Source organism: Pseudomonas putida (assembly GCF_004357765.1).
Lineage (GTDB): Bacteria > Pseudomonadota > Gammaproteobacteria > Pseudomonadales > Pseudomonadaceae > Aquipseudomonas > Aquipseudomonas putida_U.
Genome location: NZ_SMTE01000019.1, coordinates 1 through 55,554, shown reverse-complemented (window position 1 = coordinate 55,554; position 55,554 = coordinate 1). Strand labels below are relative to the sequence as shown.

Sequence of the window (55,554 nt, the reverse complement as noted above, 5' to 3'; positions counted from 1 at the left end):
GAACGAAACAGCCCTGTATGGGGCTGCTCCGGTGCCGAAGAATTATTCAGATCTGCGACAGACCGCCGTCCACCATCAATTCCACGCCATTGACATACCTGGCATCGGCGCAAGCCAGGAAAAGCGCGGAACTTGCGACTTCTTCAGGCTGGGCCATGTACCCCAGCGGCGTGATCTGTTCGACGTGCTGGCGCAATGCAGCAATTTCCTTGTCACTGAGCTTCAGGCTGTTGTCCATCAGTGGAGTGCGGGTGAACCCTGGGCTCAATACATTCGCTCGAATCCTGCGGTGTCTGAGTTCATTCGCCCAGGTGCGAGCAAAGGAGCGGACCGCGGCCTTGGACGCGTTGTAGAGGCTCAGTCCTTCCATGCCGTTGCTGGAGCAGATCGAAGCCGTCAAGACAATCGAAGCGCCGTCCTTCAACAACGGCAACAGCGTCTGTACGCTGAAGAAAACGCCTTTGACGTTGATGTCAAACATGCTGTAGTACGCGGCCTCGCTGGTCTCGCCTAGTGGATTCTTCTCGCAGATTCCCGCGTTGGCGAACACCACGTCCAACTGATCGTCCTGGCCTTCGATCGTTGCCTTGAGCCGATCCAGATCGGCTTGACGCGAGACATCCGATTGGACTGCAACGGACTTGCTCCCCAGCCTGTCGACCGCCGCCTGCAAGGTGTCAGCAGACCGTCCGGTGATGTACACACGCTTGGCCCCCTCGGCTATAAGTCCCTGAGCGATCGCAAATCCGATGCCGGTGGACCCACCCGTCACGACGGCAACCTGATCGATGAATTTAGCGGACATATCTGACTCCTCGGCCCATGATGCAATGAAGTTCGGAACAACCTTGGGCACAGTGTGATAAGTGTCAGACGGTGGCGGTACTTCCAGACATGCACATTGGCTGTACAGTTTTGTGTGAGCTGCTCGAGAACCAGGAGACCGATAGCAGTATGATCCGGTTAGCCGAAGTCCGTGATCAGCCAGATATCAGAGACTGCGCCGAACAGGCCTACGTCCAGGGTTTGATCGTGCTCTACGCCCAGGAGGGGCATGTACTGCTGGAGAGCGTGGCAGTCCTGCCTACCAATGAGAAGATGACCGCCAACCTCGCGATCTATCCGAGTCTCGGTTACGTCAGAGCCGCTAACCGGCTGGAAGAGGGATTCAAACGTGTTTACTTCGAGAAGCGGCTGAGCTGAGAACGAAAAAAGGGCCTTTCGGCCCTTTTTTCAATGATGCACAGACTCCCAAGGAAATCTTTACATCTATATTTGGAGCGGGAAACGAGACTCGAACTCGCGACCCCGACCTTGGCAAGGTCGTGCTCTACCAACTGAGCTATTCCCGCGTCGTGATGGGTGCCATTCTAGCGATCTGGAAAACCGCGTCAACCCCTTGATTCAAAAAAACTTTATTTCTGCCCCGAACCTTCGCGCAGATGCGGCCAGGCGGCCAGCAGGTAGTGGAACATCGACCACAGGGTCAGCGCGGCTGCCACCAAAAGCAGGCCATAGCCAAGCACCACCCAGAAGGTCAGCAGCGGCGGGTTGCCCAGCAGAATCACCAGCGCCAGCATCTGCGCCGCGGTCTTCCATTTGCCCAGGCTCGACACGGCCACATGCGCCCTCGCCCCCAGTTCGGCCATCCATTCGCGCAAGGCCGAGACCACAATCTCACGACCGATGATCACCGCCGCCGGCAAAGTGAGCCAGAAATTGGCGTGTACCTGCACCAGCAGCACCAGGGCGACAGCCACCATCAGCTTGTCGGCAACCGGGTCGAGAAACGCGCCGAACGGCGTGCTCTGCTGCAGCCGGCGCGCCAGGTAGCCGTCCAGCCAGTCGGTGGCGGCGGCAATGGCGAACACGGTACTGGCGGCCAGGTAGCTCCAGTGGTACGGCATGTAGAACAGCAGGATGAAGATCGGAATGAGCAGGACGCGTAGTACGGTGAGCAGGTTTGGAATATTCATCGGCACGACTGGCTGCAGGTTGAACCCGGCATTCTACTCGCTATGCAGGCTGGCATAAATCGACTCGGCAAGCTTTTTACTGATGCCCGGCGCCTTGGCGATCTCATCGATACTGGCGCGGCTGAGCTCCTGCAGACCGCCGAAATGCTTGAGCAGGTCGCGGCGGCGCTTGGGGCCGACCCCCGCCACGTCCTCCAGGCTCGACACACGCCGGGCCTTGCCGCGACGGGCGCGGTGGCCGGTGATGGCGAAGCGGTGGGCCTCGTCGCGGATCTGCTGGATCAGGTGCAGTGCCGGGTTGTCGCCCTTGAGGGTGAACTCGTGGGTCACATCGTTCAGGTACAGGGTCTCGAAGCCGGCCTTGCGCGTCACCCCTTTGGCCACCCCGAGCAGGGTCAAGTCGTTGAAGGCCAGCTCCTGCATCACCTCGCGCGCCATGTTCAACTGGCCCTTGCCGCCATCCACCAGCAGCACGTCAGGTAGCTTGCCTTCGCCCTCCTTGATCCGTCCGTAGCGACGGGTCAGCGCCTGGTGCATGGCAGCGTAGTCATCACCCGCGGTGACGCCTTCGATATTGAAGCGCCGGTAATCCGACTTGATCGGTCCCTCGGGCCCGAACACCACGCAGCTGGCAACGGTGGCTTCACCGCTGGAGTGGCTGATGTCATAGCACTCCAGGCGTTGCGGCACTTCGTCCAGGCCCAGCACCTCGGCCAGGGCCTCGAAGCGCGCGGCCATGTGCTGGCGGTTGGCCAGACGCGCGTTGAGCGCCTGCTCGGCGTTGGTCACCGCCAACTGTTGCCAGCGGGCACGGGTACCGCGCACCCGATGGCTGATCTGCAGCTCGCGGCCGCTGAGGGTCTGCAGCGCTTCGCAGAGTGCCGCAAAATCCTCGTGCACGACGTTGACGATCAACTCGCTTGGCAGCTCACGTTCGACATTGCCCAGATAGTACTGGGAGAGAAACGCGGCCATGACCTCGCTCACTTCTTCCTCGATGCCCACCTGCGGGAAGAAGTTCTTGCTGCCCAACACCCTGCCGCCACGCACGCTGATCAGGTGCACGCAGGCACCGCCCGGGTTGACGAAGGCAGCGACGACATCGACGTCGCCAGAGCCGCCTTCCATGTACTGCTGGTCCTGCACCCGACGCAGCAGGGCGATCTGGTCACGTAGCTCGGCGGCCTTCTCGAAGTTCAAGGCCATGGCGGCCTTTTCCATCTCGGCATTGAGCTCGTTGCCCAGTTGCTGGCTACGGCCTTCGAGGAACATCACCGAGTGGCGCACGTCTTCGGCATATTCCTCAGCCGAGACCAGGCCGGTGCAAGGCCCCTTGCAGCGCTTTATCTGGTACTGCAGGCACGGGCGGGTGCGGTTGGCGTAGTAGCTGTCTTCGCACTGGCGCACCGAGAAGGCCTTCTGCAGCAGGCTCAGGCTTTCACGAATGGCACCCGCGCTCGGATAGGGACCGAAATAACGACCCTTGGCTTTCTTCGCGCCACGGTGGATGCCAAGCCGAGGAAATTGGCCATCGGACAGAAATACATACGGATAGGATTTGTCGTCACGCAACAGGATGTTGTAGGGCGGACGCCATTCCTTGATCAGCGTCTGCTCGAGCAGCAGCGCTTCGGTCTCGTTACCAGTGATAGTGGTCTCGACCTGGGCGATGCGAGCGACCAGGGCGGCGGTCTTGGGCGCCAGCCCCGCTTTGCGGAAGTAGCTGGCCAGGCGCTTTTTGAGGTTTTTGGCTTTGCCCACGTAGAGCAGGCGCGCCTGGGCATCGAACATCCGGTAGACGCCCGGACGGCCGCTGCAGGTCGCCAGGAAGGCACTGGCATCGAAAGCTTGGGACATGAATTAGAGGCTTGCGTCGACCATACCGTGGCGAACGGCCAGCAACGTCAGCTCGACATCGCTGGTAACCGAGAGTTTTTCGAAGATCCGATAACGGTAAGTATTGACGGTCTTGGGCGACAGACACAACTTGTCTGAGATGATCTGCACTTTCTGACAGCCGACGATCATCAGGGCAATCTGGATTTCCCGCTCAGAGAGTGCGTCGAATGGCGAACCCTGTGGTTGGAACGACTTGAGCGCCAACTGCTGGGCGATCTGCGGGCTGATGTAACGCTGACCGGCGAAGGCCAGGCGGATGGCCTGCACCATTTCGTCGAGCCCCGCGCCTTTGGTCAGGTAACCGGCCGCGCCGGCCTGCAACAGGCGCGTGGGAAATGGGTCTTCCTCGCAGACGGTCACTGCCACCACCTTGATGTCGGGGTGGCTGCGCAGCAGTTTGCGAGTCGCCTCGAGGCCGCCGATCCCAGGCATCTTGACGTCCATCAGCACGACATCCGGCTTGAGTTCGCGGGCCAGCTTGAGCGCAGACTCGCCCGAGTCCCCCTCGCCGACCACGTGCAGGCCATCGATGTCGGCCAGCATGCGCGTAATACCGGTTCGTACCAGATCGTGATCGTCGACCACTAGGACCCTAATCAAGCAAACACCTCGTCAACAGGGCGATTGGATCCCGTCACCTTAACAAAAAATTTCAGGATCGGCCTAGCGTATTAGCCCGTTCAGAAGCGTCTCACATCAAAGTTGCTGAAAGCCCTATGCTTGAGGGCTCTCGTCCTCGCCAGCAAGGCGTCCGGACAAGTGCAGCAATGCCGCCTGGTCAGCCACCGGCAACTGGCGAAACGCGCCCAGCAACCCGACCTCCGCTGTGGTCAGGTTGTCAAGCGGTACCGGGGTACGGGCGCCACTGAGGACGTAGAGGGCATCCACGCCGCGGTTGGCCAGTGCCGCCAGGTAGTCGAGCCGCGGGGTCCGCTCGCCGCTTTCGTACTTGCCCTGGGCGTTGGGTTCGACGCCGCCGATATCGCCAAATACCCGCTGGGTCATCCCCAGGCGCTCACGCTCTTCTCTCAGGCGTGAACCGAGTCCCTTCATAGCCAACCTCTCCCTTGCCTGCTTGTCGTCCAAATAGCCCGTTCTCCGACGGACCGATGATGGCCACTATGCCCACCAAGGCTTTGCCGCGCAAGCCACTATTACGCCACCATTCTAGACAAGCGCCCGTTGCATGCGCACGAAACAGGCATCGGCGCCCATTTCGACGAAGCCATGACGGTGATACAAACGCCGAGCCGGGTTGCTGGCGAACACCATCAGGCGAACCAGGGGCAGGCGCCGCTGAACCGCCCAACCGGCCAACTGCTCCAGCACCCAACCACCGACGCCACGCCCACGGTACTCGGGAAGCAAGTGCAGTTCGCGGATGAACAATGCCTGACGGTCCTGGCTGAGGCTACAATAGCCCAACACGGTGTCGCCATCGGTTACCAGCCACTGCTCACGCCAGCCCCAGGCCTCGTCGAAGGCCTCCTCGATCCACAGCAGGTCGAACTCGCGGTAATAAGGCAGCATGGCCCGTCGCGTGAGGTCTCGGGCAAAGGTCCGGTGGCTCAGGTCGGCGGGAATCAGGGCCAGAGACATCGCCGGCGCTGCCCCGCCCTGCTCTGCTGCCTGGTAGACAGGTTTACAACGGATCATCGGTATTCGTGCTCCTGACCGTCTGTCTTGAGATTAGGCAATTCATTGATCGAGGTCAGGTCGCTACAGGGATTTGTTTCTAAGCTCAAGACCCTCGGCACCTTCGCCACCTGCCATTCGGAGCCATCATGGCAACCCCGTCACTGGCCAGCCAGCACCCACTGGCCCAACGCGCTCGCGGCCCGCAACTTTCGCACAAACCCGGGCGCGCCACGCTGGTCATGTTCTTCGGCCTGCTCCTGGCCGGCATCGCCTACACCGCCTGGAGCCTCAAGCAGGATGTCAGCGCCAGCGGCACGGTGGTCACCACCGTTACCCCCTTCCTGTTGCTCGGCCTGGCCTTGTTGATCGCCTTGGGCTTCGAGTTCGTCAACGGTTTCCACGACACCGCCAACGCCGTCGCCACGGTAATCTATACCCACTCGCTGCCAGCGCCCGTCGCCGTGATGTGGTCGGGACTGTGCAATTTCCTTGGTGTACTGCTTTCCAGCGGCGCGGTGGCCTTCGGCATCATCGCGCTGCTACCGGTCGAGCTGCTTCTGAAGGTAGGGTCTTCGGCCGGTTTTGCCATGGTCTTCGCTCTGCTGCTGGCGGCCATCATCTGGAACCTCGGCACCTGGTGGCTGGGCCTGCCGGCCTCATCCTCGCATACGCTGATCGGCTCGATCATCGGCGTGGGGGTGGCCAATGCCTTGATGCACGGACGCGAGGGCACCAGCGGGGTGGACTGGAGCCAGGCCAGCAAGGTCGGCTACGCGCTGCTGCTCTCGCCGCTGGTCGGTTTCGTCTGCGCGGCGCTGCTGCTATTGGCCTTGCGCGCACTGGTCAAGCGCAAGGCACTGTACCAGGCCCCCGAAGGTCGTACCCCCCCTCCCTGGTGGATCCGCGCCGTGCTGATCCTGACCTGCACAGGGGTATCGTTCGCCCATGGCTCCAACGATGGCCAGAAAGGCATGGGATTGATCATGCTGATCCTGGTCGGCACCTTGCCGATGGCCTACGCACTGAACAAGACCATGCCCAACGAGCAGGCATTGCAGTTTTCCGCGGTCGCCGAGCAGACTCGCCAGGCGTTGCTGCGTACCGATCCGCGAATGCCGCCGGCGGACGTGCGCCAGACGCTGACCGCGTTCATCTCCTCCCCCAAGGCCACCTCTCACCTGCTGCCCGCGCTGGCCGAACTGACCGGCGAGATCGGCACCCAGGTCGAGGGTTATGGCTCGCTCAAGGCAGTGCCCGCCGAAGCCATGGCCAACGTGCGCAATGACATGTACCTGGCCAGTGAAACCATTCGCCTGATCGAGAAGAACAGATTGATGGTGTTCGATGCCGACACTCGCAACCATGTGCAATCGCTCAAGACCCAACTCGACGATGCCACTCGATACATCCCACTGTGGGTCAAGGTAGCGGTGGCCATCGCCCTGGGCTTGGGTACGATGGTCGGCTGGCGCCGCATCGTGGTGACGGTGGGCGAAAAGATCGGCAAGACCCACCTGAGCTATGCCCAAGGCGCCTCGGCGGAAGTCGTGGCGATGTGCACCATCGGTGCGGCGGACATGTTCGGACTACCGGTCTCGACGACCCACGTGCTGAGTTCCGGCGTAGCGGGCACCATGGTGGCCAATGGCTCGGGCGTTCAGCGACGGACGTTGATCAACCTGCTGCTGGCCTGGGTACTGACCTTGCCTGCGGCCATGTTGCTGGCAGGTAGCCTGTACTGGCTGCTGAGCCACGCATTTTGAACCAATTTGCAACTCGTATTTTTACCAGTAGACACCCCCTCTTTTCATCACTAGCGTGACGCCGAAGTTCGCAGGCAAGCGAGCGGCAGAAAGGGGGAACGGATGCTCAACCAAATTCACCTCACCATCGACAGTCGCAAAGGCATGCAACCCGGGCGACTCGAAGTCCGCCGACAGGTCTGGTGGCACGACGGCTTTCATATAGAAGCGGAAGGCATGGGCTACTGGATGCGTCTGACCGGCCAACAAGGCCCCGAGCCTGGCTTCTACATTCTCGAAAGCGATGACGCCTGGGACGGCCGCGTACAGGTGGAGTTCGGCCTTCACGACCAACAATCAGTGCCCATAGAGGAAGGCGACTTCCTCCTGACCAACATCAACTACCGCTTTCATTGGCTGGCCGGCGAGTTCAGTTTCCGCTGCACCCGCAACGCGCAATCAGTGACCGTGAACTGCCTCGGTTTCGAGACCGACGAAACCGCTTGAGCCCATCAGCGTCGTGGGCCGGACCTGCCTGCAGGTCCGCGCCCCCGCGCTATCAGCCAGGGATCTTCAGACCCCGTTGCACCGCGGGCCGCTCCAGGAAGTTGGTCAGCACCCGCTGGACTTCCTGGAACTCATCGAAACCCACCAGGTCGCGAGCGTCGTAGCGATCCACCAGGTTGCGCACCCAAGGGAAGATGGCGATATCGGCGATGCTGTACTCGTCGACCATCCATTGCCGTCCGCGCAGGTGGCGATCCAGCACGCCGAGCAGCCGCTTGGACTCATTGACGTAGCGGTCACGCGGACGCTTGTCTTCATAGTCCTTGCCAGCGAAGAAATGGAAAAAGCCCACCTGGCCGAACATCGGCCCGATGCCGCCCATCTGGAACATCAGCCATTGCAGGGTCTGATAGCGGGTAGCTGGGTCCTGGCTAAGCAGTTGCCCGGTTTTCTCGGCCAGGTACTGAAGGATGGCACCTGACTCGAACAACGGCAGCGGCTTGCCGCCCGGCCCGGCTGGATCGAGGATCGCCGGGATCTTGTTGTTGACACTGAGCGAGATGAATTCCGGGCTTAGCTGGTCGTTGCTGTCGAAGCTGACCTTGTGCACCTCGTAGGCCAGGCCAATCTCCTCCAGCATGATCGAAACCTTGACGCCATTGGGAGTGGCCAGCGAATACAACTGCAGGCGCTCAGGGTGCTGCGCCGGCCATTTGTGGGTAATCGGGAACGCGCGAAGATCGTTCATGGGCTCGCCTTGTCAGTGAGTGAACCATCACTTTAAGGACAACCGCGCATCCTGACCATCACTGCAAGCCGAGCCCTGACCCGACAGGAGGGCGGAAAACGCCCTCCATACAATGGCGATCCATCAGGCTGGCTGGACAACCCCTTTGCCAACACGCTGGGTCATCGAGACCAGCAGGATGAACAGGGTCACACCCGCCGTCATCAAAGTTTCGTAGCGGTAGGCATCGCTGAACAACATGTAACCGAGCACCATCACGATGGTGCCGATCACCGCCCAGGTCAGCCACGGGAACAACCACATTTTCAGCTCCAGTGCCTGCCCTTCGCGCTCGGCCCTAGCACGCATGCGCAGTTGCGAAACAGCGATCACCAGGTACACCAGCAAGGCGATGGCGCCGGTGGTCGATAGCAGGAAGCCGAACACCTTACCCGGCAGCACATAGTTGACGAAGCAACCGACGAAGCCTGCCAGGGTGGAGAGCACCACGGCCACGGTCGGCACGCCCGCCCCGGAAATGCGCTTGGTCATGCTCAGCGCCTGGCCCCGGGCGCCGAGCGAATAGAGCATGCGCGATGCGGTATACAGCCCCGAGTTCATGCAACTGGTCACCGCCACCAGCACCACTAGGTCGACCAGCAGCTTGGCGCCCGGCACGTTGAGCACTTCCAGCACGCGCTGGAACGAGCCTACCGCCTTCAGGCCGGGGTCATTCCAGGCCACCAGCGATACCACCAGGAAGATCGAGGCCAGGTAGAAAATGGCGATGCGGTACACCACCAGGTTGGTGGCGCGGCGGATCTTGTCCTTGGGGTTGGCGGTCTCGTCCGCGGCAATGGTGACGATCTCGGCGCCGAAGAACGAGAAGATAGTGATCAATACGCCACCGAGCACCGTGCCGAAGCCATTGGGCATGAAGCCGCCGCTGTCCCACAGGCGGCTGACCCCGGACACTTCGGCCAGCGGCCAGAAGCCGAACACGGCCAGGCTGCAGACGACGATGAAGGCCAGGATGGCGATGACCTTGACCAGGGCGAACCAGTACTCGAACGCACCGAAGTTCTTGACGCTGACCAGGTTGGTGCCCGACAGCACGACCATGATCAGGAAGGCGAACAGCCAGGACGGCACCGCCGGGAAGTAGGCATGCAGGATATCGGCGCCGGCGATGGCTTCGACCGGGATGATCAATACCCAGAACCACCAGTACAACCACCCGATGGTAAAGCCTGCCCAAGGGCCGATGGCCTCGCTGGCGTAGGTGGAGAACGAGCCGCTGCTGGGGTTGGCAATTGCCATCTCACCGAGCATGCGCATCACCAGAAGGACCAGCAGTCCGGTCATGGCGTAGGAAATGAGAATGGCCGGCCCGGCGGTCGCGATGGCGTTCGACGAGCCAATGAACAGGCCGGCCCCGATGATGCCGGCGATGGAGATCATGGAGACCTGACGGGAGGTCAAACCGTGCTGCAGGGAACGCTGTTTCTTGTTATCTAGCGAAGCCATGGAGAACCCTCTAATGGGTCGGCCGCGACGTTGGGCGGCTGAAGAGTTGGAGCAGAATTCTTGTAGGTCGTGTTGCTCTTTTTGTTTTTCTGATCACGGTGTCGCGCACTTTCCTCCTACTTCGCAACACCGGTTGTCATTATTGATCGAGGTCAGTATTAATCTATAGGGCCGGGTCAACAAACGACCTTTTCGAAGCACATAATTCCGATACGGAATGAACTCTTTCCTTTTTTCGCTCGGTACACGCCTACCATGTCCAAACGATTGATGCCTTCCACCACGGCCCTGCAGTGCTTCGAAGCCGCTGCCCGGCACCTGAGCTTCACCCGCGCCGCGCAGGAGCTGCACCTGACCCAGAGCGCGGTCAGCAAGCAAGTGGCTCAGCTCGAGGACATGCTTTCGCACTCTCTGTTCCAAAGGATTCGTCGACGCCTGCACCTGACCCCGGCGGGCGCCCTGTACCTGACCGAGGTGAACAAGATCCTCACCCAGATCGACATCTCCAGCCGCTACATCCTCAGCTACGGCGACGAAACCGAAGTGCTGCGCATCGCCACCCAACCGACCTTCGGTGCCCGCTGGCTGGTACCCCGGCTCAAGGGCTTTGGCGAACGCCACCCGCGCATCCACTTGGATATCCGCAATGAACTGGAGCCCTTCGACCTGGTACAAGCCAAGGCCGACATCGCCTTTTTCTTCGGCCAGGGCACTTGGCCCGGGGCGACCTGCATCGAACTGTTCAGCGAAGAGGTGGTGCCGGTGTGCGCCCCGCAGTTGCAGGCCAGATTCCGCTTCGACAGCGCCGAGGCGCTCACCGAACACCGCCTGCTGCAATGCGCATCGCGCCCCGAGGCCTGGCATGAATGGTTTCTCGGGTTGGGCCTGCATAGCCAGAACAGCTACCACGGCCCCCGCTTCGACACGTTCTACCTGTGCATTCGCGCGGCCATTGCGGGCTGCGGCATCGCCCTGATTCCCCGTTACCTGGTGGCCGAAGAGCTGAGCGAAGGCAAGCTGGTGGTGCCCTGGGATCATCCGCTAGCGAGCAATGGCCGGCACTTCATCGCCCATGCCGAACATGCGGCCGAGGTGCCCAAGGTCAGGGCCTTCGTGCAGTGGATACGGGAGCGGGTGGCTGAGGGGGTTTGAGGTGGGTGCCCGCGAAAAGGCAAACAAACACACCATAAAGCGAAAAGTTCATGAATCGGTGGAATGATCGCAATCGAATAATTCGTTTGCGGAATAATACCCCGACACGCTTGGATATTAAGAAACTCGAACAAGGTCTGCGTGCCCATGAACCAGGAAAGTATCAGTCAATCCATTGCCATCGTTCATCCGATCACACTTTCCCATGGCCGCAATGCCGAAGTTTGGGATATCACGGGTAAACGTTATATCGACTTCGTCGGCGGTATCGGCGTGCTCAACCTGGGGCATTGCAACCCTGCCGTGGTCGCAGCCATCCAGGCTCAAGCCGGTCGGCTCACCCACTATGCCTTCAACGCCGCGCCCCATGGCCCCTATCTGGAGCTGATGGAGCGTCTGCGCCAGTTCGTTCCGGTCAGCTACCCCTTGGCCGGGATGCTCACCAACAGCGGCGCGGAAGCGGCGGAAAACGCCTTGAAAGTGGCCCGTGGTGCCACAGGAAAACGCGCGATCATCGCCTTCGATGGCGGCTTCCACGGCCGCACCCTGGCCACCCTGAACCTCAACGGCAAGGTCGCGCCATACAAGCAGCGAGTGGGCGACCTGCCAGGGCCGGTGTACCACCTGCCCTACCCCAGCGGTGACACCGGCATCACCTGCGAACAGGCGCTCAAGGCCATGGATCGCTTGTTCAGCGTGGAGCTGGCGGTAGAGGACGTGGCGGCCTTCATCATCGAACCAGTGCAAGGCGAAGGCGGCTTCCTGGCTCTGGACCCCGCGTTCGCCCAGGCCCTGCGCCGACTCTGCGATGAACACGGCATCCTGTTGATCATCGACGAAATCCAGTCTGGCTTCGGCCGCACCGGCCAACGTTTCGCCTTCCCGCGCCTGGGTATCGAGCCAGACCTGCTGTTGCTGGCCAAGAGCATCGCCGGGGGCATGCCACTGGGCGCAGTGGTTGGCCGCAAGGAACTGATGGCAGCATTGCCCAAGGGTGGCCTGGGCGGGACCTACTCAGGCAACCCGATTGCCTGCGCCGCGGCCCTGGCCAGCCTTGCACAGATGACCGACGAGCACATTGCGACCTGGGGCGAGCGGCAGGAGCAGGCGATCGTCAGCCGCCATGCGCGCTGGCAGGCCACCGGCCTGAGTACCTTCATCGGTCGCCTGACCGGCGTTGGCGCAATGCGCGGCATCGAATTCGTCCATGCCGATGGCAGCCCCGCACCGGCGCAACTGACCAAGGTACTGGAAGCGGCCCGAGACAAAGGTTTGCTGCTGATGCCCAGCGGCAAGGCGCGACACATCATCCGCCTGCTGGCGCCCTTGACCATCGAGGCCGAGGTGCTCGAGGAAGGCCTGGATATCCTCGAGCAGTGCCTGGCGGAACTGGCTTGAGCGTTACAGGCCCAGCTCTTCGGGGGTGAGCATGTCGGACTCGAAGGCGATCCAGCCGCCTTCGAGTTCGGCGTGACCGTTGACGATCGGACCGTAGTAGGTCAGGCCGTTCTCCAAGGTCACGCAGATATGCGTCGGGGATTTTTCCGGGGCTGCGAGCGTACCGACGAAATGCACCTTCTTCAGGGTTTCGGTCACCGCCTCCAGGCCGACACGCATGCTGGGATTTTCCGAAGCCTCGGTGTCACCACCGCGGTCTTCGGCGCTGACGGTGACGGTGGCGATGTACGGGTACTTGTTGCTCAAACGGGTTTACCTCGGAACGATACGTAGGTGGATGGGCGCGTAGAGTACGGCAGGTGTCGGCGCTTGTCTCTAGCGGCCTCTGCGCGGACTACCCGCACAAGGCGAAAGGAGATGCAAATGGCCTCCCCGCCGCCAATCTGTTAGGGTGCCGGCGATGCACGCCACACCACACGAGGACACCGAGTGAGCGCCGAAGAACCCCTGATCGCCGACCTGTTCGAGGTCGACAAACGCCTGACCCTCAAGCCCGTCGTGGACTTCAACAACTACCTGCGCAATGCCTTCGGCGAGGGTCCCTGCACCTGCCATCGCTGTGGCGAAGGCAGTGACCCGGCCAGCTACAACCATCAGCACAGCTTCACCCTCGATGGCCGTCAACTGCACCGCCGCTTCGCCAGCACGGCAGGCAGCGATGTGCTGCAGGTCCTGAAAAAAGCCTGGCTGTCGTACACCAAGGCCGAACTCAACCCGACCGGCGCGCTCGACCTGGCCACGCTCAAGATCTTCACCGAGGCCGCCCTGCACCCGCGCCTGCTGGCGCTGCTGCCGGCCAGCGGACTGGCCCGCGAAGTGGAAGGTCAGTGGATGCTGCAAGCCCAGGCCGACTGACGTCCGGCGGGGCGGCAGGATTCTCCCGGTCTGCTACCTTGGGAGGATCCCCGCACCGCCGCAGGTAGTCGACCATGGCCCGCACAACGCCTATCGAGCTGTACCGCAATATCGGTATCGTCGCCCACGTGGACGCCGGCAAGACCACCACCACCGAACGCATCCTGTTCTACACCGGAGTCAACCACAAGATGGGCGAGGTGCATGATGGCGCCGCGACCATGGACTGGATGGCCCAGGAACAGGAGCGCGGCATCACCATCACCTCCGCCGCCACCACGGCGTTCTGGCAGGGCTCGACCAAGCAGTTCGCCGACCGCTACCGCTTCAACATCATCGATACCCCCGGCCACGTCGACTTCACCATCGAAGTGGAGCGTTCGCTGCGCGTGCTCGACGGCGCGGTCGTGGTGTTCAGTGGTGCCGACGGGGTCGAGCCGCAATCGGAGACGGTCTGGCGCCAGGCCAATAAGTACCATGTACCGCGCCTGGCCTACATCAACAAGATGGACCGCCAGGGCGCTGACTTCCTGCGCGTGGTCAAGCAGATCGACCAACGCCTGGGCCATCATCCGGTGCCCATCCAGCTGGCGATCGGCAGCGAGGAAAACTTCATCGGCCAGATCGACCTGGTGAAGATGAAGGCTATCTACTGGAACGATGCCGACCAGGGCACCAGCTACCGGGAAGAAGAGATCCCCAACGAGCTCAAGGCGCTGGCCGACGAATGGCGGGCGCACATGGTCGAGGCCGCTGCCGAGGCCGACGATGAACTGACCCTGAAGTTTCTGGATGGCGAGGAACTGAGCATCGAGGAAATCAAGGCTGGGCTGCGTAAACGGACGCTCAACAACGAGATCGTGCCGACCATCCTCGGATCCTCTTTCAAGAACAAGGGCGTTCCGCTGATGCTCGATGCGGTCATCGACTACCTCCCGGCGCCCTCGGAGATTCCGGCGATTCGCGGTACCGACCCGGATGACGAAGAGAAACACCTGGAGCGCCACGCCGACGATAACGAACCGTTCTCCGCACTGGCGTTCAAGATCGCCACCGACCCCTTCGTCGGTACCCTGACCTTTGCCCGGGTCTATTCCGGCGTGCTGAGCTCGGGCAATGCCGTGCTCAACTCGGTCAAGGGCAAGAAAGAGCGCATCGGCCGCATGGTGCAGATGCACGCCAACCAGCGCGCCGAGATCAAGGACGTGTGCGCCGGCGACATCGCCGCCCTGATCGGCATGAAGGACGTCACCACCGGCGATACCCTGTGCGACATCGACAAGCCGATCATCCTCGAACGCATGGATTTCCCTGATCCGGTCATCTCCGTGGCAGTGGAACCCAAGACCAAGGCCGACCAGGAGAAAATGGGCATCGCCCTGGGCAAACTGGCCCAGGAAGACCCCTCGTTCCGGGTCAGGACCGATGAAGAAACTGGCCAGACGATCATTTCCGGTATGGGTGAACTGCACCTGGACATCATCGTCGACCGCATGCGCCGCGAGTTCAATGTCGAGGCCAACATCGGCAAACCGCAGGTGGCCTACCGCGAGAAGATCCGTAACACCTGCGAGATCGAAGGCCGCTTCGTGCGCCAATCCGGAGGGCGCGGCCAGTATGGGCATTGCTGGATCCGCTTCGCGCCGGGAGACGAAGGCCAGGAAGGCCTGGAGTTCATCAATGAGATCGTTGGCGGCGTGGTACCGCGCGAATACATTCCGGCCATCCAGAAAGGTATCGAGGAGCAGATGAAGAACGGCGTCCTCGCCGGCTACCCGCTGATCAGCCTGAAGGCGGCGGTCTACGATGGCTCCTACCACGACGTCGACTCGAACGAGATGGCCTACAAGATCGCCGCCTCGATGGCCACCAAGCAGTTGTCGCAAAAAGGCGGCGCGGTGTTGCTCGAGCCGGTGATGAAGGTCGAGGTGGTCACCCCGGAGGAGTACCAGGGCGACATCATGGGCGACCTGAGCCGGCGCCGTGGGATGATCCAGGATGGCGACGAGACCCCGGCTGGCAAGGTGATCCGGGCCGAGGTGCCGCTGGGCGAGATGTTCGGCTACGCCACCTCGATGCGTTCGATGACCCAGGGCCGAGCGAGCTACTCGATGGAGTTCACCCGCTATGCAGAGGCGCCGGCGAGCATTGCCGATGCGATCGTGAAGAAAAGCCGCGGGGAGTGACTCGCGGTGTCCGGGCGGGCCTCTTCGCGGGCAAGCCCGCTCCCACAGGGGTAGCACAACATCTGAAAGCGCTGGGGATCCTGTGGGAGCGGGCTTGCGCGCGAAAGGGCCCGCCCGGACAACCACCTCTTCTAATGCTGCTCCCCCGCCCTCCTCAACAGCTTCTTGCAACGCTCAGACAAATGCACCACCCGCAAGTGCTTACCCGCCTTGGTGTATCGCTCGCGCAGCGTGGTCAGCGCAGCGATCGCCGAATAATCGACGAAACGTAGGTGCTGGCAGTCCAGGGTCACCTTGTCCGGGTCATTGGCCGGGTCGAATTGATTGAGAAACGGCGCAGTCGAGGCGAAGAACAAGGTGCCATGGACCTGGTAATGCTTGCCACCCTCGGCGTCTTCATGGCTGTCGGCATACAGCTCGCGCGCATGCTGCCAGGCGAAGTTCACGGCAGCGATGACGATACCGAACAGCACCGCCATGGCCAGGTCGGTGAGCACCGTGACCACGGTCACTGCGACGATCGCCAGCACGTCGTTGACCGGCACCTTGTGCAGCACCCGCAGCGAGGCCCAGGCAAAGGTCTGCTGGGCCACCACGAACATCACCCCGACCAACGCCGCCAGCGGAATGCGCTCGATCAACGGCGACAGGAACAGCACGAACAACAGGATCATCACGCCAGCGACCACGCCGGACAGACGCCCACGACCATTGGAGCTGAGGTTGATCACGGTCTGCCCGATCATCGCGCAGCCACCCATGCCGCCACACAAGCCAGACGCCATGTTGGCAGCCCCCAGCGCGACGCATTCACGGTCCGGGAAGCCGCGGCTCTCGGTGATCTCGTCGGTGAGATTGAGGGTCAGCAGCGTTTCCAGCAGGCCGACCATGGCCATCAATACCGCGTACGGGGCAATGATTTTCAGGGTCTCGAGATTCCAAGGTACTTGCGGCAGCGCAAGCTGAGGCAGTCCACCCGCGATATGCGCCATGTCGCCAAGGGTGCGCGTCGGCAGCCCCAGCAGATATACCAGAAGGCCCACGCCAAGAATCGCCACCAGGGCCGGCGGCACCGCGCGAGTGAGTTTGGGAAGCACATAGACCACCAGCATGGTCAACGCCACCAGGCCGATCATGAGGTACAGCGCGGTCCCCTCAAGCCAGGCCTCACCGTGCTTGAAGTGCTCCAACTGAGCCATCGCAATGACGATCGCCAGGCCATTGACGAAGCCGAGCATCACCGGATACGGCACCAGGCGCACCAGCTTGCCCAGACGCAAGACGCCGAACAGGATCATGATCAATCCGCCAAGCACTACCGTAGCCAGCAGATACTGCACACCCTGTTGCACCACCAGCGCCACGATCACCACGGCCATCGACCCGGCAGCGCCGGAGATCATGCCCGGGCGTCCGCCGAACAGCGCGGTCAGAGTGCAGATGATGAAGGCACCATACAGGCCCATCAGCGGGTTCAGGTGTGCCACCAGGGCGAAGGCGATGCACTCGGGCACCAAGGCGAAGGAGGTAGTCAGGCCGGCGAGCACGTCGGCGCGGAGTCGAGCAGTTTTCATTGGTTTCCTGTGACAGTCCCCTGGGACCAGGTGCAGAGCACAGGGCCGTGATGGGGGCCAGATAAAAAATCGTGGCCCGCGATGTTACGGAATTTGTCTGATAGTGGCCACCGCTATGGCCCGGAACGCCCATCCCGGCCCAACCATTCGGCCACGGCACCGTCTTCCAGGGCGTACTCGCCGCGGTTGGCCTTCCAGATGAGTTCTTTGTCACGCAGGGCATCGAGGGCCTTTTGCACGTTGGCGGTACTGGCATTGGCTTGCGCCTGGGCATGTTCGAGCTTGCGGTTGACCTCCAGCAGCGTCTGCTCGGTGAACGGCGAGAAGGGCTGTCGCCTCAAGGTGCGCTCGGCCATCACCTGCAGCACAGCCTGCTGCAACGGCGACAGGTCGTTCCAGGCGCTCTCGTAATCGCTCCACACCCCGGCCTGGTGGTTGAGCGCGCCGGTGCGCAACAGCTCACCCAGATGGCCTGCCTCGCCCAGGCCAAGGCTGACCTCGGTGAGCAACTTGCCGAGCATTTCCGGGCGCCGCCCGACGCGTTCGAAGGCGTACTCCAGATCTTCGACCTTGAATTGGTTGCTGGCAGCCAGGCGGCCGTTCCACAGGACGGTGATGAACTCGACGAAGTCACTGCCCAGCAACGGGAACGGGGTAATGCTGGCACCGTAGAACGGTTGCTTGCTCTTGAGCACCAGATTGGCCAGCTTGTCGCGACTGGAACCGGTAAACACCAGACGCAAGCCATCGGGGCGGTCACCGCGGTTGAGGTGGTCGCGTGCGGCCTTGAGAGCGAACATGGCATTGAGCCCGTCCTCGCTGTTGAGGGCGTGTTGAGCCTCGTCGACGATCAGCACCAGCATCTGCCCGCTCACTTGGTGCAGCACCGCCAGGGCCTGGGCCAAGGTGGTCCCGGCCGGCAATTGTGGGCGGGTGAAATCCCAGCTCAGGGTGCGCAACAGGTTGATCTTGTCGATGCCGGCTTTTTTCGCGGTACGCGCCAAGGCGCCTTCGAAACCGGCCAGGGCCGTGCCGATGGCACCACTGATCAACGTGGCCGGGTCCACATCGCGGTCTGACCACAGGTCGACGTAAACCGGCAGCCAACCGCGTCGCACGCATTCGGGGATGAAATCATTGTTGAGGAACGTGCTTTTGCCGGTACGCCGAGGGGCGGCGAGAAACATGCCGGAGCTGAAGTCGACCAGCGACTCGCCGGCCAGGTCGCGGGCAAGGGCCTGGGCCAGTTGCTCGCGGCGGAACATCGGGCGGGATGGGCTCATGCCAATATCCTCATTTATCAACTCAACTATAATTTATAGCCTACCGGATAATTGTAGATAAAACACAGCCTGTGACACGCAACCGGCACGACGCCAGCAAATTTGCCATCATGCTGATTCTACCCGCGGAGATTACGCACATGCCGCTACGCCCCCTCATCGCTGCCTTGCTGCTGACCGGCAGCCTGACCGCCCATGCCGCTACCGAAGTGCTGCCATTGCAGCATCGTACCAGCGCCGAACTGCTGCCCACGGCCCAGGGGTTCCTGGGCAAGGACGGTACGGTCAGCGCGTTCGAGAACACGCTCATCGTCAACGCCAGTCCAGAACGCATCGACGACCTGCGCACGCTGTTGCAACAGCTCGATACGGCGCCCAAGCGGCTGTTGATCAGCGTCGACAACAGCGACAGCAACTTTCAGGACAATCACGGCAATGCGCGGATCATCCGTTATGGCACGTCCAATCGCGAGGGCGGCCTGCAGCAGATCCAGGCCAGCGAAGGCCAGCCGGCGTTGATTCAGATCGGTCAAAGCATCCCCATCACCAGTACCAGCACCGACGGCTACGGGCGCATTCAGAGCAATACCGAATACCGCAATGTGACCCAAGGTTTCTATGTTACGCCCAGCCTGGTCGGAGAAACGGTTCGTCTGCAAATAAGCAGCAATAATGACCGCATCAGCCAGGAACGTGCAGATGTAGTGAAAGTGCAAAGCACCGACACGACAGTCACCGGAAAGCTCGGCGAATGGATCACACTGGCAGGCTACAACCAGCAGAGCCAAGCTGACCACGCGCCATCCTCGCTCACCTACAGCACACAACGGGGTGAAAACATGACTTTGCGGGTAAAAGTCGACCTTTTGCAGTGAACCCAGGTAATTCGAGGCCTCGACCCAAGGCCTCGAAACTGACCGACGAGTCGTATAAGACCAAAGATGTAGTAGAGATAAAAAAGCACTACAAAACATTTGACAGGGTCTTTTTCCCAAGGGCATGATGGCCTCGCTCCCGCTAATCAGGGGCCCTGGCAAGGGCCTCCGAGGCACCCTCCTCCCACCCCTGGAGGCGCCTCGTGTCTATACGGCCCACAAGGCGGTTCGACGGGATTGCGACTGCAACGAAGAAGTTGTCCCGAGGGACGGAAGCGCATCACCGCAGCACCGGCAATCGCGTCGCACCGCAGCACGGCATCCACGAGCCAACCTGCATGGGCACACCTTCGCCTGGCCTGCACCTTCCTTCCTCCTTCGCGCCTTCTCGTCGCCGCCGCAAACCTGCGAACAAGACAGCCGTCAGCCCCCTGACCCGGCATTCCGAGCATCAGCACAATTACCCCAAGATCGATGCGACGAGGTTTATTTCCATGGCACTGACACGCGAACAGCAAATTGCAGCCCTCGAGAAAGACTGGGCCGAGAACCCGCGCTGGAAAGGCGTGACCCGTACCTACACCGCCGCCGATGTCGTTCGCCTGCGTGGCTCGCTGCAACCGGAGCACACCCTGGCGCGCCTGGGTGCAGAAAAACTGTGGAAGCTGGTCACCGAAGGTGCCCACCCCTCCTTCCGCCCAGAAAAAGATTTCGTCAATTGCATGGGCGCCCTGACCGGCGGCCAGGCTGTGCAGCAGGTCAAGGCTGGCATCCAGGCCATCTACCTGTCGGGCTGGCAGGTGGCCGCCGACAACAACTCGGCCGAGTCCATGTACCCCGACCAGTCGCTGTACCCGGTCGACTCGGTACCGACCGTGGTCAAGCGCATCAACAATGCGTTCCGCCGTGCCGACCAGATCCAGTGGAAAGCCGGCAAGAACCCGGGTGACGACGGTTACGTCGATTACTTCGCGCCGATCGTGGCCGATGCCGAAGCCGGTTTCGGCGGCGTCCTGAATGCCTACGAGCTGATGAAGAACATGATCGAAGCCGGCGCCGCCGGGGTGCACTTCGAAGATCAGCTGGCCTCGGTGAAAAAATGCGGCCACATGGGTGGCAAGGTACTGGTACCGACCCAGGAAGCCGTGCAGAAGCTGGTTGCAGCACGCCTTGCCGCTGACGTGTCGGGCGTACCGACCATCATCCTGGCACGGACCGACGCCAACGCCGCCGACCTGCTGACCAGCGACTGCGACCCATACGATCAGCCATTCGTGGTCGGCGAGCGTACCCGTGAAGGCTTCTACAAGGTACGCGCCGGTCTCGACCAGGCCATCGCCCGCGGCCTGGCCTACGCACCGTATGCCGACCTGATCTGGTGCGAGACCGCCAAGCCGGACCTGGACGAAGCCCGTCGCTTCGCCGAGGCAATCAAGAAGGAGTACCCGGACCAGATCCTGTCCTACAACTGCTCGCCGTCGTTCAACTGGAAGAAAAACCTGGACGACGCGACCATCGCCAAGTTCCAGCGCGAGTTGTCGGCCATGGGTTACAAGCACCAGTTCATCACCCTGGCGGGCATTCACAACATGTGGCACGGCATGTTCAATCTGGCGCACGACTACGCCCGCAACGACATGACTGCCTACGTGAAGCTGCAGGAGCAGGAATTCGCCGACGCCAGCAAGGGCTACACCTTCGTGGCGCACCAGCAGGAGGTCGGCACGGGTTACTTCGACGACATGACCACCGTGATCCAGGGTGGCGCTTCGTCGGTGACCGCCCTGACCGGCTCGACCGAGGAAGAGCAGTTCCACTGATAGCAATGCCCTGAACAAGGCCCGGGGTTCGCCAGAGCCCCGGGCCTTGTTTTTTGCCCGCAAGGGTCACAGCAATCCTGCGGATCAGGTCTATGCTTGAGGCAGCACAGCAGCAAGGACCGCCCATGCCTCATCCAAGCCATCTGCCCCTTCACGCCAGCGTGCCTTCCTTATATAGGCACCAACACTCCCTCATCGACAAAACATTGACCCAGGACGGTACGCGAGCGGTCCGATACTGGTAGAACGAGAGTTTTTCGCATTTGCAAGGAGGGAGGTGCGCACATGAACTTGGCGGCACCAGCAAACAGTCGAATTAATACGGCCCTTTCAGATGATATTAATTATCATTACGAAACCAACATTTCGTTACAGCGCACAAGAAACATAATTAACAAAACCGCGCACAATCCCCGAAACTCAAGGGTTTCAGCCAGTTAGGCGAGGTTTATGTTCTTAATCCTACGAATAAAAGTGCCACAGAAATTTTACTTGCACCGGGTTTACCCATAAAATCAGCGCGATTGATTCAGCTGCGACATTTGGTCACTGCGCCTGCGACACCAAGTCGCCGCTCTACCTATTTCACACTGCAGAGCTGGGTCTCTGTATAAGGATTTCTAGCATGTCCGATTCGGCAGGACTCATCGCCCACAACTGGGGCTTTGCCATTTTCCTCCTGGGTGTCGTCGGCCTGTGCGCCTTCATGCTCGGCCTGTCCAGCCTGCTAGGTAGCAAGGCCTGGGGCCGCGCCAAGAACGAACCCTTCGAATCCGGCATGCTGCCCGTCGGCAGCGCCCGCCTGCGCCTGTCCGCCAAATTCTATCTGGTCGCGATGCTGTTCGTGATCTTCGATATCGAAGCCCTATTCCTGTATGCATGGTCTGTGTCCGTCCGCGAAAGCGGCTGGACCGGATTCGTCGAAGCTCTCGTTTTCATAGCAATTCTGTTGGCTGGTCTTGTCTACCTATGGCGCGTCGGGGCGCTCGATTGGGCTCCCGAAGGTCGTCGCAAGCGGCAAGCGAAGCTGAAACAATGAGGCTTTGTCATGCAATACAATCTCACCAGAATCGATCCGGATGCGCCCAACGAGCAGTACCCGGTCGGTGAACGGGAAACCGTCACCGATCAACTGCTAGAGGACCAGGTCCACAAGAACATCTTCATGGGCAAGCTCGAAGATGTGCTGCGTGGCGCGGTCAACTGGGGTCGCAAGAACTCCCTCTGGCCGTACAACTTCGGCCTGTCCTGCTGCTACGTGGAAATGACCACGGCTTTCACGGCACCCCACGATATCGCCCGCTTCGGCGCGGAAGTCATCCGGGCCTCGCCGCGTCAGGCCGACTTCATGGTCATCGCCGGTACCTGCTTCGTGAAAATGGCGCCGGTCATCCAGCGTCTTTATGAGCAGATGCTCGAGCCGAAATGGGTGATCTCCATGGGCTCGTGCGCCAACTCCGGCGGCATGTACGACATCTACTCGGTCGTTCAGGGGGTCGACAAGTTCCTCCCCGTGGACGTCTACGTGCCTGGCTGCCCGCCACGCCCTGAGGCTTTCCTGCAAGGCTTGATGCTGCTGCAGGAGTCGATCGGCCAAGAACGACGCCCGCTTTCCTGGGTTGTTGGTGATCAAGGCATTTACCGTGCCGAGATGCCTGCCCAGAAAGACCTGCGTCGCGAACAGCGCATTGCGGTAACCAACCTGCGCAGCCCCGACGAAGTCTGATCCAGCGACCTGCCGCCCGCTCCAAGGAGCCGGCGGCCTGGCTTCATTCTTAACGCTGACCCGAAGCGACCGAGACCATGACAGCGGACAACGCTATTTACATTCCGCCCTACAAGGCAGACGACCAGGATGTGGTCGTCGAACTGCACAACCGATTCGGCGCCGAAGCATTCGTCGCCCAGGAAACCCGCACCGGCATGCCCGTGCTGTGGGTTCAACGCGCCCAACTCAAGGAAGTGCTCAGTTTCCTGCGCGGCGTAGCCAAGCCCTACAGCATGCTGTACGACCTGCACGGCGTCGACGAGCGCCTGCGCACCCAGCGCCGCGGCCTGCCTGCCGCCGACTTCAGCGTGTTCTACCACCTGCTGTCGATCGAACGTAACAGCGACGTGATGATCAAGGTCTCGCTCAGCGAAGGCGACCTGAACCTGCCGTCTGTGACCAGCATCTGGCCGAACGCCAACTGGTACGAGCGAGAAGTGTGGGACATGTTCGGCATCGATTTCGCCGGCCACCCGCACCTGAGCCGCATCATGATGCCGCCGACCTGGGAAGGTCACCCGCTGCGCAAGGACTACCCGGCCCGCGCTACCGAGTTCGATCCCTACAGCCTGACCCTGGCCAAGCAGCAGCTTGAAGAGGAGTCCGCACGCTTCAACCCGGAAGCCTGGGGCATGAAGCGCCAGGGCGCCAACGAGGACTACATGTTCCTCAACCTCGGCCCCAACCACCCTTCGGCCCACGGTGCGTTCCGTATCGTGCTGCAGCTGGACGGCGAAGAAATCGTCGACTGCGTACCGGACATCGGCTACCACCATCGTGGCGCCGAGAAAATGGCCGAACGCCAGTCCTGGCACAGCTTCATCCCCTACACCGACCGTATCGACTACCTCGGCGGGGTGATGAACAACCTGCCATACGTGCTCGCGGTCGAGAAGTTGGCGGGCATCCAGGTGCCGCAGAAGGTCGACGTGATTCGCATCATGCTCGCCGAGTTCTTCCGCATCACCAGCCACCTGTTGTTCCTGGGCACCTACATCCAGGACGTCGGCGCCATGACCCCGGTGTTCTTCACCTTCACCGACCGTCAGCGCGCCTATACCGTGATCGAGGCGATCACTGGTTTCCGCCTGCACCCGGCCTGGTACCGCATCGGCGGCGTCGCCCACGACCTGCCGCGCGGCTGGGACAAGCTGGTCAAGGACTTCGTCGAGTGGCTGCCCAAGCGCCTGGACGAATACACCAAGGCTGCCCTGCAGAACAGCATCCTCAAAGGACGTACCATCGGCGTCGCTGCGTACAACACCAAAGAAGCGCTGGCCTGGGGCACCACCGGTGCCGGCCTGCGCGCCACCGGTTGCGACTTCGACCTGCGTAAAGCCCGCCCCTACTCCGGCTACGAGAACTTCGAGTTCGAAGTACCGCTGGCCCACAACGGCGATGCCTACGATCGCTGCATGGTCCGTGTCGAGGAGATGCGCCAGAGTATCCGCATCATCGACCAGTGCCTGCGCAACATGCCGGAAGGCCCGTACAAAGCGGATCACCCGCTGACCACGCCGCCACCGAAAGAGCGCACCCTGCAGCACATCGAGACCCTGATCACGCACTTCCTGCAAGTCTCGTGGGGCCCGGTGATGCCGGCCAACGAGTCGTTCCAGATGATCGAGGCGACCAAGGGCATCAACAGTTACTACCTGACGAGCGATGGCGGCACCATGAGCTACCGCACCCGGATCCGTACCCCGAGCTATCCGCACCTGCAGCAGATCCCTTCGGTGATCAAAGGCAGCATGGTCGCCGACCTCATCGCGTACCTGGGCAGTATCGACTTCGTTATGGCTGACGTGGACCGCTAAGCATGAACAGCACGCTTATCCAGACAGACCGTTTCGCCCTGAGCGAAACCGAGCGCTCGGCCATCGAGCACGAAATGCATCACTACGAGGACCCGCGCGCGGCGTCCATCGAAGCCTTGAAGATCGTTCAGAAGGAACGTGGCTGGGTGCCGGACGGCGCCATCTACGCCATCGGCGAAGTGCTGGGCATTCCGGCCAGTGACGTCGAAGGTGTCGCCACCTTCTACAGCCAGATCTTCCGCCAGCCGGTCGGTCGCCACATCATCCGCGTGTGCGACAGCATGGTCTGCTACATCGGCGGCCACGAGTCGGTGGTCAGCCAGATCCAGAGCGAGCTGGGCATCGGCCTCGGCCAGACCACCGCCGACGGCCGCTTCACCTTGCTGCCGGTGTGCTGCCTGGGCAACTGCGACAAGGCGCCGGCACTGATGATCGACGATGACACCTTTGGCGACGTACAGCCTGCTGGCGTTTCCAAACTGCTGGAGGGTTACGTATGACCATTACTTCCTTCGGCCCGGCCAACCGCATCGCGCGTTCGGCCGAAACCCACCCGCTGACCTGGCGCCTGCGGGACGATGGCGAGCCGGTCTGGCTTGCCGAGTATCAGTCCAAGAACGGCTACGCCGCTGCCCGCAAGGCATTGGCCGAGATGTCTGCCGACGATATCGTGCAGAGCGTCAAGGACTCCGGCCTAAAGGGCCGTGGTGGCGCGGGCTTCCCCACTGGCGTGAAGTGGGGCCTGATGCCCAAAGACGAATCCATGAACATCCGCTACCTGCTGTGCAACGCGGATGAAATGGAGCCCAACACCTGGAAGGACCGCATGCTGATGGAGCAACAGCCCCATCTGCTGGTCGAGGGCATGCTGATCAGCGCCCGCGCCCTGAAGGCCTACCGTGGCTACATCTTCCTGCGCGGTGAGTACACCACAGCGGCGAAGAACCTCAACCGCGCCATCGACGAAGCCAAGGCCGCCGGCCTGCTGGGCAAGAACATCCTCGGTTCGGGCTTCGACTTCGAGCTGTTCGTGCACACCGGTGCCGGCCGCTACATCTGCGGTGAAGAAACCGCGCTGATCAACTCGCTCGAGGGCCGCCGCGCCAACCCGCGTTCCAAGCCGCCCTTCCCTGCCGCCGTCGGCGTGTGGGGCAAGCCGACCTGCGTGAACAACGTCGAGACGCTGTGCAACGTGCCGGCGATCGTCGCCAACGGCAATGACTGGTACAAGTCGCTGGCCCGCGAAGGCAGCGAGGACCACGGCACCAAGCTGATGGGCTTCTCCGGCAAAGTGAAGAATCCCGGCCTCTGGGAACTGCCATTCGGCGTGACCGCGCGCGAGTTGTTCGAAGACTACGCCGGCGGCATGCGCGATGGCTTCAAGCTCAAGTGCTGGCAGCCAGGCGGCGCCGGTACCGGCTTCCTGCTGCCCGAGCACCTCGATGCGCAGATGTACGCCGGTGGCATCGCCAAGGTCGGCACCCGTATGGGTACTGGCCTGGCCATGGCCGTTGACGACAGCATCAACATGGTCTCGCTGCTGCGCAACATGGAAGAGTTCTTCGCCCGCGAGTCGTGCGGCTGGTGCACCCCATGCCGCGACGGCCTGCCGTGGAGCGTGAAGATGCTGCGCGCCCTGGAAAAAGGCCAAGGCCGCGCCGAAGACATCGAGACGCTGCTGGGTCTGGTCAACTTCCTCGGCCCAGGCCGCACCTTCTGTGCTCACGCACCGGGTGCCGTCGAGCCGCTGGGCAGTGCCATCAAGTATTTCAGGTCCGAATTCGAGGCCGGTGTCGCGCCCGCAACTGCGGGTGACACCCTGCGCCCAAATTTGGCGAAGCCGATTGTGGTCGGCGCATAAAAAGATAGAACGCGGGTGGTCCGTGCCACCCGCCAGCCCGCAGGCCGGCCCGAACGATTCGCGGCCGGTCGCAGGCTCACCGATTTCCATTAGCCACGCCCGCTCACGCGGGCCAACGAAGAACTTTGAACAATGGCCACTATCCACGTAGACGGCAAAGCGCTCGAAGTCAACGGTGCGGACAACCTGTTACAGGCATGTCTGTCGCTAGGCCTCGATATCCCCTATTTCTGCTGGCACCCGGCGCTCGGTAGCGTCGGTGCCTGCCGGCAGTGTGCGGTCAAGCAGTACACCGACGAGAACGACACCCGCGGTCGTATCGTCATGTCCTGCATGACCCCTGCCTCCGACGGCACCTGGATCTCCATCGACGATGAAGAGTCCAAGGCGTTTCGCGCCAGCGTCGTCGAGTGGCTGATGACCAACCACCCGCACGATTGCCCGGTGTGCGAGGAAGGCGGTCACTGCCACCTGCAGGACATGACGGTAATGACCGGCCACAACGAGCGCCGCTACCGTTTCACCAAGCGTACCCACCAGAACCAGGACCTCGGCCCGTTCATCGCCCACGAGATGAACCGCTGCATCGCCTGCTACCGCTGCGTGCGTTACTACAAGGACTACGCCGGCGGTACCGACCTGGGTGTCTACGGCGCCCACGACAACGTGTACTTCGGTCGCGTCGAGGACGGCGTGCTGGAGAGCGAGTTCTCCGGCAACCTGACCGAGGTCTGCCCGACCGGTGTGTTTACCGACAAGACCCATTCCGAGCGTTACAACCGCAAGTGGGACATGCAGTTCGCGCCGAGCATCTGCCATGGCTGCTCCAGCGGCTGCAACATCAGCCCCGGCGAGCGCTACGGCGAACTGCGTCGCATCGAGAACCGTTTCAACGGCTCGGTCAACCAGTACTTCCTGTGTGACCGTGGTCGTTTCGGTTATGGCTACGTCAACCGCACGGACCGTCCGCGCCAACCGCAACTGGCCGACGGCACCAAGCTGGGCCTGGACGCCGCTCTGGACAAAGCTGCCGACCTGCTGCGTGGTCGCACCATCGTCGGTATCGGCTCGCCACGCGCCAGCCTCGAGAGCAACTACGGCCTGCGTGAGTTGGTCGGTGCCGAGTACTTCTACTCGGGCATGGAAGCCGGTGAGTTGGCGCGCGTACGCCTGGTGCTCGACGTGCTGAACAACAGCCCGTTGCCGGTGCCGACCCTGCGCGACATCGAAGACCACGATGCCGTGTTCGTGCTCGGTGAAGACCTGACCCAGACCGCTGCCCGCGTCGCCCTGGCCGTGCGCCAGGCCACCAAGGGCAAGGCCGAGGCCATGGCCGAGGGCATGAAGGTCCAACCTTGGCTCGACGCCGCGGTGAAGAACATCGGCCAGCACGCGCTGTACCCGCTGTTCATCGCTTCTCTGGCTGAAACCAAGCTCGACGACGTCGCCGAAGAGTGCGTGCATGCGGCACCTGCCGACCTCGCCCGCATCGGTTTCGCCGTCGCCCACGCGATCGACCCGAGCGCACCGGCCGTCGTCGGCCTGGACCAGGAAGCACAAGCCCTGGCCCAGCGTATCGCCGAGGCTCTGGTCGCCGCCAAGCGTCCGCTGGTGGTCGCCGGCACCTCCCTGGCCGACCCGGCGCTGATCGAAGCCGCCGCCAACATCGCCAAGGCTCTGAAGCTGCGCGAGAAGAACGGCTCGCTGAGCCTGGTCGTGCCTGAGGCCAACAGCCTCGGCATGGCCATGATGGGCGGTGAGTCGGTGGACGCCGCACTGGATGCTGTCATCAGTGGCAAGGCCGACGCCATCGTCGTGCTGGAAAACGACCTGTACGCCCGCGTCCCAGCGGCCAAGGTCGACGCTGCACTGGCTGCTGCCAAGGTCGTGATCGTCGCCGATCACTCCAAGACCCCGACCGTCGAGCGCGCCCACCTGGTGCTGCCGGCTGCCTCGTTCGCCGAGGGCGACGGTACCCTGGTCAGCCAGGAAGGCCGTGCCCAGCGCTTCTTCCAGGTATTCGACCCACAGTACCTGGACAGCAGCATCCAGATCCACGAAGGCTGGCGCTGGATGCACGCCTTGCGTGCCACCCTGCTGAACAAGCCGGTGGACTGGACCCAGCTCGACCACGTCACCAGCGCCTGCGCCGAAGCTACACCGCAGTTGGCCGGCATCGTCGACGCCGCGCCAAGCGCCGCGTTCCGGATCAAGGGCATGAAGCTGGCACGTGAGCCGCTGCGCTACTCTGGCCGTACCGCCATGCGCGCCAACATCAGCGTGCACGAGCCGCGTACCCCACAGGACAAGGACACCGCGTTCGCCTTCTCCATGGAAGGCTACTCGGGCTCTGCCGAACCGCGCCAGCAGGTGCCGTTCGCCTGGTCGCCGGGCTGGAACTCGCCACAGGCCTGGAATAAGTTCCAGGACGAGGTCGGTGGCCACCTGCGTGCCGGTGATCCCGGAGTGCGCCTGATCGAGTCGCAAGGCGATCGCCTGAATTGGTTCGACGCCATTCCAGGCGCCTTCAATCCAGCTCGTGGTACCTGGACCGCAGTGCCATTCTTCCACCTGTTCGGCAGCGAAGAGAACTCCTCGCGCGCCGCCCCGGTGCAGGAACGTATCCCGACCGCCTACGTCGCGCTGGCCAAGTCCGAGGCCGACCGACTGGGCGTCAACGAGGGTGCCCTGCTCAGCCTGAACGTCGCAGGCGTGGCCCTGCGCCTGCCGCTGCGTATCAATGAAGAACTGGGCGCTGGTCTGGTTGCGTTGCCCAAAGGCCTGGCCGGCATTCCGCCGGCCATCTTCGGTGCATCCGTCGAAGGTCTGCAGGAGGCAGCACAATGAGCTGGTTCACCCCCGAAGTGATCGATGTGATCCTCACCGTGGTCCGGGCCATCGTGGTCCTGCTTGCTGTGGTGGTCTGCGGCGCGCTGCTCAGCTTCGTCGAGCGCCGCCTGCTGGGCTGGTGGCAGGACCGCTATGGTCCGAACCGCGTCGGCCCGTTCGGCATGTTCCAGATCGCTGCCGACATGCTGAAAATGTTCTTCAAGGAAGACTGGAACCCACCCTTCGTCGACCGCATGATCTTCACCCTGGCACCAGTCGTGGCCATGAGCGCCCTGCTGATCGCCTTCTGCGTGATTCCGATCACCCCGCTGTGGGGCGTCGCCGACCTGAACATCGGGTTGCTGTTCTTCTTCGCCATGGCCGGCCTGTCGGTCTACGCGGTGCTGTTCGCCGGCTGGTCGTCGAACAACAAGTACGCCCTGCTGGGCAGCTTGCGCGCCTCGGCACAGACCGTGTCGTACGAAGTGTTCCTGGGTCTGGCGCTGATGGGCGTGGTGGTACAGGTGGGCTCGTTCAACATGCGCGACATCGTCGAGTATCAGGCGCAGAACCTGTGGTTCATCATTCCGCAGTTCTTCGGCTTCTGCACCTTCTTCATCGCTGGCGTCGCTGTGACCCACCGTCACCCGTTCGATCAGCCGGAAGCGGAACAGGAACTGGCCGACGGCTACCACATCGAGTATGCCGGCATGAAATGGGGCATGTTCTTCGTCGGTGAGTACATCGGCATCATCCTCATCTCGGCGTTGCTGGTGACCCTGTTCTTCGGTGGCTGGCACGGTCCGTTCGGCATCCTGCCGCAACTGTCGTTCCTGTGGTTCGCGCTGAAAACCGCGTTCTTCATCATGCTGTTCATCCTGCTGCGCGCCTCGATCCCGCGCCCACGCTATGACCAGGTGATGGACTTCAGCTGGAAGTTCTGCCTGCCGCTGACCCTGATCAATTTGCTGGTGACCGCTGCGATCGTGCTTTACAACACGCCAGCCGTCGCGGCCCAGTGAGGATTTGACCCATGTTCAAATATATCGGCGACATCGTTAAGGGCACCGGCACCCAGTTGCGCAGCCTGGTGATGGTGTTCTCCCACGGGTTCCGCAAGCGCGACACCCTGCAGTACCCCGAAGAGCCCGTGTACCTGCCGCCGCGTTATCGCGGCCGCATCGTCCTCACCCGCGACCCCGACGGCGAGGAGCGCTGCGTGGCGTGCAACCTCTGTGCGGTTGCCTGCCCCGTAGGCTGCATCTCGCTGCAGAAGGCCGAGACCGAAGACGGTCGTTGGTACCCGGAGTTCTTCCGCATCAACTTCTCGCGCTGCATCTTCTGCGGCCTGTGCGAAGAGGCATGCCCGACCACCGCGATCCAGCTGACTCCGGATTTCGAAATGGCCGAGTTCAAGCGTCAGGACCTGGTGTACGAGAAAGAAGATCTGCTGATCTCCGGACCCGGCAAGAACCCTGACTACAACTTCTACCGTGTTGCGGGCATGGCGATCGCTGGCAAGCCGAAAGGCGCTGCGCAGAACGAAGCCGAGCCGATCAACGTGAAGAGCTTGCTCCCATAAGGACAGAAAGATGGAATTCGCTTTCTACTTCGCATCCGGGATCGCCGTGGTCTCCACCCTTCGAGTGGTGACCGGCACCAACCCCGTGCACGCCCTGCTCTACCTGATCATTTCGCTGATTTCCGTGGCAATGATCTTCTTCGCCCTGGGTGCGCCGTTCGCCGGCGCCCTGGAAGTGATCGCCTACGCCGGCGCCATCATGGTGCTGTTCGTCTTCGTGGTGATGATGCTCAACCTAGGGCCGGCTTCTGTCGCCCAGGAACGCGGGTGGCTCAAGCCCGGTATCTGGGCAGGGCCGGTGATCCTCGCCGCGCTGCTGCTGCTGGAGCTGTTGTACGTGCTGTTCGTCACCCCGAGTGGCGCAGCCATCAGCGGTACCACCGTAGACGCCAAGGCCGTGGGCATCAGCCTGTTCGGCCCGTACCTGCTGGTGGTCGAACTGGCCTCGATGCTGCTGCTCGCCGCGGCCGTCACCGCCTTCCACCTGGGCCGCAACGAGGCGAAGGAGTAAATCATGGGTGCTATCCCTCTCGAGCATGGTCTGGCGGTCGCCGGCATCCTGTTCTGCTTAGGTCTGGTTGGCCTGATGGTCCGCCGCAACATCCTCTTCGTCCTCATGAGCCTGGAAGTCATGATGAACGCCTCTGCCCTGGCGTTCATCGTCGCCGGTGCCCGTTGGGTCCAACCCGACGGCCAGGTGATGTTCATTCTGGTGATCAGCCTGGCAGCCGCCGAGGCCAGTATTGGCCTGGCCATCCTGCTGCAGCTGTATCGCCGCTTCCACACTCTCGACATCGATGCTGCCAGTGAGATGCGCGGATGAACCTTCTCTTCCTGACTTTCGTCTTCCCCCTGATCGGCTTCCTGCTGCTGTCGTTCTCGCGCGGGCGGTTCTCGGAAAACCTCTCGGCGCTGATCGGTGTCGGCTCGGTGGGCCTTTCGGCCGCCACGGCCGCCTATGTCATCTGGCAGTTCAACGTCGCGCCGCCTGAAGGCGGTGCTTACAGCCAGCTGCTGTGGCAGTGGATGTCGGTGGACGGCTTCGCGCCGAACTTCACCCTGTATCTGGACGGTCTGTCGGTCACCATGCTCGGCGTGGTCACCGGCGTCGGCTTCCTGATCCACCTGTTCGCATCCTGGTACATGCGTGGCGAAGCGGGCTACTCGCGCTTCTTCTCGTACACCAACCTGTTCATCGCCAGCATGCTGTTCCTGATCCTCGGCGATAACCTGCTGTTCATCTACTTCGGCTGGGAAGGCGTGGGCCTGTGCTCGTACCTGTTGATCGGTTTCTACTACAGCAACCGCAACAACGGTAACGCAGCGCTCAAAGCATTCATCGTCACCCGTATCGGCGACGTGTTCATGGCCATCGGCCTGTTCATCCTGTTCGCCCAGCTGGGTACCCTTAACGTGCAGGAACTGCTGGTTCTGGCACCGCAGAAGTTCCAGGCGGGTGACACCTGGATGGTCCTGGCGACCTTGATGCTGCTCGGCGGTGCGGTCGGTAAGTCGGCCCAGTTGCCGTTGCAGACCTGGCTCGCCGATGCGATGGCCGGCCCGACGCCGGTCTCGGCGCTGATCCACGCGGCGACCATGGTGACCGCAGGCGTCTACCTGATCGCCCGTACCAACGGCCTGTTCCTGCTGGCGCCAGACATCCTGCACCTGGTAGGCGTGGTAGGTGGCGTTACCCTGGTCCTGGCTGGCTTCGCCGCGCTGGTACAGACCGACATCAAGCGGATCCTCGCCTACTCGACCATGAGCCAGATCGGCTACATGTTCCTGGCCCTGGGCGTTGGCGCCTGGGACGCGGCGATCTTCCACCTGATGACCCACGCCTTCTTCAAGGCCCTGTTGTTCCTCGCTTCCGGTGCGGTGATCGTTGCCTGCCACCACGAGCAGAACATCTTCAAGATGGGCGGCCTGTGGAAGAAACTGCCTCTGGCCTACGCCAGCTTCGTGGTCGGTGGCGCCGCCCTGGCTGCCCTGCCGATCGTGACCGTGGGCTTCTATTCCAAGGACGAGATCCTCTGGGAAGCCTTCGCCAGCGGCAACACCGGCCTGCTGTATGCCGGCCTGGTCGGTGCGTTCATGACCTCGCTGTACACCTTCCGCCTGATCTTCATCGCCTTCCACGGCGAAGCCAAGACCGAAGCCCATGCCGGCCACGGCATCAGCCACTGGCTGCCACTGGGCGTGCTGATCGTGCTGTCGACCTTCATCGGTGCCTGGATCACCCCGCCGCTGGCAGGCGTGCTGCCTGAAAGCGCCGGCCACGCCGGTGGCGAAGCCAAACATGCGCTGGAGATCACCTCGGGGGCCATCGCCATCGCCGGTATCCTGCTCGCGGCCCTGCTGTTCCTGGGCAAGCGTCGCCTCGTCAGCGCGGTCGCCAACAGCGGCATCGGTCGTGTGCTGTCGGCCTGGTGGTTCGCCGCCTGGGGCTTCGACTGGATCTACGACAAGCTGTTCGTCAAACCTTACCTGCTGATCAGCCACATCCTGCGCAAGGACCCGGTTGACCGCAGCATCGGCCTGATCCCTCGGATGGCTCGCGGCGGCAACGTCGCCATGAGCAAGACCGAAACCGGCCAGCTGCGTTGGTACACCGCTTCGATCGCCGTTGGCGCAGTGCTGGTACTCGGCGCTGTGGTAGTGGCCGCGGTATGACCATGAAACTTGCGAACCTTGCGAACCTTGCGACTCTGCAAAAGGAAACGAACCCGTCATGATTTTGCCTTGGCTGATCCTGATTCCCTTCATCGGCGGCTTCCTGTGCTGGCTGGGTGAGCGCTTCGGCGCCACCCTGCCGCGCTGGATCGCGCTGCTGACCATGTCCCTGCTGCTCGGCATCGGCCTGTGGCTGTGGGGCACCGGCGACTACACCCTCGCCCCCGCTCCGGGCGCCGAGCCGGCCTGGGCCCTGGAATACAAAGTCCAGTGGATCCAGCGCTTCGGCATCAGCATCCACCTGGCCCTCGACGGCCTGTCGCTGCTGATGATCCTGCTCACCGGCCTGCTCGGTGTGCTGTCGGTGCTGTGCTCCTGGAAAGAGATCCAGCGTCACGTCGGCTTCTTCCACCTCAACCTGATGTGGATCCTCGGCGGCGTGGTCGGTGTATTCCTGGCCCTGGACCTGTTCCTGTTCTTCTTCTTCTGGGAAATGATGCTGGTGCCGATGTACTTCCTCATCGCGCTCTGGGGTCACAGCTCGGCAGACGGCAAGAAGACCCGGATCTACGCGGCGACCAAGTTCTTCATCTTCACCCAGGCCAGCGGCCTGATCATGCTGGTGGCGATCCTTGGTCTAGTACTGGTCAACTACACCAACACCGGCGTCATCACTTTCAACTACAGCGACCTGCTCAAGGCTGAGCTGCCGGCCGGTACCGAGTACCTGCTGATGCTGGGCTTCTTCATCGCCTTCGCGGTGAAGCTGCCGGTGGTACCGTTCCACTCCTGGCTGCCGGATGCCCACGCCCAGGCACCTACCGCAGGCTCCGTGGACCTGGCGGGTATCCTGCTGAAGACCGCGGCCTACGGCCTGCTGCGCTTCGCCCTGCCGCTGTTCCCGAATGCCTCGGCGGAGTTCGCGCCGATCGCCATGACCCTGGGTCTGATCGGCATCTTCTACGGCGCGTTCCTGGCCTTCGCGCAGACCGACATCAAACGCCTGATCGCCTTCTCCAGCGTGTCGCACATGGGCTTCGTGCTGATCGGCATCTACTCCGGCAGCCAACAGGCTCTGCAAGGGGCGGTGATCCAGATGCTGGCACACGGCCTGTCGGCCGCTGCGTTGTTCATCCTGTCCGGTCAGTTGTACGAGCGCCTGCACACCCGTGACATGCGCCAGATGGGTGGCCTGTGGCACCGCATCGCCTACCTGCCTGCCATCAGCCTGTTCTTCGCCGCCGCTTCCCTGGGCCTGCCAGGCACCGGCAACTTCGTCGGCGAATTCCTGATCCTGATCGGCAGCTTCGTGCATGTGCCTTGGATCACCGTGATCGCCACCACCGGCCTGGTCTTCGGTTCGGTCTACTCGCTGATCATGATCCACCGCGCCTACTTCGGTCCGGCCAAGGCCGAAACCGTGCTGGCCGGCATGGACGCTCGCGAGCTGATCATGGTTCTGGGCCTGGCGGTGCTGCTGGTGCTGCTGGGCGTGTATCCGCAGCCGTTCCTCGACACCTCTGCCGCCACCATGAGCGGTGTGCAGCAGTGGCTCGGTTCCGCTTTCACTCAACTCGCTTCGGCCCGGTAAGAGCGCTATGGAATTCACCACTCAACACTTCATCGCATTGGCGCCGATGCTGATCACCACCATCACCACGGTGGTGGTGATGCTGGCGATCGCCTGGAAGCGCAATCACTCGCAGACCTTCCTGCTGTCCACCGTGGGGCTGAACCTGGCCCTGTTGTCGATTCTGCCGGCGCTGAAGGTCGCGCCGCTGGCGGTGACCTCGCTGGTCACCATCGACAAGTTCGCCTGCCTTTACATGGCGATCATTCTGGTCGCCACCCTGGCCTGCGTCACCCTCGCCCACGCCTACCTCGGCGAAGGCGCCAAGGGCTTCCCGGGCAACCGTGAAGAACTGTACCTACTGCTGCTGATGTCGGCCCTCGGTGGCCTGGTGCTGGTCAGCGCCAACCACCTGGCGGGCCTGTTCATCGGTCTGGAGCTGCTTTCGGTGCCGGTCTACGGCCTGGTGGCGTACGCCTTCTTCAACAAGCGATCGCTGGAAGCCGGCATCAAGTACATGGTCCTGTCCGCTGCCGGCTCGGCCTTCCTGCTGTTCGGCATGGCCCTGCTGTACGCCGACGCCGGTAGCCTGACCTTCGACCAGATCGGCAAAGCCCTGGCCGCGACCAACATGCCGAGCCTGCTGGCCCAACTGGGCCTGGGCATGATGTTGGTCGGCCTGGCCTTCAAGTTGTCGCTGGTACCGTTCCACCTGTGGACCCCGGACGTGTACGAAGGTGCTCCGGCGCCGGTCGCCGCATTCCTTGCCACTGCCAGCAAGGTCGCGGTGTTCGCCGTGGTCGTGCGCCTGTTCATGCTCTCTCCTGCGGCCAGCAGCGGCGTGCTGAGCACCGTCCTGGCAGTGATCGCGGTCGCCTCGATCCTGATCGGCAACCTGCTGGCGCTGACCCAGAGCAACCTCAAGCGTCTGCTCGGTTACTCGTCCATCGCCCACTTCGGCTACCTGGTGATCGCGCTGGTCGCCAGCAAGGGACTCGCGCTGGAAGCCATGGGCGTGTACCTGGTCACCTATGTGATCACCAGCCTGGGCGCCTTCGGTGTCATCACCTTGATGTCCTCGCCTTACGGCGGTCGTGACGCCGATGCGCTGTACGAATACCGCGGCCTGTTCTGGCGCCGTCCGTACCTGACCGCGGTACTGACCGTGATGATGCTGTCGCTGGCGGGTATCCCGCTGACCGCCGGCTTCATCGGCAAGTTCTACATCATCGCTACCGGCGTCGAGTCGCACCTGTGGTGGCTGGTCGGAGCCCTGGTGATCGGTAGCGCCATCGGCGTTTACTATTACCTGCGTGTCATGGTCACACTGTACCTGGTCGAGCCGAACCTGCGTCGCCACGACGCCCCGTTGAAGTGGGAGCAACGTACTGGTGGCGTGATGCTGCTAGCTATCGCCATCCTCGCCTTCATCCTCGGCGTGTACCCGCAGCCGCTGCTGGATCTGGTGCAACAAGCCGGTCTGCAGTTGATCGGCTGATCGCAACGCAATAAAAAACACCCCGCTCATGCGGGGTGTTTTTTTATCTGTGTCAACGAGCGCCTGGCTAGTTGCCTGAAACCGAGGTTTCCCGTTGCCCGGCAGCACGCCGCAGTTCACTGTTGGCAGACGGAAGATGGACCGCAGGGTTGGGCATGCCGCTGGGTGACAACTCATGGGTCATTTCGAACTCAGCCCTGACTGACCAACCGCAGGCTTCCTGGGTGCACTGTAAATACGCCACTCTCAAGAAGATATGACGCCCTTCGCTAGTACGAATACGCATCTTGCTGTTGCAATGCGGACAGACCAACTTATACGTACTCACGGCAAGTACCTGTAATGATTGGGGATTTGTTTGGTTTGTAAGATTAATCGTCGACCTGTGTCAGTATTGATTACGATGCAGAAAGGTCTTTTCGTTGCTTCATGCTTCATTCCGAAATATCCTCAAAATGCAGTTTTTCTACTCTTAATCATTAGTTTAAGCCTAGGGAATGACGCAAAAACAGTAATGGATATCCATAATGAGTAGTGTTTTTTTCGCTTCGGTGCTCCTACGCCTCAAACAACTGACCGGCACGAACACCGATGTGCAGCTTGCCAGAGCCTTGAATGTGAGCCCCCAGACACTCAGCAGCTGGAAAATGCGCGCTAGCATTCCGTACTCTTTATGCGTAGAGCTCGCCCGACAGAACGCTTGCTCCCTTGACTGGCTGCTGTTGGGTGAAGGTACCCTCGCAAACCACACCGACGGCCAGTCCGATTGGGAGAGCGCAGCGCTCGACGACTTGCGCAGTCTGTCCCTGGCTGATCGTCAGGCCGCGCTGTTGTTCATCAAAGACAAACAACGCCTCCAGGAACTCGAGCGCAGGCTCGACAGGCTCGCCAGCTCCGTGGCCGACATCCAGCCCGACTGACTTCAGCGACGCCAGCGCTGCAGGATGTCGCGCATGTCCACCGCGTCCAGCCACACCACCAGCTTGATACAGACGGGAATCACCGCCACCGCCGCGACGAACGCAGCCATGCCAGGCGTGAGCGATGGCACCAGAGAGGTCAATAGGGGTTCGAACAAGTAGCCAACGCCCAGTGCGAGGAGCACCAACAGTCCTTGGCTAAGCGTCGACAGACGCTCGCGAGGCACCAGGATCATTTGCCCACGCGCTAGCGTGATCAGCACTGCTCCCAGAAACGCGCCAAACAGCACCCGGCCTTCGTCCTCGATACGCTCGCTCAATACGGCGCCTAGCCACGACAAATCATCCATGCTGCTCTCCCTTTTGGCCCGTACAGCGCTCGCCGTTGCCAGCCAGCGCTTTCATGGCGGCCGCCTCCAGATAACGTGAGTAACAAAGAGACAGTGCGCGTCCGTGTCGATGCCTCCCGACATCCTCCAGACGCCGATAGCCCCGTTCACGCAGGACGGCTCGCCAGGTAGCGAACTCCCTCGCGGCGTCGATGGCTGCGCAGCGTACGGCCAGTCCTAAGCGTGCATCGCTGACGCATGCATCCAGCGCGAGTCGCTCGCGTAGCTCCGACAAGTCGATACGTGGCCAAAAAGGATCGTGGCAATCGGGAAAGCGCGGCCCAGGCAGGGACGTGGAGGTCGTGTCCATTGCGTCAATCCTCGGCGAGCATGCCATAGCGGATGGCCTTGATTACTGCAGCAACCCGCGTGGAAACGTCGAATTTGCGCAGAATGTTGCCGACATGGAAGTTCACCGTGGATTCCTTGCATTCCAGGATCTGTCCGATCTCCCAAGAGCTTTTGCCATAGGCACACCACAGCAGCACCTTCTCCTCACGGGGTGTCAGGCGAATGGGCAACTCTGCTGGATGCTCGGCCGTCGGTTGTAGGTTGGTACTCATCATCAGCCTCCACAAGTCATTGCCGGTAGCGGCGGGCTAAGGAGCCGCCGCGGTAAGCACCAACTTACGTAGCCCAAGGTCTGGGCTCCACTCGTGCAGCTTGTAAAGCGACCTCCTACAAATCCGTTTCCATTCACGTCTGCCAATTAAGCAGGACAGCGCGTGCTTTACCGGGCACTTCGCTCGTCACAACGCCACTGCCCTAACACACCTTTGCCTGGAGCTGTTCGATGCGTCCCGTTTTGCCACTCTCGTCCCGTCTTGGCCTGCTGGCCCTGTTCACGGCTGGCCAGCCCGCGTGGGCGGCACCCGCGATTGAGCTGGGCCAGGTGTTGATCAACGATGAGCAGCAGAGCGAAATGGATGATGTCCGCGCACGTCTTCAGCAAGTGCCGGGTGGCAGCAACCTGATCGACATGCACCGCGTGGGGCAAGGTCGGGTTGCCAGCAACCAGGACGTACTGGCCTATCAGCCGGGGGTGTTCGCCCAATCGGCGGGCAACGACGGGATCAAGCTGTCGATCCGTGGCTCGGGCATCAACCGGGCGCCCGGCGCCCACGGCTCCGGTGTGTACACAATGTTCGACGGCCTGCCCCTGACCGGCCCCGGTGGTACCCCTTACGAACTGTTCGAGCCCCTTTGGCTGAGCCGCGCCGAAGTGTTGCGTGGCGCCAACGGTTTCGACCAGGGCGCCCTGGCGCTGGGCGGGGCGATCAACTACGTGACCCACACCGGCTACGATGCCGCTCCCTTGCAACTGCGTTACGAAGTCGGCAGTCGCGGCTACCAGCACCGCCATATCAGCTCCGGCCAAGTGCTGGGCAACCTCGATTATTACGTGGCGCTGACCGACTCGGAGTATGACGGCTATCAGGAACACAGCAGCGGCAGCGCCAAGGGCATCGCCGCCAACGTTGGCTACCGTTTCAACCCCAACCTGGAAACCCGCTTCTACCTGCGTTACCGGGAAACCGAGAACGACCTGGCCGGACGTCTGACCAAACAGCAGATCAAGCACGATCCGCGCGCCGCCAACGCTGCCTATCTGTCCCGTGACGACAGCCGTCCGCAACCGGGCAGCACCTGGGTGGCGAACAAGACCACGTTCTACCTGGAGGACGACTCGCGGCTCGAAGCCGGGCTGGTCTATCACGACTACCCGATGGACCTTCGCGAGGGACCGATGCGCCTGAAGGTCGCCTATAGCGATGTCAGCGGTACGTTGAATTATGTTCGCCGCGACACCCTGTTCGGTCATGACAGCAAAACCACGGTCGGATGGCGCACCACCAAGCACCTGCCCAACAGCGGCGCCTCGCAGTTCGCCCGCAGCGGCGACGTGTTCGGCCCACGTAGCCGCGACTTCACCTACCAGGGTTCGGATACCGTAGTGCACATCGGCAATGACCTGGAGCTGATACCCGACCTGTGGCTGACCAGCGGCCTGGCGATGGTCTATACCCGCCGCGAAAGCGCCGTCACCTGGCCTGATAATGGCGGCAAGGTCAGCCAGCATGACTGGGACTACGCCCCTCGTCTGGGCCTACGCTACGACATCAGCCCCCAGTTGCAGATATACGGCAACCTCAGTCGCTCGGTGGAGCCGCCACACCCCTGGGCACTGATCTGGAGTTCCCCGGTCGCCACACAACCGATCGAGATGCAGAACCAGACCGCCACCACCCTTGAACTGGGAGCCCGCGGTGATTCGCTGCTGGGCCGGTGGGACCTGGCCTGGTATTACTCGCAGGTGCGCCATGAGCTGCTGCTCGCGGAAATCGTCCAAGGCATGCCGGCGAAGGAATTCAATGCCAGCCCAACCGTGCACCAGGGCGTCGAAGCCGGTCTGGACAGCACATTGTGGGAGCAGCCGGGCACAGGCCGGTTGAGCCTGCGCCAGGCCTATACTTTCAGCGACTTCCATTATCGCGACGACGATCAGTTCGGTGACAACCGCCTGCCAGGCATACCCATGCATTACTATCAGGCAGAGCTGCGTTACGAGTGGCCCAGCGGCTTCTACGCGGGGATCAACACGCAAATGGCATCGAAGGTCCAGGTCGACTACGCCAACAGCTATCACGCCGATGCCTACACCTTGCTCGGTGCGCGCCTGGGCTGGGACTCGCCGAAGCAGGACTGGCAGACCTGGCTCGACCTGCGCAACCTGACCAACAAACGTTATGCGGCGACAGTAACGCCCGGCTACGACGACGCCGGCCAGGATGTCGCCCGCTCCACGCCAGGAGAAGGTTTCGGCGTGTACGCCGGGGTTTCCTACAGTTTCCGCTGAACCAAGCCGCACTGGGCTGCAACGCAGCCCTATTGCGGCAACTGCACTTGCGGCTTGGTGGAAGCGAAGATCGCCCAGCTGGACAGGAACAGCGCAGCGATCAGCGGTCCGATCACGAAACCGTTGAGCCCGAATACCGCCAGGCCGCCCAGGGTCGATACCAGGATCAGGTAATCAGGCATGCGCGTATCCTTGCCCACCAGAATCGGTCGTAGCAGATTGTCCACCAGGCCAATCACCAGCACACCGAAGGCGGTCAGGATCACCCCTTGCAGAATCGCCCCGGTCAGCAGGAAATACGCGGCCACCGGTGCCCAGATGATTCCTGCCCCCACCGCCGGCAGCAACGACAGGAAAGCCATCAGCACCGCCCAGACCAACGCGCTGGGAATGTCCAACACCCAGAAGATGAATCCACCCAAGGCGCCCTGGGTCACCGCCACCAGCACGTTACCCTTGACAGTCGCCCGCACCACCCGGCTGAACTTGAGCTGCAGTCGACGCTTCTGCTGTTCGGGCAGCGGGACGGCCAGACGGACCCGACGCGCTACCTCGGCACCTTCGCGCAGGAAGAAGAACAGCAGATACAGCATCACGCCCAGGCTCACCATCAGCTCGAACGTGCCCTGGCCGAAGCTGAATGCCTTGCCGGCCAAAACCTGGCTACCCTGCGTAGCCCATTGGGTGACGTTCTCGCGCAGGCCATCGAGATTGCCCATGCCCATGCGGTCCAGGGCGTTCTGCACGAATGCCGGCAGCATATCCTTGCCGTGTTCGATGTAGCCGGCGATGTCCAGCTGACCACTTTCGATGCGCTGGTACAGCGAGGCGCCTTCCTGCACCAGCAAGGCGCTGATGACCGCGACTGGCAATACCGCAATCAGCAGGCAGATGCACAGGGTCACCAACGCCGCGAGGTTGCGCCGCCGGCCCAGTCGCACCAGCAACTTGCGTTGCAACGGCGCAAACAGGATGCCCAGGATCACCGCCCAGAAAATCGCCCCGTAGTACGGCAGCATGATCCACACGAAGGCGATGGTCACCAGGGCCAGAAGCACAGCCAGTGCTTTGTTCTGCAGCGAGGTTTCGTTCATGGGCGTTCCTTGAATGTCCTGGAACATTAGTGCTCGGTGTCATCGAAAAAGTGCCATCGCCCACTTGATTCAGGTCAATGCACCTGAGCTCCCGACGTTCTAGCATCCGCGCCTTTACCTCCCGGTGCGTCATGACCTCCCTCGCCAAACCCGAACTGCTGGCTCCCGCGGGCAGCCTCAAGACTCTGCGCTACGCTTTCGCCTACGGTGCCGATGCGGTCTACGCCGGCCAGCCGCGCTACAGCCTGCGGGTGCGCAACAACGAATTCGACCATGCCAACCTGGCTCAGGGTATCGACGAGGCGCACGCCCTGGGCAAGCGTTTCTACGTGGTGGTCAACATCGCCCCGCACAACGCCAAGCTGAAAACCTTTCTCAAGGACCTGGCGCCAGTGATCGGCATGGGACCGGATGCGCTGATCATGTCCGATCCAGGGCTGATCATGTTGGTGCGCCAGCACTTCCCGCAGATGCCGGTGCACCTGTCGGTGCAAGCCAACACGGTGAACTGGGCCAGTGTGCAGTTCTGGCAGCAACTCGGGCTGAGCAGGGTGATCCTTTCACGCGAGCTGTCGCTGGAGGAAATCGCGGAGATCCGCCAGCACGTACCGGACATGGAGCTGGAGGTCTTCGTCCATGGCGCGCTGTGCATGGCCTATTCCGGTCGCTGCCTGCTTTCGGGCTACCTGAACAGGCGTGACGCCAATCAGGGCAGTTGCACCAACGCCTGCCGCTGGAAGTACGATGCGACCCCCGCCACCGAGACCGTCACCGGCGATATCGTCCGACAGGTGGAGCCGACCCTGGGCCTGGGCACGCCCACCGATCAGGTGTTCCTGCTGCAGGAAAGCAGCCGTCCAGGCGACAGCATGCCGGCCTTCGAGGACGAGCACGGCACCTACATCATGAACGCCAAGGACCTGCGGGCCGTCCAGCACGTCGAGCGTTTGCTGCACATGGGCGTGCATTCACTGAAGATCGAAGGACGCACCAAATCGCACTTCTACTGCGCCCGGGCCGTGCAGTCCTATCGCCAGGCCATCGACGATGCCGCCGCGGGTCGACCGTTCGATCGGGGCCTGATGCTCAACCTCGAGTCGCTCGCCCAGCGCGGCTACACCGAAGGCTTCCTGCGCCGCCATGTGCATGACGAATACCAGAACTACCAGCGCGGCAACTCGGTCTCCGAGTACCAGCAGTTCGTCGGCGAACTGACCGGAGAACGGGTCGACGGGCTGGCTGAGGTACGGGTCAAAAACCGCTTTGCGGTCGGCGATCAGCTGGAGTTGATGACCCCCTACGGCAACTATCATTTCGAACTGGACCATCTGCGCGACATGAAGCACCAGCCGGCAATGGTGGCGCCGGGCGATGGTCACGTGGTCTACCTGCCGATTCCCGAGCAGGTGCCACTGAAGTTCGCACTGCTCATGCGCGAACTGCCTGCCCCAGCATAAACGGGCAATGGGCCGGCACCTGCGCTATGCTGCCGGCCGTCACCCGATCGGTCATGCCATCCAAGGAGCCGCCATGCTGCGCAAACCGCTGTTCACCCTCGGCCTGCTCGCCGTCGCCACCCTGGCCCAAGCTGCGCAAACCATCGATGTCTACCGCGACCCCAACTGCGGTTGCTGCAAGGCCTGGATCAGCCACCTGCGCGACAACGGCTTCACCGTCAACGACCATGTCGAGCCGAACATGAGCGCCGTCAAGCAGCGCCTGGGCGTGGCGCCACGTCTGGCCTCGTGCCACACCGGGGTGATCGACGGCAAATTCGTCGAGGGCCATGTGCCGGCCGAACAGGTCCGCTTACTGGCGGCCCGCGACGACCTCAAGGGCCTCGCCGTGCCTGGCATGCCGATGGGCTCGCCAGGCATGGAGATGGGTGACCAAAAGGACGCCTACCAGGTCATCGGTGTGACCCAGGATGGCAAGGACACCGTGGTCGCCGACTATTGATGCTCAGCCTGTGGGCGCTGTTTCTCAGCGCCTTCGGCGCCGCCACGCTGCTGCCGCTGCAATCGGAAGCCGTACTGGTCGGTTTGCTGTTGCGCCAGCCCGATGCCTGGCTGACCTTGCTGCTGGTGGCCACCGCGGGCAACGTGCTCGGCTCGGTGGTCAACTGGCTGCTGGGCCGAGCGATCGAGCACTTGCGTCACCGGCGCTGGTTCCCGTTCAGTGAGGCGCAACTCACCCGCGCCCAGGCGCGATATCGGCGCTGGGGGCAGTGGTCCCTGCTGCTGAGTTGGATGCCGGTCATCGGCGACCCGCTCACGCTGATCGCCGGGGTCATGCGCGAGCCCTTCTGGCGCTTCCTGTTGCTGGTGACCTTGGCCAAGGCGGGTCGTTACAGCGTCGTGGCGATGATCACCCTGGGGTGGTTTCATCCCTGGTAACACCTTTACCGGTTAAGGTAATGCCTCCGGCTGTTACAGTCGCAAATTCCTACATGGTCCTACACGGAGTGCCCCCATGCTGCGCGCAACCGCCCTGGCCCTTACCTGCCTTGTGGCAGGCACCGCCATCGCCGCCGAGTCCGCCACCTATGGCAAACAGCTAGAAGGCTTCCCCTACCCCCATCCATTGAAGCACTTCGACTTCAAGTCCCAAGGCCAAGACCTGCAGATGGGCTACATGGACGTGCCAGCCAAGGGCAAGGCCAACGGTCGCAGCGTGGTGCTGATGCACGGCAAGAACTTCTGCGCAGCCACTTGGGAAACCACCATCGACGCCTTGAGCCAGGCCGGCTACCGGGTGATCGCCCCTGACCAGATCGGCTTCTGCACTTCGAGCAAACCGGCGCACTACCAGTACAGCTTCCAGCAATTGGCGACCAACACCCACGCCCTGCTCGAGAAGCTGGGCGTGGGCCAGGCGGTGATCCTCGGCCACTCCACCGGTGGCATGCTGGCCACTCGCTACGCGTTGATGTACCCGCAGCAGGTCGAGCGCCTGGCGATGGTCAACCCGATCGGCCTGGAGGACTGGAAAGCCATGGGCGTGCCCTACCGCACGGTGGATCAGTGGTACGAGCGCGAGCTCAAGCTCAATGCCGAAGGCGTGCGTAACTATGAACGCAAGACCTACTACGCCGGGCGCTGGAAGCCCGAGTACGAGCGCTGGGTGCACATGCTGGTGGGGTTGAACCAAGGCCCTGGGCATGAAGCGGTGGCATGGAACTCGGCGCTGATCTACGACATGATCTTCACCCAGCCGGTCTACCACGAGTTCCACAACCTGAAAATGCCGACCCTGTTGTTGATCGGTGACCAGGACACCACGGCGATCGGCAGCGATATCGCCTCGCCTGCGCTCAAGGCCCAGCTGGGTCACTACAAGGAATTGGGTCCACGGGAGGCCAAGTTGATTCCCCAAGGCCAATTGGTGATCTTCCCCGGCATGGGCCATGCACCGCAGATCGAGGAGCCGGAGCAGTTCCACAAGGCTCTGCTCGACTGGCTCGGCCGCTGAGACACGTCAACCGAAGCGTTGCAGCTGCATTTCGCGCAGACGGCTGAGGGTGCGCTGATAAGCGAACGCGAGGTAGCCCTGGGTGTAAAGCGCTTCCAGGGGTACCTCGGCCTCCAGGTACAGGGCCACCCGGCGGTCATAGCATTCGTCCACGAGTGCGATGAAGCGGCGGACGGCATCGTCCTTGGGCGACAGCATCGGCAGTTCGCGCTCGCCCGCTTCCACCCGCGCCGCCGCATCCTCGGTGCCCCTGGCGATGCGCCCAGCACGCTGCTGACCACCCAACACGGGTACATCCTGCACCAGGATCGCCTGGTAGCGGTCGCACAGCACCATGAAATCGGTCGCTGCCAGAGGTTGCTCGCATAGCTGAGCGAAGCGGCACCAGATCACCTGAGCGCTGCGCCTGATGACCTGGATCTGGCGCGAGCCTATCGCCAGCGGCTCGACCGTTCCGGCTTGGCCATGGCTCAATATCTCGAACGCCTGCCCAAGTGCACCTCTGTCTCCGGCAGTGGCCACCCAGTAACGCTGCCGCGCTTGTCCCGGGTGCGTTCGATGGTCCTGCGGGCCGGCCACCGAGAACACCTGCATGTGGCGCTCGATGGCGGCGATCGCTGGCAGAAAACGCTCCCGGTTGAAACCGTCACTGTAGAGTTGTCCAGGCGGCTGGTTGGAGGTGGCGACGATCACCACGCCTTGATCGAACAGGACTTGGAACAGCCGGCCGAGGATGATCGCGTCACCGATGTCGCTGACGAACATTTCGTCGAAACAGAGCACCCGGATCTGCCCAGCCAGCTCGCGCGCCAAGGCCTTGAGAGGGTCAGGCGTGCCGTTTAGCTGGAACAGGCGCTGATGAACCCAGGCCATGAAGTGATGGAAGTGCTGGCGCCGCGCCGGGATCTCGAGGCAGCGGTAAAACAGATCCATGAGCCAGGTCTTGCCCCGGCCGACCGGGCCCCAGAGGTACAGCCCCTGGGGACGATGACCTTGTTCGAGTGCCTCGAAGCAGGCGTGCAGCGCGGCGACCGCCTCGACCTGGGCAGGGTCACGGACATAGCCATGCTCGGTCAGAGCCTCATGGTAGAGCGATTGCGGAGTGGGCATGGCATCCAGTCTGGGCCTGTGAGGGCTCCATTGTCTGCACTGGCCCTATCGACGGCAAGCCGCCGCCGGCACATTCATCACGGTCGCCCAGGGCTCGTCGCGGCAACCGTAGGATCCAGCTTGCCGACGCTGCGTCGGTACAGCCGACCGGCACCCTCAATTCTGCTCCAGGCCGACCTTCAACAATGTTCCATCCTTGGCATCGGTCAGGAGGTACAGATAGCCGTCCGGACCCACCCGCACATCGCGGATCCGCGCCTTCAGCTCGCCCAGCAGGCGCTCCTCGTGCACGATCTTGTCGCCATCGAGCTGCAGGCGGATCAGTTCCTCGCTGGCCAGGGCGCCGATGAACAGGTCGTGGTCCCAGGCCTTGAAGGTCGGGTTGTCGTAGAAGGCCATGCCACTGATACCCGGCGACTTCTCCCAGACATGATGCGGACCGACCATGCCTTCGACTTGCTCACCCTTGGCCTCGGGAATCGGCAGCATCGAATAATTGATCCCGTGGGTGGCGATCGGCCAGCCGTAGTTCTTGCCCGCTTGCGGGATGTTGATCTCATCGCCGCCGCGTGGTCCGTGCTCATGAGTCCAGAGCTTGCCGGACCACGGATTGAGCGCCGCGCCCTGCTGGTTGCGGTGGCCGTAAGACCAAATCTCCGGGCGCACATTGTGCTGGCCGACGAACGGGTTGTCCTTGGGCACCGTCCCATCGGGCAGGATGCGCACTACCTTGCCTTGCAGCTTGTCCAGGTCCTGCGCGGTAGCACGCTGGTTGTTTTCGCCCAGGGCGATGAACAGGTAGCCGTCACGGTCGAATACCAGTCGCGAGCCGAAGTGATTACCCACCGACAGTTTCGGCTGCTGGCGGAAGATCACCCTGAAGTTCTCCAGCCGGGCGCGGTCTGCCGACAACTGGCCGCGCCCCACCGTCGTCCCGGCCTTGCCGTCGTCGCCGGCTTCGGCGTAGGACAGGTAGACGGTACGGTCCTTGTCGAACTCTGGCGACAGGACCACGTCCAGCAGGCCGCCCTGGCCTTCGGCCCAGACCTTGGGCACCCCACTGATCGGCGCGCCAACCTTCCCCTCCGCGCTGATCACCCGCAGATTACCCGCACGCTCGGTCACCAGCATATCCTTGCCGCCAGGCAGGAACGCCAGGGCCCACGGGTTTCGCAGGCCATCGGCGATGGTACTGACGGTGAGCTGGCCTTCCTCGCTGGGAAACTGCTGGACAGGCGCCGCATGCGCCAACAATGGCAACACGGCAGCGGCGGCAAGGGTGGTCAACCAGTTGCGTCGAAGCATGGGGGCATCCTTTCTCAGGGGCTCACGGTGCACGTTGCGAGTCACGCGGGGGCCGGGTGGGTTCCAACCTGGGCGTCTGCTGCTCACGGCGCAGGTTGTCGCCATTGCCGATGCCGCGGTTATCCAGGGTTGGGGGGCGAATGTTGGGCTCAGTCGAGGGGCCGCGCACGGGCGGGGTCGCTGGCAAGGTGCCCTGGCGACTGTTGGGGTTGGCCCGCTTTATCGGACTGTTGTACGGATTGTTGTCGTTGGCGGCGAGCTGCAACGGCTGGTGTGGTTCGGCCTGCACGGCCACGCTCAGCAGCAGGCCAACGACCAGGGTCGGCAATACTCGATTCATGCTTCACCTCCTGTACGAAAAGTCGCGCCTAAGGGTTCGATAGCCTAAGGCGCGAAGGGTTCGAGGCAAAAGTGTGAGCGTGGGTTTAGTTGATTCCTGATGTTTCAGTATGGACCTTTGCCAGGACCTCAGTACGCCATGCTCCACGTCAGGGTGTACGTACGTCCGCGTCCTTGGTAGTCATAGAGGTAAGCCGGCCCATAGGTCGGCGAATAGAACAAGGTTGCGCGCTGGCCCCAGACGGTACTGTACTGCTTGTCCAGCAGGTTCTGGATACCCGCGCTGAGGGTGCCGAACCCGGTGTCCTGGCTGGCGAGCAGGTCGAAGGTGGTGTAGCCGTCGATTTCGTGGTCGGCATCGTCCTTCAAGCTGAACGCGTGATTGGCCTGCAACCGGACATTGCGCCCATCACCCTTCCAACCGACGAATGCAGTGGCCTTGGACAGCGAGGCATAGCGGGCATCGCGTTTGATCCAGCCACCGTCGGCATCCTCTTCTTCCGACCGGGTCAGGTGCAAGGTGCCACCGCTTTCCCAGCCACTTTGGAAATGCCGGGTAAGCGCACCTTCGAAACCGAAGTCACGACTCTTCTGATCTTCGACGTCGATGGTCAGGGTTTGTGAGTCGACGTTGATGATCTTGTCCGACCAGATGTAATACAGCGCTGCCTGGGCATCCCAATCCAGATCGCCGTAACGCCACCCGAGCTCGACCTGGCGGCTCTTGATACCGGCCAACGGATTGTCCGCCACGCTCATGCCAGCCTTGCCGTAGTACTTGGCCGGGTCCGGCAGGTCGAAGCCTTCGCCATAGTTGGTCCAGATCTGATGGCCGTTCTTGAAGTCGTAGATCGCGCCGACGTTATACAGGTTGACCTGATAGTCGTTGCTGCCACCGGGTACGCCCTTGAAGTCGCTGACATCTACGTCCATCTGCTGACGTCGGGCGCCCCCGGACAGCGTCAGGTTGTCGGTGGCGTGCCAGTCGAGCTGGGCATACACCGAGACCCCGTCGACCCGATAGCCGGGATAGCGATCGGCCTTGCTCTGTTTCTCAAGATCGAGTCCACCGCTTTCCGACGAGGTCAGGGCATCGAACGTGGTTTGCTGGGCATTGAAACGCTCGCGATCAAGGTCGACGCCATAGGTCAGCTTGAGCGTGTCCCACTGTTTGGCGAACAGCCCCTTGAGGCTGGTGACTTCGAAGTTCTGCTGCGATGCGGCGAAGTAGACCCCGCGCGAGCCGGTAGGCGTAGCGCGATTGTAGTAAGGGAACGGGTAGAAGTTGTCGTCTTCCTTTCGGTACGAGGCCTGCAGGTAGAAATCCTGACCCAGCACATCCGTGTGGTGGTAGTTGGCGTTGAACAAGAAGCGTCGGGTCCGCGGCTCCAGGTCAGAGGAATAGCCGCTGCGCAGCTCGGCATCCTCCAGGTCGGAGGGTGCGTTGTGGTTCAGGTTGGGGAAGTAGATACCCGTGCTACCGTGGTTGCCGGAATCATAATACTGCGCCAGCAGGTCGAGGCTTTGCTCATCGGACAGCTTCAGGCCGACACTGCCGAGCACATCGATGGTGCGGTTGTACTGCAGATCGGTCTGCGTGTTGTCGATGAAGATCTGGTCGCCCGCTCCGTCGTAGAAGGCTTCGTTCTGCTCTCCGGAAACGCCCAGGCGGGCATTGATTCGATCATTGCCGCCGCTGATCGACTGCGCGAAACGAGTTGCCAGGTCATCGCTGTTGTTGAAGCCGCTACTGGCACCAAGCTGGGTCTCGAAGCGCGCATCCCCCGCCTCGCCCTTCTTGGTCACGATGTTGATGATGCCGCCGGTGGCGCCCCCGCCGTAAATGGCGCTGGCACCGGACAGCACTTCGACGCGTTCGACGTTGAACGGAGAAATGCTGTCGAACTGACGAGAGAGACCACGCGAACTGTTCTGGCTGACCCCGTCGATCATCACCAGCACGTTGCGCCCGCGCATGTTCTGGCCATAGTTGGTCCGCCCTTCAGGAGCCAGATCGAGGCCGGGTACCAATTTGCCGATCGCCTCCTTGAGGCTGACGCCGCTGTCGATCTGCTCACGCAACTGTTGCTGGTCGACTACCCACACGGTGCCTGGGATTTCGCTGATCGAGGTGCTGGTGCGCGAGGCGACGCTGACTTCGATGGGCTTGAGGCTGACCGCCAGCGGTGCACTCTCGGCCTTGCGCAGGATGATGGTGCCGCTGTCACTGAACTGCCAGGTCACGCCGCTGCCGTCGAGCAACTGCTGCAGGGCTTGCTCGACGCTGTAGCTGCCATGCACGGGGGGACTGGTCAGCCCCTGGACGTCTGCGGTGGTGTACAGCAAATGCAGACCGGCCTGGTCGGCGAAGGCGGTCAAAGCCTGGTCAAGCGGCTGCGCCGACAAATCGAGCTGTAGCTGCCGAGCCTGAATCTGTGCCGGCGCATCGTTGCTGGCCCATGCTTGCAAGGGGCTGGCAAACAAGGCCAGGACGCTGCAGGACAGCAAGGCATGGTGGAATTGACCGCCGCGACGGTGAGACTGTCCATGGGTGGACGGCGTAGGCATGAGAGGCACGAATGAGCTTCCAGACAAGTCAGAAATGAGAATGGGTTGCTGATCAGTCCCCCTACGACGATCTGGCTTGCAGAAACTTGCAGTACCAAATGAAAATAATTTTGATTACTTCCGAAAAGCTCAGTAAACCACTGCCAGCCAGGGCAGATAGGTGACCTTGAGGCCGTAACGTTGCTCGAGGGTGCGCAGCAAGGCGTGAGGGTCGTCCAGATCGAACACACCGCTCACCTCAAGGGCTGCAAGTTTGCTGTCGGGCACCAGAATGCGACCATGCTGATAACGTTCCAGCTCGGCCAGTACCTGACCCAATGGCTTGCCATTGAAGATGAGTTTGCCCCGTTGCCAGGCGGTCAGCGCGCTCGCGTCGGCGGCAACGGCCAATACCTGGTCGCCGAGTCGTGCCTGGCCCTTCGCCAGGACGACCTGGCCATCACGACGAACACTGAACGTCGCATTGGCGCCCTGAACGGTATCGCCTGCGGTCTCGACCACGAAGGGGCGTGGGTCGGCGACGGTGTCGAACAGCGCCTCACCGGCGCGCAGCGTGACCCGTCGTTCCGTAGCGCTGAAAGCCACGCTCACTGCGCTGGCGCTGTTCAACAGTACCTTTGAGCCGTCGTCCAGGGTAATGCTCTGCCGCTCGCCGACACGGGTGTGATAATCGGCCAACCACAATGGTGCTTCCTGCCAACCGCAGTAACCCGCCACCACCAGCACCAGGGCGGCCGCGATGCCTGCGCTCCAGCGTTTTCGCCGTGGGCGCGGCGGCAGCGCCTCGAATGCCTGGGCGGTGGCGGTCGAGCCGAGATCCAGCCACAGCATCTCGGCCTCAACCGCCGCTTCGGTGTGATCCGGGCTGAGCTGTTTCCAGCGCTGGTAGCGTGCTTGATCGGCAGCGCTGGCAGTACCGGAATGCAGCAGCACCTGCCACTGCAGGGCATCGTCGGACAGGTCGCGGATAGGCGGGGAAGCGGGCATGGTCGAGACGTCAGTCATGGTTGTGTTTGAGCCAGTCGCGACAATGACGCAGGGCCTGGCCGATGTATTTTGCCACCATACTCTCGGAAACGCCCAGACGCTGGGCGATCTGCGCCTGGGTCAGACCTTCGACACGGTTGAACAACAATGCCTGACGGGCATTCTCTGGCAGTTGCAGCAGCGCTCGATCGAGCATCTGCAGCCGTTCCCGAGCCAGCAGGGTTGCCTCAGGTGCCGGTGCCGGACACACCATCTCTCCCGCCCCGTCACCGTGCTCATGGTGAGCAGCAAGACGCTGCTCGCGGCGCAATGCATCGATGGCCAGGTTGCCGGCCACCCGGAATATGAAACTACGTGCGTGCAATACGCGCACCGCCTGCTCGTCGATCCTCGCCAACTTGAGATAGGTCTCCTGGGCGATGTCGGCGGCACGCTGCCGATCGCTCATGCGGCGGGTCAGGAACTGCAACAGGTCGTCGTAGTGCTCCTGGAAACTTGCCAGCAGACCAGACACGGGGGACGTCAGCATTGGAAAAGACACTGCCAGTAGGAAAAATTATCGGGCGTGAATGAGAAACAGTATCTTTCATAACACGCAGGACTTTCAACTGCGGCATACGTTTGCCACACTGCAGGCTCGACTCTGCAGGCAAGGTTGCTCCCATGGTTGTCCGACTGCACCGCTGCGCTCGCCCTCTCCTGCTCCTGCTGATGCTGGGCGCGCTGCAGGCCTGTGCGTTGTTCCAGGCGCGAGACCCTCTCAACATCAGCGTCATAGGTATCGAACCGTTGCCCGGCCAAGAGCTGGAAATGCGCATGGCGGTGAAGATGCGGGTACAGAATCCGAACGAAAACGCCATCGACTACAACGGCATTGCGCTGAACCTGGAGGTCAACGGACAGCCGTTGGCAGCCGGGGTAAGCGACCAACAGGGTCATATCGGTCGCTACGACGAAGCGGTGATCACGGTGCCGGTGAGCATCACCGCATTTTCCTTCCTGCGTCAGGCCTATGGGCTCGGCAAGCTCGATTCGCTGCAGGGAATGCCTTACCGATTGCGCGGCAAGCTGGCGGGAGGACCGTTGGGCACAGTGCGCTTCACCGACGAAGGCAAACTCGACCTGCCAAAGAACGGCAGTCTTATCTGGTGAACCTCAACGGTTGGCGCTGGCAGCGGCCATCATCTTGTTGACCTCGCTGCGCACCAGATTGGCATAGTCCGGCGGCGACATCGTCTCGAGCTCGGCGCGCACCCACTCGGCCCATTTGCCCTTGCGCCGGGACTTTTCCGAAATCAGCCGGGCAGCTTCGGCCTTGGCCTTGCCAAGGTTGTTCTGCCACATTTCGAACAGACGGGCTTTTTCCGCCTCGATCTGCGCCCGTTCCTGAAAACTCTTGTTGGCGAGATTGAAACTCATGGAATACCTGCCAATGAAAAATGGCCGCTATCTTACACCGTAGCGGTGCGACATCGGTAACCTGGGGCAACTTTCCCCTCGTGCCGACATCCATTGTTCTAACACACCATTGACGAGGACGTGCTCATGGCTCGAAAAAACCACACTGCTGCCCAAGGCGAACAGATCAAGGACCAAGTATTCAGCGAACTGCAGGCATTGATCGAAGAGTCGGAAAAGTTGCTCGACCGCAGTTCCTCTCTGGTGGGCGAGGAAGCCGATACCCTGCGCGCTCAGCTCGGGCTCAAGCTGCGCCAGGCCAGCCAGGCCGTAGGCCAGGTCCGCAGCCGGGCACAGCCGGTGGTGGAAGCGACCGAAGACTACATCGGCGGTCACCCTTGGCAGACCGTGGCGCTCTCTGCAGGCCTTGGCTTAGTAGTCGGTTTGCTGCTGGGTCGACGCGACTAGCCGGCAGTCCGGCCGGCCCGGTCAGGCGGCCTGCGCCATGGGGATACCGCTGTGAAAGCGCAGCTCCTGATCGGCAGACTGGATCAATTCAGCTTCGGCGTCTCTGACCAGCTCGATGCGGCGGGCGATATCCGCGGGCTCGCCGTACTGGTGGGCCAGTTTCAGATAGCCTTGATAGTGTCGCGCTTCACTCTTCAGCAGGCCGTGGTAGAAGCGGCTCAGTTCTTCATCCAGATGCGGCACCAGTGCATTGAAGCGCTCGCAACTACGCGCCTCGATGAACGCCCCGACCACCAGGGTATCGACCAGTTTCACAGGCTCATGAGCGCGAACCAGTCGGCGCAGTCCTGAGGCATAACGCCCAGCCGAGACCGGCCGAAGCGGCACGCCGCGACGCTTCATCAAGCGCAGTACCTGCTCGTGATGCACCAGCTCCTCACGTGCCAGGCGCGACATCATGTTGATCAGGTCAAGGTGAGTGTTGTATTTGGCGATCAGGCTCAACGCCGTGCTGGCGGCCTTGAACTCGCAGTTCTTGTGGTCGATCAGCAAGGTTTCCTGATCGGCCAACGCTGCTTCGATCCAGGCATCAGGGGTCGCGCAGCCAAGGAAAGCATCGATTTCGGGGATCAGGGACATAGGGCTACAAATCACGTTGATCAGGCAGGACCGGGGATTATACCGGCGGTGACAGCCAATGCCAGTGACTATGCTTGATGTACATCAAGCGACTGCCCCCGGGGCGCCGACTATAGTCAGCGTTAGCCACGTCAGGAAGGAGTTACCGCTCATGCAAGCTGTTCGTAGCATCCTCGTCGTGCTCGATCCAGAACATGCCCATAGCCGTGCGCTGACGCGAGCCAAGCTGATCGCTGGGGTGACAGGGGCACGTATGCATCTGTTGATGTGTCACCAGCACCACGACCATAGCGCCCTGCTCAGCTTGCTCAGTAGCCAACTGCACGATGACGGCTATGACAATGTGACTCATGAGCAGGCCTGGCACGACAGCCTGCACCAGTCGATCATCCAAGTGCAGCAGGCAGAAGGCTGCGAACTGGTGATCAAGGAGCACTGGCCGGATAACCCACTAAAGAAAGCGCTGTTGACGCCTACCGATTGGAAGCTGCTGCGTTACTGCCCATGCGCCGTGTTGATGGTCAGGAGTGAGCGCCCCTGGACCGGCGGCGTGATACTGGCCGCCGTGGACGTGGGTAACGAGGACGAGGATCATCGGTTACTGCATGCCAGCATCATCGACCATGGCTACGCCATTGCCGGGCTGGCCAAGGGCACCTTGCACGTGATCAGCGCCCATCCTTCGCCCATGCTGGCGTCGGCTGACCCAGCCTACCAACTGAGCGAAACCATCGAACAACGCTACCGGGATGCTTGTCTGCGCTTTCAGGCGGAATACGACATCCCCAGTGAGTGCATGCATGTGAAGGAAGGTCCAGCCGATGTGCTCATACCCGAAATCGAGCAGAGGTATGACGCGGTGGTCACCGTGATCGGTACCGTAGCGCGCACGGGCATTTCAGGAGCCTTGATAGGCAATACCGCCGAAGTCGTACTGGACTCGCTGAAAGGCGATGTGCTGGTGCTGAAAAGCGAAGAGGCGATTGCGCACCTTGAAGAGCTGGCGCGTGGTTGAGAAAAGACAAAACCCCTACCTGCTCACGCAGATAGGGGTTTTGCGAAATGAATCTTGACGATGACCTACTCTCACATGGGGAAACCCCACACTACCATCGGCGATGCATCGTTTCACTGCTGAGTTCGGGATGGGATCAGGTGGTTCCAATGCTCTATGGTCGTCAAGAAATTCTGT

General features: G+C 62.0%; 54 protein-coding genes, 1 tRNA gene, 1 rRNA gene and 1 pseudogene. 31 read left to right on the top strand and 26 right to left on the bottom strand.

Going from position 1 to position 55,554, the window contains the following annotated elements; all coding sequences use genetic code 11:
* Nucleotides 1–46: 46 nt before the first annotated feature.
* A complete protein-coding gene (locus E2H86_RS23495) occupies nucleotides 47–805 on the bottom strand; it encodes an SDR family NAD(P)-dependent oxidoreductase (protein ID WP_133331909.1) in 759 nt (252 codons plus the stop codon).
* 149 nt (nucleotides 806–954) lie between these two features.
* On the opposite strand from E2H86_RS23495, the gene E2H86_RS23490 reads away from it, so the two are divergent.
* Complete coding sequence (locus E2H86_RS23490) at nucleotides 955–1,203, top strand: hypothetical protein (RefSeq protein ID WP_133331908.1); 249 nt, start codon at nucleotides 955–957, stop codon at nucleotides 1,201–1,203.
* A gap of 73 nt (nucleotides 1,204–1,276) precedes the next feature.
* On the opposite strand, the gene E2H86_RS23485 is transcribed toward E2H86_RS23490, so the two are convergent.
* From E2H86_RS23485 to E2H86_RS23460, 6 genes are all read right to left on the bottom strand, one after another.
* Nucleotides 1,277–1,352 (bottom strand) — tRNA-Gly (locus tag E2H86_RS23485).
* Nucleotides 1,353–1,415: 63 nt separating this feature from the next.
* Nucleotides 1,416–1,976, bottom strand: coding sequence for a CDP-diacylglycerol--glycerol-3-phosphate 3-phosphatidyltransferase (gene pgsA, locus E2H86_RS23480; protein WP_133331907.1), 561 nt, complete (start codon nucleotides 1,974–1,976; stop codon nucleotides 1,416–1,418).
* Nucleotides 1,977–2,009: 33 nt separating this feature from the next.
* Complete coding sequence (gene uvrC, locus E2H86_RS23475) at nucleotides 2,010–3,833, bottom strand: excinuclease ABC subunit UvrC (protein WP_133331906.1); 1,824 nt, start codon at nucleotides 3,831–3,833, stop codon at nucleotides 2,010–2,012.
* Nucleotides 3,834–3,836: 3 nt separating this feature from the next.
* Nucleotides 3,837–4,475, bottom strand: a complete 639-nt coding sequence (gene gacA / locus E2H86_RS23470; RefSeq protein WP_133331905.1) for a response regulator transcription factor GacA — start codon at nucleotides 4,473–4,475, stop codon at nucleotides 3,837–3,839.
* Nucleotides 4,476–4,589: 114 nt separating this feature from the next.
* Nucleotides 4,590–4,928 carry a helix-turn-helix domain-containing protein gene (locus E2H86_RS23465; RefSeq protein ID WP_133331904.1) on the bottom strand — a complete coding sequence of 113 codons (339 nt, stop codon included), beginning with the start codon at nucleotides 4,926–4,928 and terminating at the stop codon, nucleotides 4,590–4,592.
* A 114-nt stretch (nucleotides 4,929–5,042) separates the two neighbouring features.
* On the bottom strand, nucleotides 5,043–5,474 hold the full coding sequence (locus E2H86_RS23460) for a GNAT family N-acetyltransferase (protein ID WP_133331945.1): 432 nt from the start codon (nucleotides 5,472–5,474) through the stop codon (nucleotides 5,043–5,045).
* Nucleotides 5,475–5,659: 185 nt separating this feature from the next.
* Here E2H86_RS23460 and E2H86_RS23455 point away from each other — a divergent pair, with 185 nt between their 5' ends.
* Both E2H86_RS23455 and E2H86_RS23450 read left to right on the top strand, forming a co-directional pair.
* The gene (locus E2H86_RS23455; protein ID WP_133331903.1) at nucleotides 5,660–7,276 is read left to right on the top strand and encodes an inorganic phosphate transporter; all 1,617 of its coding nucleotides are present in this window, start codon (nucleotides 5,660–5,662) and stop codon (nucleotides 7,274–7,276) included.
* A gap of 102 nt (nucleotides 7,277–7,378) precedes the next feature.
* On the top strand, nucleotides 7,379–7,762 hold the full coding sequence (locus tag E2H86_RS23450; protein WP_133331902.1) for a hypothetical protein: 384 nt from the start codon (nucleotides 7,379–7,381) through the stop codon (nucleotides 7,760–7,762).
* Between the two features lie 52 nt (nucleotides 7,763–7,814).
* Here the strand turns inward: E2H86_RS23450 and E2H86_RS23445 are convergent, their stop codons facing one another.
* Together E2H86_RS23445 and E2H86_RS23440 are read right to left on the bottom strand one after the other, a co-directional pair.
* Complete coding sequence (locus E2H86_RS23445) at nucleotides 7,815–8,510, bottom strand: glutathione S-transferase N-terminal domain-containing protein (protein ID WP_133331901.1); 696 nt, start codon at nucleotides 8,508–8,510, stop codon at nucleotides 7,815–7,817.
* 123 nt (nucleotides 8,511–8,633) lie between these two features.
* Entirely contained in the window at nucleotides 8,634–10,016 is a 1,383-nt protein-coding gene (locus E2H86_RS23440) for an amino acid permease (RefSeq protein ID WP_133331900.1), read from the bottom strand.
* A gap of 255 nt (nucleotides 10,017–10,271) precedes the next feature.
* Between E2H86_RS23440 and gcvA the strand changes: the two genes are divergently transcribed.
* Both gcvA and E2H86_RS23430 read left to right on the top strand, forming a co-directional pair.
* Nucleotides 10,272–11,168, top strand: a complete 897-nt coding sequence (gene gcvA, locus E2H86_RS23435) for a transcriptional regulator GcvA (RefSeq protein WP_133331899.1) — start codon at nucleotides 10,272–10,274, stop codon at nucleotides 11,166–11,168.
* Nucleotides 11,169–11,315: 147 nt separating this feature from the next.
* Nucleotides 11,316–12,566 carry a 2-aminoadipate transaminase gene (locus E2H86_RS23430; protein WP_133331898.1) on the top strand — a complete coding sequence of 417 codons (1,251 nt, stop codon included), beginning with the start codon at nucleotides 11,316–11,318 and terminating at the stop codon, nucleotides 12,564–12,566.
* A 3-nt stretch (nucleotides 12,567–12,569) separates the two neighbouring features.
* On the opposite strand, the gene E2H86_RS23425 is transcribed toward E2H86_RS23430, so the two are convergent.
* The gene (locus E2H86_RS23425) at nucleotides 12,570–12,872 is read right to left on the bottom strand and encodes a hypothetical protein (protein WP_133331897.1); all 303 of its coding nucleotides are present in this window, start codon (nucleotides 12,870–12,872) and stop codon (nucleotides 12,570–12,572) included.
* A gap of 183 nt (nucleotides 12,873–13,055) precedes the next feature.
* Between E2H86_RS23425 and E2H86_RS23420 the strand changes: the two genes are divergently transcribed.
* Both E2H86_RS23420 and fusA read left to right on the top strand, forming a co-directional pair.
* Nucleotides 13,056–13,481: a hypothetical protein gene (locus E2H86_RS23420; RefSeq protein ID WP_133331896.1), complete on the top strand. Its 426-nt coding sequence runs from the start codon at nucleotides 13,056–13,058 to the stop codon at nucleotides 13,479–13,481.
* Nucleotides 13,482–13,555: 74 nt separating this feature from the next.
* Nucleotides 13,556–15,667, top strand: coding sequence for an elongation factor G (fusA, locus tag E2H86_RS23415; RefSeq protein ID WP_133331895.1), 2,112 nt, complete (start codon nucleotides 13,556–13,558; stop codon nucleotides 15,665–15,667).
* Between the two features lie 131 nt (nucleotides 15,668–15,798).
* Here the strand turns inward: fusA and E2H86_RS23410 are convergent, their stop codons facing one another.
* Both E2H86_RS23410 and E2H86_RS23405 read right to left on the bottom strand, forming a co-directional pair.
* The gene (locus tag E2H86_RS23410; protein WP_133331894.1) at nucleotides 15,799–17,241 is read right to left on the bottom strand and encodes a SulP family inorganic anion transporter; all 1,443 of its coding nucleotides are present in this window, start codon (nucleotides 17,239–17,241) and stop codon (nucleotides 15,799–15,801) included.
* A 113-nt stretch (nucleotides 17,242–17,354) separates the two neighbouring features.
* Nucleotides 17,355–18,524 carry a hypothetical protein gene (locus E2H86_RS23405; protein WP_133331893.1) on the bottom strand — a complete coding sequence of 390 codons (1,170 nt, stop codon included), beginning with the start codon at nucleotides 18,522–18,524 and terminating at the stop codon, nucleotides 17,355–17,357.
* Between the two features lie 140 nt (nucleotides 18,525–18,664).
* On the opposite strand from E2H86_RS23405, the gene E2H86_RS23400 reads away from it, so the two are divergent.
* The 15 genes from E2H86_RS23400 (at nucleotide 18,665) to nuoN (ending at nucleotide 36,817) form a co-directional block, all read left to right on the top strand.
* Nucleotides 18,665–19,399, top strand: coding sequence for a secretin N-terminal domain-containing protein (locus E2H86_RS23400; protein ID WP_133331892.1), 735 nt, complete (start codon nucleotides 18,665–18,667; stop codon nucleotides 19,397–19,399).
* 494 nt (nucleotides 19,400–19,893) lie between these two features.
* Nucleotides 19,894–21,219, top strand: a complete 1,326-nt coding sequence (aceA, locus tag E2H86_RS23395) for an isocitrate lyase (protein ID WP_133331891.1) — start codon at nucleotides 19,894–19,896, stop codon at nucleotides 21,217–21,219.
* A gap of 625 nt (nucleotides 21,220–21,844) precedes the next feature.
* Entirely contained in the window at nucleotides 21,845–22,258 is a 414-nt protein-coding gene (locus tag E2H86_RS23390; RefSeq protein ID WP_011534614.1) for an NADH-quinone oxidoreductase subunit A, read from the top strand.
* Between the two features lie 9 nt (nucleotides 22,259–22,267).
* Entirely contained in the window at nucleotides 22,268–22,945 is a 678-nt protein-coding gene (locus tag E2H86_RS23385) for a NuoB/complex I 20 kDa subunit family protein (RefSeq protein WP_133331890.1), read from the top strand.
* Between the two features lie 77 nt (nucleotides 22,946–23,022).
* Nucleotides 23,023–24,804 carry an NADH-quinone oxidoreductase subunit C/D gene (gene nuoC, locus E2H86_RS23380; RefSeq protein WP_133331889.1) on the top strand — a complete coding sequence of 594 codons (1,782 nt, stop codon included), beginning with the start codon at nucleotides 23,023–23,025 and terminating at the stop codon, nucleotides 24,802–24,804.
* 2 nt (nucleotides 24,805–24,806) lie between these two features.
* Nucleotides 24,807–25,304 carry an NADH-quinone oxidoreductase subunit NuoE gene (gene nuoE, locus E2H86_RS23375; RefSeq protein WP_012313767.1) on the top strand — a complete coding sequence of 166 codons (498 nt, stop codon included), beginning with the start codon at nucleotides 24,807–24,809 and terminating at the stop codon, nucleotides 25,302–25,304.
* Nucleotides 25,301–26,665, top strand: a complete 1,365-nt coding sequence (nuoF, locus tag E2H86_RS23370) for an NADH-quinone oxidoreductase subunit NuoF (RefSeq protein WP_133331888.1) — start codon at nucleotides 25,301–25,303, stop codon at nucleotides 26,663–26,665. Before nuoE ends, nuoF begins: the two co-directional genes overlap by 4 nt.
* A gap of 132 nt (nucleotides 26,666–26,797) precedes the next feature.
* Nucleotides 26,798–29,512 carry an NADH-quinone oxidoreductase subunit NuoG gene (gene nuoG / locus E2H86_RS23365; RefSeq protein ID WP_133331887.1) on the top strand — a complete coding sequence of 905 codons (2,715 nt, stop codon included), beginning with the start codon at nucleotides 26,798–26,800 and terminating at the stop codon, nucleotides 29,510–29,512.
* Nucleotides 29,509–30,516: an NADH-quinone oxidoreductase subunit NuoH gene (nuoH, locus tag E2H86_RS23360; RefSeq protein WP_054884882.1), complete on the top strand. Its 1,008-nt coding sequence runs from the start codon at nucleotides 29,509–29,511 to the stop codon at nucleotides 30,514–30,516. Before nuoG ends, nuoH begins: the two co-directional genes overlap by 4 nt.
* An 11-nt stretch (nucleotides 30,517–30,527) precedes the next feature.
* Nucleotides 30,528–31,076, top strand: coding sequence for an NADH-quinone oxidoreductase subunit NuoI (nuoI, locus tag E2H86_RS23355; protein WP_043209143.1), 549 nt, complete (start codon nucleotides 30,528–30,530; stop codon nucleotides 31,074–31,076).
* Between the two features lie 10 nt (nucleotides 31,077–31,086).
* Entirely contained in the window at nucleotides 31,087–31,587 is a 501-nt protein-coding gene (gene nuoJ / locus E2H86_RS23350) for an NADH-quinone oxidoreductase subunit J (protein WP_027592815.1), read from the top strand.
* Nucleotides 31,588–31,590: 3 nt separating this feature from the next.
* A complete protein-coding gene (gene nuoK, locus E2H86_RS23345; protein ID WP_008096201.1) occupies nucleotides 31,591–31,899 on the top strand; it encodes an NADH-quinone oxidoreductase subunit NuoK in 309 nt (102 codons plus the stop codon).
* Nucleotides 31,896–33,749, top strand: a complete 1,854-nt coding sequence (gene nuoL / locus E2H86_RS23340; protein WP_133331886.1) for an NADH-quinone oxidoreductase subunit L — start codon at nucleotides 31,896–31,898, stop codon at nucleotides 33,747–33,749. The genes nuoK and nuoL overlap by 4 nt, the downstream gene beginning before the upstream one ends.
* A gap of 58 nt (nucleotides 33,750–33,807) precedes the next feature.
* Complete coding sequence (nuoM, locus tag E2H86_RS23335; RefSeq protein WP_133331885.1) at nucleotides 33,808–35,340, top strand: NADH-quinone oxidoreductase subunit M; 1,533 nt, start codon at nucleotides 33,808–33,810, stop codon at nucleotides 35,338–35,340.
* A gap of 7 nt (nucleotides 35,341–35,347) precedes the next feature.
* Nucleotides 35,348–36,817 (top strand): NADH-quinone oxidoreductase subunit NuoN, encoded by a 1,470-nt coding sequence (nuoN, locus tag E2H86_RS23330; RefSeq protein ID WP_133331884.1) that lies wholly within the window; start codon nucleotides 35,348–35,350, stop codon nucleotides 36,815–36,817.
* Nucleotides 36,818–36,884: 67 nt separating this feature from the next.
* On the opposite strand, the gene E2H86_RS23325 is transcribed toward nuoN, so the two are convergent.
* Nucleotides 36,885–37,145, bottom strand: coding sequence for an ogr/Delta-like zinc finger family protein (locus E2H86_RS23325; protein WP_133331883.1), 261 nt, complete (start codon nucleotides 37,143–37,145; stop codon nucleotides 36,885–36,887).
* A gap of 199 nt (nucleotides 37,146–37,344) precedes the next feature.
* Here E2H86_RS23325 and E2H86_RS23320 point away from each other — a divergent pair, with 199 nt between their 5' ends.
* Nucleotides 37,345–37,737: a helix-turn-helix domain-containing protein gene (locus tag E2H86_RS23320; RefSeq protein WP_133331882.1), complete on the top strand. Its 393-nt coding sequence runs from the start codon at nucleotides 37,345–37,347 to the stop codon at nucleotides 37,735–37,737.
* Nucleotides 37,738–37,739: 2 nt separating this feature from the next.
* Here E2H86_RS23320 and E2H86_RS23315 read toward each other — a convergent pair whose 3' ends face one another.
* From E2H86_RS23315 to E2H86_RS23305, 3 genes are read right to left on the bottom strand one after another with little or no spacing between them, the layout of a single operon-like run.
* Nucleotides 37,740–38,087: a hypothetical protein gene (locus E2H86_RS23315; protein ID WP_133331881.1), complete on the bottom strand. Its 348-nt coding sequence runs from the start codon at nucleotides 38,085–38,087 to the stop codon at nucleotides 37,740–37,742.
* Nucleotides 38,080–38,436 (bottom strand): head completion/stabilization protein, encoded by a 357-nt coding sequence (locus E2H86_RS23310; protein ID WP_133331880.1) that lies wholly within the window; start codon nucleotides 38,434–38,436, stop codon nucleotides 38,080–38,082. Before E2H86_RS23310 ends, E2H86_RS23315 begins: the two co-directional genes overlap by 8 nt.
* Nucleotides 38,437–38,440: 4 nt before the next feature.
* Nucleotides 38,441–38,689 (bottom strand): helix-turn-helix domain-containing protein, encoded by a 249-nt coding sequence (locus E2H86_RS23305; RefSeq protein WP_133331879.1) that lies wholly within the window; start codon nucleotides 38,687–38,689, stop codon nucleotides 38,441–38,443.
* A gap of 230 nt (nucleotides 38,690–38,919) precedes the next feature.
* Between E2H86_RS23305 and E2H86_RS23300 the strand changes: the two genes are divergently transcribed.
* A complete protein-coding gene (locus E2H86_RS23300) occupies nucleotides 38,920–40,983 on the top strand; it encodes a TonB-dependent receptor family protein (RefSeq protein ID WP_133331878.1) in 2,064 nt (687 codons plus the stop codon).
* Between the two features lie 29 nt (nucleotides 40,984–41,012).
* On the opposite strand, the gene E2H86_RS23295 is transcribed toward E2H86_RS23300, so the two are convergent.
* The gene (locus tag E2H86_RS23295; RefSeq protein WP_133331877.1) at nucleotides 41,013–42,077 is read right to left on the bottom strand and encodes an AI-2E family transporter; all 1,065 of its coding nucleotides are present in this window, start codon (nucleotides 42,075–42,077) and stop codon (nucleotides 41,013–41,015) included.
* 131 nt (nucleotides 42,078–42,208) lie between these two features.
* Here E2H86_RS23295 and trhP point away from each other — a divergent pair, with 131 nt between their 5' ends.
* The 4 genes from trhP (at nucleotide 42,209) to E2H86_RS23275 (ending at nucleotide 45,548) form a co-directional block, all read left to right on the top strand.
* Nucleotides 42,209–43,534: a prephenate-dependent tRNA uridine(34) hydroxylase TrhP gene (gene trhP / locus E2H86_RS23290; RefSeq protein ID WP_133331876.1), complete on the top strand. Its 1,326-nt coding sequence runs from the start codon at nucleotides 42,209–42,211 to the stop codon at nucleotides 43,532–43,534.
* 73 nt (nucleotides 43,535–43,607) lie between these two features.
* Nucleotides 43,608–44,036: a DUF411 domain-containing protein gene (locus tag E2H86_RS23285; protein ID WP_133331875.1), complete on the top strand. Its 429-nt coding sequence runs from the start codon at nucleotides 43,608–43,610 to the stop codon at nucleotides 44,034–44,036.
* On the top strand, nucleotides 44,036–44,473 hold the full coding sequence (locus E2H86_RS23280) for a YqaA family protein (protein ID WP_133331874.1): 438 nt from the start codon (nucleotides 44,036–44,038) through the stop codon (nucleotides 44,471–44,473). The genes E2H86_RS23285 and E2H86_RS23280 overlap by 1 nt, the downstream gene beginning before the upstream one ends.
* Nucleotides 44,474–44,549: 76 nt before the next feature.
* Nucleotides 44,550–45,548: an alpha/beta fold hydrolase gene (locus tag E2H86_RS23275; protein ID WP_133331873.1), complete on the top strand. Its 999-nt coding sequence runs from the start codon at nucleotides 44,550–44,552 to the stop codon at nucleotides 45,546–45,548.
* A gap of 6 nt (nucleotides 45,549–45,554) precedes the next feature.
* Here the strand turns inward: E2H86_RS23275 and zapE are convergent, their stop codons facing one another.
* From zapE to E2H86_RS23245, 6 genes and pseudogenes are all read right to left on the bottom strand, one after another.
* A complete protein-coding gene (gene zapE, locus E2H86_RS23270) occupies nucleotides 45,555–46,658 on the bottom strand; it encodes a cell division protein ZapE (RefSeq protein WP_133331872.1) in 1,104 nt (367 codons plus the stop codon).
* A 156-nt stretch (nucleotides 46,659–46,814) separates the two neighbouring features.
* Nucleotides 46,815–47,963, bottom strand: a complete 1,149-nt coding sequence (locus E2H86_RS23265) for a PQQ-dependent sugar dehydrogenase (RefSeq protein ID WP_133331871.1) — start codon at nucleotides 47,961–47,963, stop codon at nucleotides 46,815–46,817.
* 22 nt (nucleotides 47,964–47,985) lie between these two features.
* Nucleotides 47,986–48,303 carry a hypothetical protein gene (locus tag E2H86_RS23260; RefSeq protein WP_133331870.1) on the bottom strand — a complete coding sequence of 106 codons (318 nt, stop codon included), beginning with the start codon at nucleotides 48,301–48,303 and terminating at the stop codon, nucleotides 47,986–47,988.
* A 128-nt stretch (nucleotides 48,304–48,431) separates the two neighbouring features.
* Nucleotides 48,432–50,870 carry a TonB-dependent receptor gene (locus tag E2H86_RS23255; protein ID WP_133331944.1) on the bottom strand — a complete coding sequence of 813 codons (2,439 nt, stop codon included), beginning with the start codon at nucleotides 50,868–50,870 and terminating at the stop codon, nucleotides 48,432–48,434.
* A 129-nt stretch (nucleotides 50,871–50,999) separates the two neighbouring features.
* Nucleotides 51,000–51,875, bottom strand: coding sequence for a FecR family protein (locus tag E2H86_RS23250; RefSeq protein ID WP_230385242.1), 876 nt, complete (start codon nucleotides 51,873–51,875; stop codon nucleotides 51,000–51,002).
* Nucleotides 51,876–51,882: 7 nt separating this feature from the next.
* Nucleotides 51,883–52,386: pseudogene (locus tag E2H86_RS23245) on the bottom strand (RNA polymerase sigma factor); the annotation flags it as partial.
* Nucleotides 52,387–52,520: 134 nt separating this feature from the next.
* Here E2H86_RS23245 and E2H86_RS23240 point away from each other — a divergent pair.
* Nucleotides 52,521–53,009: an LEA type 2 family protein gene (locus E2H86_RS23240; protein WP_133331867.1), complete on the top strand. Its 489-nt coding sequence runs from the start codon at nucleotides 52,521–52,523 to the stop codon at nucleotides 53,007–53,009.
* A 3-nt stretch (nucleotides 53,010–53,012) separates the two neighbouring features.
* On the opposite strand, the gene E2H86_RS23235 is transcribed toward E2H86_RS23240, so the two are convergent.
* Nucleotides 53,013–53,276, bottom strand: a complete 264-nt coding sequence (locus tag E2H86_RS23235) for a hypothetical protein (protein WP_133331866.1) — start codon at nucleotides 53,274–53,276, stop codon at nucleotides 53,013–53,015.
* A gap of 126 nt (nucleotides 53,277–53,402) precedes the next feature.
* On the opposite strand from E2H86_RS23235, the gene E2H86_RS23230 reads away from it, so the two are divergent.
* Nucleotides 53,403–53,723 (top strand): DUF883 family protein, encoded by a 321-nt coding sequence (locus E2H86_RS23230; protein ID WP_133331865.1) that lies wholly within the window; start codon nucleotides 53,403–53,405, stop codon nucleotides 53,721–53,723.
* Between the two features lie 21 nt (nucleotides 53,724–53,744).
* Here E2H86_RS23230 and E2H86_RS23225 read toward each other — a convergent pair whose 3' ends face one another.
* Entirely contained in the window at nucleotides 53,745–54,362 is a 618-nt protein-coding gene (locus E2H86_RS23225; protein WP_133331864.1) for a tRNA-(ms[2]io[6]A)-hydroxylase, read from the bottom strand.
* A 151-nt stretch (nucleotides 54,363–54,513) separates the two neighbouring features.
* On the opposite strand from E2H86_RS23225, the gene E2H86_RS23220 reads away from it, so the two are divergent.
* Nucleotides 54,514–55,377, top strand: coding sequence for a universal stress protein (locus E2H86_RS23220; RefSeq protein ID WP_133331863.1), 864 nt, complete (start codon nucleotides 54,514–54,516; stop codon nucleotides 55,375–55,377).
* Nucleotides 55,378–55,429: 52 nt separating this feature from the next.
* Here the strand turns inward: E2H86_RS23220 and rrf are convergent.
* Nucleotides 55,430–55,545, bottom strand: a 5S ribosomal RNA gene (gene rrf / locus E2H86_RS23215).
* Between the last annotated feature and the right edge of the window lie 9 nt (nucleotides 55,546–55,554).

Coding starts and splice junctions, on each gene's coding strand:
- E2H86_RS23440 (WP_133331900.1), bottom strand. CDS start 10,016: ATGGCTTCGCTAGATAACAAGAAACAGCGTTCCCTGCAGCACGGTTTG.
- E2H86_RS23430 (WP_133331898.1), top strand. CDS start 11,316: ATGAACCAGGAAAGTATCAGTCAATCCATTGCCATCGTTCATCCGATC.
- E2H86_RS23260 (WP_133331870.1), bottom strand. CDS start 48,303: ATGAATCGAGTATTGCCGACCCTGGTCGTTGGCCTGCTGCTGAGCGTG.
- E2H86_RS23280 (WP_133331874.1), top strand. CDS start 44,036: ATGCTCAGCCTGTGGGCGCTGTTTCTCAGCGCCTTCGGCGCCGCCACG.
- E2H86_RS23320 (WP_133331882.1), top strand. CDS start 37,345: ATGAGTAGTGTTTTTTTCGCTTCGGTGCTCCTACGCCTCAAACAACTG.
- nuoL (WP_133331886.1), top strand. CDS start 31,896: ATGAACCTTCTCTTCCTGACTTTCGTCTTCCCCCTGATCGGCTTCCTG.
- E2H86_RS23235 (WP_133331866.1), bottom strand. CDS start 53,276: ATGAGTTTCAATCTCGCCAACAAGAGTTTTCAGGAACGGGCGCAGATC.
- E2H86_RS23300 (WP_133331878.1), top strand. CDS start 38,920: ATGCGTCCCGTTTTGCCACTCTCGTCCCGTCTTGGCCTGCTGGCCCTG.
- nuoG (WP_133331887.1), top strand. CDS start 26,798: ATGGCCACTATCCACGTAGACGGCAAAGCGCTCGAAGTCAACGGTGCG.
- aceA (WP_133331891.1), top strand. CDS start 19,894: ATGGCACTGACACGCGAACAGCAAATTGCAGCCCTCGAGAAAGACTGG.
- E2H86_RS23265 (WP_133331871.1), bottom strand. CDS start 47,963: ATGCTTCGACGCAACTGGTTGACCACCCTTGCCGCCGCTGCCGTGTTG.
- E2H86_RS23275 (WP_133331873.1), top strand. CDS start 44,550: ATGCTGCGCGCAACCGCCCTGGCCCTTACCTGCCTTGTGGCAGGCACC.
- E2H86_RS23250 (WP_230385242.1), bottom strand. CDS start 51,875: ATGACTGACGTCTCGACCATGCCCGCTTCCCCGCCTATCCGCGACCTG.
- E2H86_RS23220 (WP_133331863.1), top strand. CDS start 54,514: ATGCAAGCTGTTCGTAGCATCCTCGTCGTGCTCGATCCAGAACATGCC.
- E2H86_RS23295 (WP_133331877.1), bottom strand. CDS start 42,077: ATGAACGAAACCTCGCTGCAGAACAAAGCACTGGCTGTGCTTCTGGCC.
- nuoJ (WP_027592815.1), top strand. CDS start 31,087: ATGGAATTCGCTTTCTACTTCGCATCCGGGATCGCCGTGGTCTCCACC.
- E2H86_RS23410 (WP_133331894.1), bottom strand. CDS start 17,241: ATGAAAACTGCTCGACTCCGCGCCGACGTGCTCGCCGGCCTGACTACC.
- E2H86_RS23455 (WP_133331903.1), top strand. CDS start 5,660: ATGGCAACCCCGTCACTGGCCAGCCAGCACCCACTGGCCCAACGCGCT.
- nuoI (WP_043209143.1), top strand. CDS start 30,528: ATGTTCAAATATATCGGCGACATCGTTAAGGGCACCGGCACCCAGTTG.
- E2H86_RS23490 (WP_133331908.1), top strand. CDS start 955: ATGATCCGGTTAGCCGAAGTCCGTGATCAGCCAGATATCAGAGACTGC.
- nuoF (WP_133331888.1), top strand. CDS start 25,301: ATGACCATTACTTCCTTCGGCCCGGCCAACCGCATCGCGCGTTCGGCC.
- E2H86_RS23400 (WP_133331892.1), top strand. CDS start 18,665: ATGCCGCTACGCCCCCTCATCGCTGCCTTGCTGCTGACCGGCAGCCTG.
- E2H86_RS23310 (WP_133331880.1), bottom strand. CDS start 38,436: ATGGACACGACCTCCACGTCCCTGCCTGGGCCGCGCTTTCCCGATTGC.
- trhP (WP_133331876.1), top strand. CDS start 42,209: ATGACCTCCCTCGCCAAACCCGAACTGCTGGCTCCCGCGGGCAGCCTC.
- gcvA (WP_133331899.1), top strand. CDS start 10,272: ATGTCCAAACGATTGATGCCTTCCACCACGGCCCTGCAGTGCTTCGAA.
- E2H86_RS23225 (WP_133331864.1), bottom strand. CDS start 54,362: ATGTCCCTGATCCCCGAAATCGATGCTTTCCTTGGCTGCGCGACCCCT.
- E2H86_RS23230 (WP_133331865.1), top strand. CDS start 53,403: ATGGCTCGAAAAAACCACACTGCTGCCCAAGGCGAACAGATCAAGGAC.
- E2H86_RS23445 (WP_133331901.1), bottom strand. CDS start 8,510: ATGAACGATCTTCGCGCGTTCCCGATTACCCACAAATGGCCGGCGCAG.
- E2H86_RS23285 (WP_133331875.1), top strand. CDS start 43,608: ATGCTGCGCAAACCGCTGTTCACCCTCGGCCTGCTCGCCGTCGCCACC.
- E2H86_RS23405 (WP_133331893.1), bottom strand. CDS start 18,524: ATGAGCCCATCCCGCCCGATGTTCCGCCGCGAGCAACTGGCCCAGGCC.
- nuoK (WP_008096201.1), top strand. CDS start 31,591: ATGGGTGCTATCCCTCTCGAGCATGGTCTGGCGGTCGCCGGCATCCTG.
- E2H86_RS23240 (WP_133331867.1), top strand. CDS start 52,521: ATGGTTGTCCGACTGCACCGCTGCGCTCGCCCTCTCCTGCTCCTGCTG.
- E2H86_RS23385 (WP_133331890.1), top strand. CDS start 22,268: ATGCAATACAATCTCACCAGAATCGATCCGGATGCGCCCAACGAGCAG.
- nuoC (WP_133331889.1), top strand. CDS start 23,023: ATGACAGCGGACAACGCTATTTACATTCCGCCCTACAAGGCAGACGAC.
- E2H86_RS23305 (WP_133331879.1), bottom strand. CDS start 38,689: ATGAGTACCAACCTACAACCGACGGCCGAGCATCCAGCAGAGTTGCCC.
- pgsA (WP_133331907.1), bottom strand. CDS start 1,976: ATGAATATTCCAAACCTGCTCACCGTACTACGCGTCCTGCTCATTCCG.
- nuoH (WP_054884882.1), top strand. CDS start 29,509: ATGAGCTGGTTCACCCCCGAAGTGATCGATGTGATCCTCACCGTGGTC.
- E2H86_RS23255 (WP_133331944.1), bottom strand. CDS start 50,870: ATGCCTACGCCGTCCACCCATGGACAGTCTCACCGTCGCGGCGGTCAA.
- E2H86_RS23315 (WP_133331881.1), bottom strand. CDS start 38,087: ATGGATGATTTGTCGTGGCTAGGCGCCGTATTGAGCGAGCGTATCGAG.
- nuoM (WP_133331885.1), top strand. CDS start 33,808: ATGATTTTGCCTTGGCTGATCCTGATTCCCTTCATCGGCGGCTTCCTG.
- nuoE (WP_012313767.1), top strand. CDS start 24,807: ATGAACAGCACGCTTATCCAGACAGACCGTTTCGCCCTGAGCGAAACC.
- E2H86_RS23390 (WP_011534614.1), top strand. CDS start 21,845: ATGTCCGATTCGGCAGGACTCATCGCCCACAACTGGGGCTTTGCCATT.
- nuoN (WP_133331884.1), top strand. CDS start 35,348: ATGGAATTCACCACTCAACACTTCATCGCATTGGCGCCGATGCTGATC.
- E2H86_RS23465 (WP_133331904.1), bottom strand. CDS start 4,928: ATGAAGGGACTCGGTTCACGCCTGAGAGAAGAGCGTGAGCGCCTGGGG.
- E2H86_RS23450 (WP_133331902.1), top strand. CDS start 7,379: ATGCTCAACCAAATTCACCTCACCATCGACAGTCGCAAAGGCATGCAA.
- fusA (WP_133331895.1), top strand. CDS start 13,556: ATGGCCCGCACAACGCCTATCGAGCTGTACCGCAATATCGGTATCGTC.
- E2H86_RS23495 (WP_133331909.1), bottom strand. CDS start 805: ATGTCCGCTAAATTCATCGATCAGGTTGCCGTCGTGACGGGTGGGTCC.
- uvrC (WP_133331906.1), bottom strand. CDS start 3,833: ATGTCCCAAGCTTTCGATGCCAGTGCCTTCCTGGCGACCTGCAGCGGC.
- E2H86_RS23460 (WP_133331945.1), bottom strand. CDS start 5,474: ATGTCTCTGGCCCTGATTCCCGCCGACCTGAGCCACCGGACCTTTGCC.
- zapE (WP_133331872.1), bottom strand. CDS start 46,658: ATGCCCACTCCGCAATCGCTCTACCATGAGGCTCTGACCGAGCATGGC.